Source organism: Arthrobacter sp. 210 2 (assembly GCF_059093025.1).
Genome location: NZ_JBNHIE010000007.1, coordinates 113,629 through 171,299 on the forward strand (window position 1 = coordinate 113,629; position 57,671 = coordinate 171,299).

49 protein-coding genes, 1 other RNA gene and 1 riboswitch (2 of these 51 only partly in view) are annotated in these 57,671 nt (G+C 62.4%); of the genes, 28 read left to right on the plus strand and 22 right to left on the minus strand.

All coding sequences use genetic code 11. The annotated features are described in order from the left end of the window. The 4 genes in view from AC5RWA_RS14390 to AC5RWA_RS14405 are tightly spaced (at most 57 nt apart) and all read left to right on the plus strand, a layout consistent with a single transcriptional unit that may run on beyond the window. On the plus strand, positions 1-229 hold the 3' portion of the coding sequence (locus AC5RWA_RS14390) for a hypothetical protein (protein WP_476246019.1). Its footprint begins 416 nt before the window's first position; only the last 229 of its 645 coding nucleotides appear in the window; its start codon lies off the left edge, out of view; it ends in the stop codon at positions 227-229. Beyond that, positions 226-1,533, plus strand: a complete 1,308-nt coding sequence (locus AC5RWA_RS14395) for a CpaE/TadZ family protein (protein WP_494058092.1) — start codon at positions 226-228, stop codon at positions 1,531-1,533. Before AC5RWA_RS14390 ends, AC5RWA_RS14395 begins: the two co-directional genes overlap by 4 nt. Positions 1,534-1,590: 57 nt before the next feature. Then, positions 1,591-6,444 carry an NAD-glutamate dehydrogenase gene (locus AC5RWA_RS14400; protein ID WP_494058093.1) on the plus strand — a complete coding sequence of 1,618 codons (4,854 nt, stop codon included), beginning with the start codon at positions 1,591-1,593 and terminating at the stop codon, positions 6,442-6,444. A 28-nt stretch (positions 6,445-6,472) separates the two neighbouring features. Then, positions 6,473-7,939: a sensor histidine kinase gene (locus AC5RWA_RS14405; protein WP_079597248.1), complete on the plus strand. Its 1,467-nt coding sequence runs from the start codon at positions 6,473-6,475 to the stop codon at positions 7,937-7,939. A gap of 111 nt (positions 7,940-8,050) precedes the next feature. Here the strand turns inward: AC5RWA_RS14405 and AC5RWA_RS14410 are convergent, their stop codons facing one another. Then, positions 8,051-8,299 (minus strand): WhiB family transcriptional regulator, encoded by a 249-nt coding sequence (locus tag AC5RWA_RS14410; RefSeq protein ID WP_015937605.1) that lies wholly within the window; start codon positions 8,297-8,299, stop codon positions 8,051-8,053. Between the two features lie 348 nt (positions 8,300-8,647). Between AC5RWA_RS14410 and AC5RWA_RS14415 the strand changes: the two genes are divergently transcribed. Continuing rightward, entirely contained in the window at positions 8,648-9,019 is a 372-nt protein-coding gene (locus tag AC5RWA_RS14415) for a hypothetical protein (RefSeq protein WP_494058154.1), read from the plus strand. Here the strand turns inward: AC5RWA_RS14415 and AC5RWA_RS14420 are convergent. After that, complete coding sequence (locus AC5RWA_RS14420; RefSeq protein ID WP_494058094.1) at positions 8,980-13,035, minus strand: FtsK/SpoIIIE domain-containing protein; 4,056 nt, start codon at positions 13,033-13,035, stop codon at positions 8,980-8,982. The genes AC5RWA_RS14415 and AC5RWA_RS14420 overlap by 40 nt on opposite strands. Before the next feature lie 266 nt (positions 13,036-13,301). Here AC5RWA_RS14420 and glf point away from each other — a divergent pair, with 266 nt between their 5' ends. From glf to AC5RWA_RS14440, 4 genes are all read left to right on the plus strand, one after another. Then, positions 13,302-14,489, plus strand: a complete 1,188-nt coding sequence (glf, locus tag AC5RWA_RS14425; RefSeq protein ID WP_079597245.1) for a UDP-galactopyranose mutase — start codon at positions 13,302-13,304, stop codon at positions 14,487-14,489. After that, positions 14,486-16,465: a glycosyltransferase gene (locus AC5RWA_RS14430; protein WP_275727753.1), complete on the plus strand. Its 1,980-nt coding sequence runs from the start codon at positions 14,486-14,488 to the stop codon at positions 16,463-16,465. Before glf ends, AC5RWA_RS14430 begins: the two co-directional genes overlap by 4 nt. Beyond that, a complete protein-coding gene (locus AC5RWA_RS14435; RefSeq protein WP_104443479.1) occupies positions 16,466-17,335 on the plus strand; it encodes an ABC transporter permease in 870 nt (289 codons plus the stop codon). It abuts the gene before it with no gap. A gap of 76 nt (positions 17,336-17,411) precedes the next feature. Then, complete coding sequence (locus AC5RWA_RS14440; RefSeq protein WP_079597416.1) at positions 17,412-18,089, plus strand: ABC transporter ATP-binding protein; 678 nt, start codon at positions 17,412-17,414, stop codon at positions 18,087-18,089. 55 nt (positions 18,090-18,144) lie between these two features. Here the strand turns inward: AC5RWA_RS14440 and AC5RWA_RS14445 are convergent, their stop codons facing one another. Both AC5RWA_RS14445 and AC5RWA_RS14450 read right to left on the minus strand, forming a co-directional pair. After that, entirely contained in the window at positions 18,145-19,851 is a 1,707-nt protein-coding gene (locus AC5RWA_RS14445) for a DUF2142 domain-containing protein (protein WP_494058095.1), read from the minus strand. Next, complete coding sequence (locus tag AC5RWA_RS14450) at positions 19,848-20,957, minus strand: substrate-binding domain-containing protein (protein WP_494058096.1); 1,110 nt, start codon at positions 20,955-20,957, stop codon at positions 19,848-19,850. Before AC5RWA_RS14450 ends, AC5RWA_RS14445 begins: the two co-directional genes overlap by 4 nt. Positions 20,958-21,154: 197 nt before the next feature. On the opposite strand from AC5RWA_RS14450, the gene AC5RWA_RS14455 reads away from it, so the two are divergent. Together AC5RWA_RS14455 and AC5RWA_RS14460 are read left to right on the plus strand one after the other, a co-directional pair. After that, complete coding sequence (locus tag AC5RWA_RS14455; RefSeq protein ID WP_494058097.1) at positions 21,155-23,134, plus strand: DUF6541 family protein; 1,980 nt, start codon at positions 21,155-21,157, stop codon at positions 23,132-23,134. Positions 23,135-23,231: 97 nt separating this feature from the next. After that, on the plus strand, positions 23,232-24,497 hold the full coding sequence (locus AC5RWA_RS14460; protein WP_494058098.1) for a polysaccharide biosynthesis protein: 1,266 nt from the start codon (positions 23,232-23,234) through the stop codon (positions 24,495-24,497). Here AC5RWA_RS14460 and AC5RWA_RS14465 read toward each other — a convergent pair. Then, complete coding sequence (locus AC5RWA_RS14465) at positions 24,490-25,383, minus strand: glycosyltransferase (RefSeq protein WP_176156847.1); 894 nt, start codon at positions 25,381-25,383, stop codon at positions 24,490-24,492. The genes AC5RWA_RS14460 and AC5RWA_RS14465 overlap by 8 nt on opposite strands. Positions 25,384-25,483: 100 nt before the next feature. Continuing rightward, a complete protein-coding gene (locus tag AC5RWA_RS14470; RefSeq protein ID WP_079597240.1) occupies positions 25,484-26,230 on the minus strand; it encodes a glycosyltransferase in 747 nt (248 codons plus the stop codon). Positions 26,231-26,456: 226 nt separating this feature from the next. On the opposite strand from AC5RWA_RS14470, the gene AC5RWA_RS14475 reads away from it, so the two are divergent. Further along, positions 26,457-27,338, plus strand: a complete 882-nt coding sequence (locus tag AC5RWA_RS14475; protein WP_494058099.1) for a glycosyltransferase family 2 protein — start codon at positions 26,457-26,459, stop codon at positions 27,336-27,338. A 77-nt stretch (positions 27,339-27,415) separates the two neighbouring features. Here AC5RWA_RS14475 and AC5RWA_RS14480 read toward each other — a convergent pair whose 3' ends face one another. From AC5RWA_RS14480 to rfbB, 4 genes are read right to left on the minus strand one after another with little or no spacing between them, the layout of a single operon-like run. Further along, complete coding sequence (locus tag AC5RWA_RS14480; RefSeq protein ID WP_275727733.1) at positions 27,416-27,805, minus strand: DUF2304 domain-containing protein; 390 nt, start codon at positions 27,803-27,805, stop codon at positions 27,416-27,418. 9 nt (positions 27,806-27,814) lie between these two features. Beyond that, the gene (locus AC5RWA_RS14485) at positions 27,815-28,546 is read right to left on the minus strand and encodes a glycosyltransferase family 2 protein (protein WP_275727731.1); all 732 of its coding nucleotides are present in this window, start codon (positions 28,544-28,546) and stop codon (positions 27,815-27,817) included. Then, positions 28,543-29,967 carry a sugar nucleotide-binding protein gene (locus tag AC5RWA_RS14490; RefSeq protein ID WP_494058100.1) on the minus strand — a complete coding sequence of 475 codons (1,425 nt, stop codon included), beginning with the start codon at positions 29,965-29,967 and terminating at the stop codon, positions 28,543-28,545. Before AC5RWA_RS14490 ends, AC5RWA_RS14485 begins: the two co-directional genes overlap by 4 nt. 3 nt (positions 29,968-29,970) lie before the next feature. Further along, on the minus strand, positions 29,971-30,969 hold the full coding sequence (rfbB, locus tag AC5RWA_RS14495; protein WP_275727727.1) for a dTDP-glucose 4,6-dehydratase: 999 nt from the start codon (positions 30,967-30,969) through the stop codon (positions 29,971-29,973). Positions 30,970-31,025: 56 nt separating this feature from the next. On the opposite strand from rfbB, the gene rfbA reads away from it, so the two are divergent. Beyond that, entirely contained in the window at positions 31,026-31,895 is an 870-nt protein-coding gene (rfbA, locus tag AC5RWA_RS14500) for a glucose-1-phosphate thymidylyltransferase RfbA (protein WP_079597615.1), read from the plus strand. A 56-nt stretch (positions 31,896-31,951) separates the two neighbouring features. Here rfbA and AC5RWA_RS14505 read toward each other — a convergent pair whose 3' ends face one another. Beyond that, positions 31,952-34,864 carry a GH25 family lysozyme gene (locus tag AC5RWA_RS14505; protein ID WP_494058101.1) on the minus strand — a complete coding sequence of 971 codons (2,913 nt, stop codon included), beginning with the start codon at positions 34,862-34,864 and terminating at the stop codon, positions 31,952-31,954. A gap of 289 nt (positions 34,865-35,153) precedes the next feature. On the opposite strand from AC5RWA_RS14505, the gene AC5RWA_RS14510 reads away from it, so the two are divergent. The 8 genes from AC5RWA_RS14510 to prfB all read left to right on the plus strand — a co-directional run bounded on the left by AC5RWA_RS14510 (position 35,154) and on the right by prfB (position 41,067). Beyond that, positions 35,154-36,377, plus strand: coding sequence for a TadA family conjugal transfer-associated ATPase (locus AC5RWA_RS14510; RefSeq protein WP_079597616.1), 1,224 nt, complete (start codon positions 35,154-35,156; stop codon positions 36,375-36,377). Then, positions 36,374-37,231, plus strand: a complete 858-nt coding sequence (locus tag AC5RWA_RS14515) for a type II secretion system F family protein (RefSeq protein WP_494058102.1) — start codon at positions 36,374-36,376, stop codon at positions 37,229-37,231. Before AC5RWA_RS14510 ends, AC5RWA_RS14515 begins: the two co-directional genes overlap by 4 nt. Next, positions 37,228-38,169, plus strand: coding sequence for a type II secretion system F family protein (locus AC5RWA_RS14520; RefSeq protein ID WP_181884811.1), 942 nt, complete (start codon positions 37,228-37,230; stop codon positions 38,167-38,169). The genes AC5RWA_RS14515 and AC5RWA_RS14520 overlap by 4 nt, the downstream gene beginning before the upstream one ends. 87 nt (positions 38,170-38,256) lie before the next feature. Then, on the plus strand, positions 38,257-38,466 hold the full coding sequence (locus AC5RWA_RS14525) for a hypothetical protein (RefSeq protein WP_079597618.1): 210 nt from the start codon (positions 38,257-38,259) through the stop codon (positions 38,464-38,466). Between the two features lie 4 nt (positions 38,467-38,470). Continuing rightward, positions 38,471-38,887: a TadE family protein gene (locus tag AC5RWA_RS14530; RefSeq protein ID WP_079597619.1), complete on the plus strand. Its 417-nt coding sequence runs from the start codon at positions 38,471-38,473 to the stop codon at positions 38,885-38,887. A gap of 43 nt (positions 38,888-38,930) precedes the next feature. Further along, complete coding sequence (locus tag AC5RWA_RS14535) at positions 38,931-39,443, plus strand: hypothetical protein (RefSeq protein ID WP_254865574.1); 513 nt, start codon at positions 38,931-38,933, stop codon at positions 39,441-39,443. After that, the gene (locus AC5RWA_RS14540) at positions 39,440-39,877 is read left to right on the plus strand and encodes a pilus assembly protein TadG-related protein (RefSeq protein ID WP_494058103.1); all 438 of its coding nucleotides are present in this window, start codon (positions 39,440-39,442) and stop codon (positions 39,875-39,877) included. The genes AC5RWA_RS14535 and AC5RWA_RS14540 overlap by 4 nt, the downstream gene beginning before the upstream one ends. Before the next feature lie 71 nt (positions 39,878-39,948). Then, complete coding sequence (prfB, locus tag AC5RWA_RS14545) at positions 39,949-41,067, plus strand: peptide chain release factor 2 (protein WP_494058104.1); 1,119 nt, start codon at positions 39,949-39,951, stop codon at positions 41,065-41,067. A 191-nt stretch (positions 41,068-41,258) separates the two neighbouring features. On the opposite strand, the gene AC5RWA_RS14550 is transcribed toward prfB, so the two are convergent. Beyond that, positions 41,259-42,002 (minus strand): polyprenol monophosphomannose synthase, encoded by a 744-nt coding sequence (locus tag AC5RWA_RS14550; RefSeq protein ID WP_079597621.1) that lies wholly within the window; start codon positions 42,000-42,002, stop codon positions 41,259-41,261. 326 nt (positions 42,003-42,328) lie between these two features. On the opposite strand from AC5RWA_RS14550, the gene ftsE reads away from it, so the two are divergent. The 6 genes from ftsE to AC5RWA_RS14580 all read left to right on the plus strand — a co-directional run bounded on the left by ftsE (position 42,329) and on the right by AC5RWA_RS14580 (position 47,654). Continuing rightward, complete coding sequence (gene ftsE, locus AC5RWA_RS14555) at positions 42,329-43,108, plus strand: cell division ATP-binding protein FtsE (RefSeq protein ID WP_494058105.1); 780 nt, start codon at positions 42,329-42,331, stop codon at positions 43,106-43,108. Then, entirely contained in the window at positions 43,105-44,019 is a 915-nt protein-coding gene (ftsX, locus tag AC5RWA_RS14560; RefSeq protein ID WP_494058106.1) for a permease-like cell division protein FtsX, read from the plus strand. The genes ftsE and ftsX overlap by 4 nt, the downstream gene beginning before the upstream one ends. Before the next feature lie 28 nt (positions 44,020-44,047). After that, positions 44,048-45,484 carry a peptidoglycan DD-metalloendopeptidase family protein gene (locus tag AC5RWA_RS14565; protein WP_494058107.1) on the plus strand — a complete coding sequence of 479 codons (1,437 nt, stop codon included), beginning with the start codon at positions 44,048-44,050 and terminating at the stop codon, positions 45,482-45,484. An 85-nt stretch (positions 45,485-45,569) separates the two neighbouring features. After that, positions 45,570-46,043, plus strand: coding sequence for an SsrA-binding protein SmpB (gene smpB / locus AC5RWA_RS14570; RefSeq protein WP_079597625.1), 474 nt, complete (start codon positions 45,570-45,572; stop codon positions 46,041-46,043). A 77-nt stretch (positions 46,044-46,120) separates the two neighbouring features. Then, positions 46,121-46,491: a transfer-messenger RNA gene (gene ssrA, locus AC5RWA_RS14575) on the plus strand. 179 nt (positions 46,492-46,670) lie between these two features. Further along, positions 46,671-47,654, plus strand: coding sequence for a S1C family serine protease (locus AC5RWA_RS14580; protein WP_494058108.1), 984 nt, complete (start codon positions 46,671-46,673; stop codon positions 47,652-47,654). Positions 47,655-47,670: 16 nt separating this feature from the next. Here AC5RWA_RS14580 and AC5RWA_RS14585 read toward each other — a convergent pair whose 3' ends face one another. After that, positions 47,671-48,045 carry a hypothetical protein gene (locus tag AC5RWA_RS14585; RefSeq protein WP_494058109.1) on the minus strand — a complete coding sequence of 125 codons (375 nt, stop codon included), beginning with the start codon at positions 48,043-48,045 and terminating at the stop codon, positions 47,671-47,673. A gap of 226 nt (positions 48,046-48,271) precedes the next feature. Between AC5RWA_RS14585 and AC5RWA_RS14590 the strand changes: the two genes are divergently transcribed. Then, positions 48,272-49,561 carry a glycosyltransferase 87 family protein gene (locus AC5RWA_RS14590; protein ID WP_494058110.1) on the plus strand — a complete coding sequence of 430 codons (1,290 nt, stop codon included), beginning with the start codon at positions 48,272-48,274 and terminating at the stop codon, positions 49,559-49,561. Positions 49,562-49,775: 214 nt separating this feature from the next. Here AC5RWA_RS14590 and AC5RWA_RS14595 read toward each other — a convergent pair whose 3' ends face one another. The 9 genes from AC5RWA_RS14595 to AC5RWA_RS14635 all read right to left on the minus strand — a co-directional run. Continuing rightward, the gene (locus AC5RWA_RS14595) at positions 49,776-50,177 is read right to left on the minus strand and encodes a fluoride efflux transporter FluC (RefSeq protein ID WP_494058111.1); all 402 of its coding nucleotides are present in this window, start codon (positions 50,175-50,177) and stop codon (positions 49,776-49,778) included. Then, positions 50,174-50,608, minus strand: a complete 435-nt coding sequence (locus AC5RWA_RS14600; protein ID WP_494058112.1) for a fluoride efflux transporter FluC — start codon at positions 50,606-50,608, stop codon at positions 50,174-50,176. Before AC5RWA_RS14600 ends, AC5RWA_RS14595 begins: the two co-directional genes overlap by 4 nt. 15 nt (positions 50,609-50,623) lie before the next feature. Beyond that, positions 50,624-51,337 carry a metal-dependent transcriptional regulator gene (locus AC5RWA_RS14605; protein WP_494058113.1) on the minus strand — a complete coding sequence of 238 codons (714 nt, stop codon included), beginning with the start codon at positions 51,335-51,337 and terminating at the stop codon, positions 50,624-50,626. A 46-nt stretch (positions 51,338-51,383) separates the two neighbouring features. Continuing rightward, a complete protein-coding gene (locus AC5RWA_RS14610) occupies positions 51,384-52,142 on the minus strand; it encodes a class I SAM-dependent methyltransferase (RefSeq protein WP_494058114.1) in 759 nt (252 codons plus the stop codon). 94 nt (positions 52,143-52,236) lie between these two features. Then, positions 52,237-53,661, minus strand: a complete 1,425-nt coding sequence (locus tag AC5RWA_RS14615; protein ID WP_494058115.1) for an aminotransferase class V-fold PLP-dependent enzyme — start codon at positions 53,659-53,661, stop codon at positions 52,237-52,239. A gap of 37 nt (positions 53,662-53,698) precedes the next feature. Next, positions 53,699-53,812, minus strand: a riboswitch (SAM riboswitch). A gap of 171 nt (positions 53,813-53,983) precedes the next feature. Further along, a complete protein-coding gene (gene hisN / locus AC5RWA_RS14620) occupies positions 53,984-54,796 on the minus strand; it encodes a histidinol-phosphatase (RefSeq protein WP_079597633.1) in 813 nt (270 codons plus the stop codon). 48 nt (positions 54,797-54,844) lie between these two features. Then, the gene (gene rsgA / locus AC5RWA_RS14625) at positions 54,845-55,960 is read right to left on the minus strand and encodes a ribosome small subunit-dependent GTPase A (RefSeq protein WP_115525063.1); all 1,116 of its coding nucleotides are present in this window, start codon (positions 55,958-55,960) and stop codon (positions 54,845-54,847) included. Further along, positions 55,944-57,344 carry a 3-phosphoshikimate 1-carboxyvinyltransferase gene (aroA, locus tag AC5RWA_RS14630; protein WP_494058116.1) on the minus strand — a complete coding sequence of 467 codons (1,401 nt, stop codon included), beginning with the start codon at positions 57,342-57,344 and terminating at the stop codon, positions 55,944-55,946. Before aroA ends, rsgA begins: the two co-directional genes overlap by 17 nt. 6 nt (positions 57,345-57,350) lie before the next feature. After that, positions 57,351-57,671: the 3' portion of a DoxX family protein gene (locus AC5RWA_RS14635; protein ID WP_115525061.1), read on the minus strand. Its footprint extends 228 nt past the window's final position; 321 of the gene's 549 nt are visible here — the last part of the coding sequence; its start codon lies beyond the right edge, outside the window; it ends in the stop codon at positions 57,351-57,353.

The following is a 57,671-nucleotide window of genomic DNA, read 5'->3' on the forward strand; positions in this document are numbered from 1 at the left end:
CGTCTGGGTTGCACAGCCCGACGCCAAAAATGGTTACAGTGAACCCAAGCTTCTCCTTTCCGGCGCTGAAATCGCGGAAGTGACAGCTGGCTCCACAGCTTTGGGATCCACTAAGACCACCGTCCTGATGGTCCTAGTGGAGGACAGCCAAATGCCTGCCTTGCTCGGCGCCCAGGCCAACGAAGCAAAGATTTCGGTTGTCTGGAATCCGGGCGGCGGCTCCCGATGAACATTCCGGTAGTCACCGTTGGCCAGAGCCGGGAGGATCTGGTGGGCGGACTTGAACGGCTGCATGGTCCTGTCACTGTCGTCAGGAGGTGCGCGGAACTGCCGGAGCTCTTAGCGGCGTGCCAAAGCGGACTTGCCCGGGCCGCCGTCGTGGCTGATGGCTCCGAGGGGCTGACAGCCTCCCTGGTTGACAGGCTGGGAGCGGTGGGAGTGGCCATTATCGCGTTGACGGACAACGCCGACGAAGCAGCACGGCTGCGAAAAATTGGGGTGGCCTCTGCGCTGACCGGGGTGGAGTCCGCCGAACTGTCCGACCGGATCGCAGATGCGGTGGAGCAATTGACGGGGGCAGGTCGTCGTTCGGCCACCTGGAGTTCGCTTGCTGACACAGGTGCTGCCCTGGGCACGGTCCAGGCAGAGCCGGCGGTGGTCCCGGACGGGCCAGGTGCGGGAAGAATCATTGCGGTCTGGGGGCCGGTTGGATCGCCGGGACGTACAACCGTTGCGGCCAACATCGCCGGCGAGATGGCGGCCGACGGGAAACAGGTTCTCCTCGTTGATGCGGACAGTTATGGCGCCAGCATAGCCGCCGTTCTCGGTCTGCTGGATGAATCAGCCGGCCTTGCGCAGGCATGCCGGCTGGCGGACCAGGGCGCCCTGGATGCTTCCGCCCTTCAAAAAGTTGCAACCCCGGTGGCCACGAAGTCGGGGACGTTCACAGTCCTCACCGGCATTACCCGCGCGGACCGGTGGACCGAGCTCCGGGCGCCCGCCCTTGCCCTGGTCCTGGAGCGGGCACGGCAAATCGCCGACGTCATTGTTGTTGATACCGGGTTTTGCCTGGAAGCAGATGAAGAATTGAGCTTCGACACTATGGCGCCACGCCGGAATGCCGCCACGCTGCGTCCGCTTGAGCTTGCCGACACCATCTACGCGGTCGGGGCCGCCGACCCTGTGGGAGTTCCCCGCCTGGTACGTGGCCTCGCTGAGTTGGAAGCCGCCGTTCCCCAGGCGTCCCCGTTGGTGGTCATGAACAAGGTTCGTGCTTCGTCGGTGGGACGGAGTCCGGAGCGGCAGTTGCAGGATGCCTGGGAAAGATACGGTCCTGCCTCCGGCATCGAAACCTTCCTGCCGTACGACCCGGCAGCTGCGGATGCAGCCCTGCTTGCGGGCTCGCTGTTGTTGGAAATTGCTCCCGAGTCTGCGTTGCGCCGTGCAGTTCGCAGTCTTGTTTGTGCACCTGACCAGCAAAAAGTGAAATCCTCTGTCTTTTCTTCCACAGCAGGGCGCAGGTCAAAGGGCTAGGCTCGCCATAAGAGCTGCAATGGTGCAGCAGATATCTTGTGATGGAGGCGTGTGTCGATGTCGTCTGGATCCAGCGTGGAGGATCAGCCCCTTTCGATTGAAGGCCTGGAAGGCTTTATTGGGGACTACTACCAGCATTTGGCCGAGGAGGATGCCAGGAGCTACCCCCGGGAAGTGCTGGTGGCACGGGCGGGCAACCACCGTGAGGTCGCAACAGTGCGGCAGCCCGGCCAGGCGAAAATCAGCGTTGTGGATGAGGAAGACAGCAGCGTGGTCTTCGTGGTCACGGACGACATGCCGTTCCTGGTTGACTCAGTCAACGCAGAACTCGTCCGTCAGCACGCCGCCATCAAACTTGTGGTTCACCCGCTCTTCGTTGCCACCCGCGACAGGGAAAGCGGCGAGCTGGTCAAGGTCAACCGGGTTCCCGCGCACATTGGAATTTCCAGCGGTGACACCGCGGCAATGCCCAGCCTGTCCCACCTCATTGCGCAGGGCGAGCATGCCTCGCACATGGAGTCCTGGATCGCCGTCGAAATCAACCGCATCTCTGACGACGCGAAGGATTCCCTGCTTGAGGGACTTAAGCGTGTCCTCAATGACGTCCGCGCCGCCGTCGAGGATTGGCCGAAAATGCGCCAGAAGGCCCGGCAGATCTCCGAGAGCCTTGACCAGGTAGCAAACCCGGCACAGATTGCGGAGCTGCGGCAGGCGAAGGACCTCCTGCGCTGGCTGGATGACGGGAACTTCACTTTCCTTGGATACCGGGAATACGACCTGGTGAACGTGGATGGCGAAGATGTCCTGGAACTCCGCGAAGACAGCGGGCTGGGCCTCCTGCGGGCGGTCGCCGACTCGCCGCATATCCAGCACCTGACCGACGCCGGCCGGAAAAAGGCGCGGGAAAAGCGGGCACTGGTCATCACGAAGGCGAACTCGCGTTCCACGGTCCACCGCTCGGCCTACCTCGACTACATCGGGGTCAAAAGTTTTGACGCTGCCGGCAACGTCAACGGTGAGCGCCGCTTCATCGGACTCTTTGCCACGAGCGCCTATACCGGATCGGTCCGCAACATTCCGATTGTCCGGGAAAAAGTGGACGCCGTACTCCGAAGCGCTGGTTTCCCGCCGGATTCCCACTCCGGCAAGGACCTGCTGGGAATTTTGGAAACATACCCCCGTGATGAGTTGTTCCAGATCGAAGTCCCCGATCTGGCCGCCACCGCCCTTGGCATCCAGAAACTGCAGGAGCGGCGCCGGACCAGGCTCTTCCTCCGGCCGGACATCTACGGCCGTTTTATGTCCGCTGTCGTATACCTTCCCAGGGACCGCTACACCACCAACGTGCGGCTTCGCATCGAGCAGGAACTTCGCGAGACGTTCCAGGCGGTGTCCATCGACTATGAGGCACGCATGACGGAGTCGGCATTGGCCCGGCTGTTCTTCCGCATCCGCCTGCCGAAGAATGCCGACTTCAGCCATGTCAACACCGAGGAACTGGAGAAGCGGCTTGTCCGTGCCGCCCGTTCCTGGAGCGAAGGCATCGCCGAGGTCCTGCGCGAGGGCAGGGACCCGGTGGAAGCCAAGGAACTGGCCGCTATCTGGGCCGAAGCATTCCCCGCGGGCTACCGCGTGGACTACGAGGTGGAAGACGCCCTGGAGGACATTGCGCGCTTCGAGAAGTACGGGGCGGCGGCGGAACGGGCGGTAGGCGCACGCCAGGAGCGGCCCGGCGTCCACGTTTACCTCCCGGAAGGTGCAGGCGCAACGCTCGAGGAAGATGCGCGCGTGAAGCTGTACATGCTGGAGCCGAAAAGCCTCAGCCAGATTCTGCCCTTCTTCCATAACCTGGGGCTGGAGGTACTGGACGAGCGGCCTTTCGAAATTGAGACAGCGGACCGCCGTGACTTCTTCCTGTACGATCTCGGGCTGAAATACCCCGCGGGTGTGGATCCGGTTTCCACCGGCGAGCTGCTTGCCGATTCATTCGGTGCGGCGGTGACAGGCGCAGCTGAATCGGACGCGTTCGACCGGCTCGTCCTCCGGGAAGGCCTGCAGTGGCGGCAAATTACCGTGCTCCGGGCCTACGCGCGGTACATGCGCCAGATGGGAAATAGCAACTCCTTCGGTTTCATGGCCGACACCCTGCTTGCGAATGCGGACGTCACCAGGGGCCTGAGCGCCCTCTTTGCGGCCCGTTTTGATCCTGCCCTGAGCGACGACGAGCGGCTGGACGCGCAGGAATCCGTGCGGCAGGACTTGGCGGCTTCGATTGAGAAGGTCGCCACGCTCGACGCCGACAGGGTCCTGCGCACGTTCGTCAACCTGATCGAAGCGACGCTCCGGACCAACTACTACCAGAACAAGCCACACCTGAGTTTCAAACTCGACCCGGCCAGGATCGAGGGCCTGCCCTTCCCGCGTCCGATGTTCGAGATCTGGGTTTACTCTCCCCGGGTCGAAGGTGTCCACCTGCGGTTCGGCAAGGTGGCCCGTGGTGGACTGCGATGGTCGGACCGCCGGGAGGACTTCCGCACCGAAGTCCTTGGCCTCGTCAAGGCGCAGACCGTCAAGAACGCGGTCATTGTGCCAACCGGAGCGAAGGGTGGTTTCTTCGCCAAGCGCCTTCCGGACCCCGCAGTGGACCGCTCCGCGTGGATGGCTGAGGGCGTCGAAAGCTACAAGACGTTTATCCGCGGCCTGCTTGACCTGACCGACAACCTCGTGACGGAAGGCGACAGCGAACGGCTGGTCCCGCCGTCGAACCTTGTCAGGCACGACGACGACGATTCCTACCTGGTAGTGGCCGCGGATAAGGGAACCGCGACCTTCTCCGACATCGCCAACGGACTGTCCGCCGAATACGGCTTCTGGCTGGGCGATGCCTTCGCTTCCGGCGGATCCGTGGGTTATGACCACAAGGCGATGGGCATCACGGCCCGGGGTGCCTGGGAATCAGTAAAGCGGCACTTCAGCGAACTCGATTTGGATACGCAAACGCAACCGTTCACGGTGGTGGGCGTCGGAGATATGTCAGGCGATGTATTCGGCAACGGCATGCTCCTCTCCAGGCATATCCGCCTCGTCGCGGCCTTCGACCACCGGCACGTCTTCCTCGACCCCAACCCCGATGAGGAGGCCTCGTTCGTGGAGCGGCAGCGGTTGTTTGAGCTGCCGAGGTCTTCCTGGGATGACTACGACAAGTCCCTGATCAGCGAGGGCGGCGGGGTCTTTGCCCGGCAGGCCAAGTCAATCCCGGTGTCACCGCAGGTGCGGACGGCCCTGGGGCTTCCTGCAGAGACGACAGAACTCAGCCCGCCTGAGCTGCTGCGGGCGATCCTCCTCGCCCCTGCCGACCTCCTGTACAACGGCGGCATCGGAACCTACGTCAAGGCCAGCACCGAGTCGAATGCTTCCGTGGGGGATAAGGCCAACGACGCCATCCGCGTTGACGGCCGGGATCTGCGCGTGAAGGTGGTGGGTGAAGGCGGAAACCTCGGCATGACGCAACGCGGCCGTATTGAAGCGGCGCTTCAGGGTGTCATCCTGAACACTGACGCCATTGACAACTCAGCCGGCGTCGACTGCTCCGACCATGAGGTCAACATCAAGATCTTCGTCGACCGGATGGTGGCCGCCGGAAAGCTTTCGGCGGAAGAACGTGCCGGGTTCCTCGCATCGATGACCGATGAGGTGGGCCGGCTGGTGCTCGAAGACAACATCGACCAGAACATCCTGCTGCTCAACGACCGGACAAAGGTAGCCGAGTGGAGCCCCAGCTATGAGCGGCTGATGGACTGGCTGGAGAAGTCAGCCGACCTGAACCGGGAGCTCGAAGCGCTGCCTTCAACCGAAGTGCTGCGGGAGCGGCTGCAGCAGGGGCAGGGTTTGACCTCGCCCGAGCTGTCGGTGCTGGCCGCCTACGCCAAGATCGAACTGACGTCCGCGCTGCGCGACAGCGACCTTGCTGATGACCCCTGGTTCAGGAAGACCCTGCGGGACTACTTCCCGCAGCAGCTGCGCGAGCGCTTCGACGCGGAACTGGATACCCACCCGCTGCGGCGCGAGATCATCGCCACCGTGGTGGCCAACGATATGATCAACCTCGGCGGTATCACCTTCGCATTCCGTGTCATGGAGGAAACGTCGGCGAGTGAGGTGGCTGTGGCCAAGGCATTCGTGGCACTGCGGGAAATCTACGAGCTGGACACCATGGTGGGGGAGCTCAACAGCCTGCCTGCGTCGTTCCCGACCGAGCACTGGAGCACTGTGCACCTCGATGTCCGCCGGCTGCTTGACCGCGCGGTCCGGTGGCTCCTGACCCAGGGCACTGTTTCGCGGCCCATTGCGGATGTGGTGTCCGAGTTCAAGCCCCTGATGGACCCGATGCGCGCACGGCTTCTGGACTACCTGCGCGGCGACGATCGGGCTCGCGTGGCAGGCTGGCTGGAAACGGCGCGTGAGTGGGAACTTCCGGAAGGACTCGCCCTGCGCTGGGCAGAACTTTTCGAGAGTTTCGTCCTGTTGGACATTGCCAAGATCGCCCGGGTCCGGAAGGACCCTGTGGAGGAGATTGCGGCCGTTTACTACACGGTCTTCAACCGCTTCCACGCCGATTCGCTCCTTGAGCGGATCAGCAGCCTGCCGCGGCAGGACCGGTGGCAGGCTTTGGCCCGGGCAGCCCTCCGCGACGACCTGTACTCCACGGTTTCGGATATAACGACGGCGGTGCTTGACGCCACCACGGCGGCTGATTCGCCGGAAGCCCGGCTGAAGGATTGGGAGGCCCAGAATGCGGAGCAGCTGGGCCGGGCGAAGAGCATGTTCGATGAGGTCAATTCGCTTGAAACCGACGACATGGCATCCCTGTCGGTAGCATTGAGGCTCTTGAGGTCAATCGTCCGGCGCTAGCAAGTACGGCGTCGTAATTGGAGGTGCAGTGGCAATCTTTACGGACCCCATCAGGGAACACGCTGATTTCGGGCCTGGTGATGCCGAATGGCTGCACCTTTTGGTGGGGGACTGGCAGATGGTTGCGGACCTGGCGTTCGCCGACCTGGCGCTGTGGTTCCCCCACCCGGACCATGGGTACGTTGCGCTGGCACACGTCAGGCCGTCCACCACGCACACGGTCTTCCACGGCGACTTCGTGGGCGAGGGAATCCGGTCGGACCTGCAGCCGCTCGTGGACAAGGCATGGAACAGCCGCTCCATTGAGCGTTCCAGCGAAACCAACTGGAGCAGCGACATGGCCCTCCGTGTTGAGGCCGTGCCCATGGTCCGTAATGGCCGGACGCTTGCCGTGGTCACCACGCATATGGACCTGTCCAGTTCCCGCATGCCGTCCCGCCTTGAGCTGACCTACCGCCAGTGTGCCTATGACCTCCTGCGCATGGGGACGCTTGGGCTGTGGCCGGACTTTGCCTCGCCCACCGGGTCGCGGCGGGGTGCGCCGCGTGTGGGAGACGGGCTGATACGGCTCGATGCCGAAGGCATAGTGCAGTACGCGAGCCCCAACGGTGTCTCGGCATTCCGGCGTCTGGGGGATGGGGAGTCACTGGAGGGCCGGTCGCTCGCTGAGGTGACTGCCAGCCTGCTGAAGGACCGGCGCATGGTGGACGAGACGCTGCCGTTGGTGGTTACTGGCCGCATGCCGTGGCGCAGTGAAATTGAGTCCAGGGGCGTCAGCCTGTCGCTGCGCGCTATCCCGCTTCGTGACGAGCAGCAGCGCTTTGGCGCGCTGGTCCTTTGCCGCGACGTCTCTGAACTGCGGCGGCGTGAGATGGAGCTGGTCACCAAGGATGCCACTATCCGGGAAATCCACCACCGGGTGAAGAACAACCTCCAGACCGTTGCGGCGCTGCTCCGGATGCAGTCCCGCCGCATGGTGAGCGAAGAAGCCAAGCAGGGACTGGAACAGGCGATGCGACGCGTTGCCACCATCGCCCTCGTCCATGAGACCCTGTCGCAGGGCTTGACGCAGAGCGTTGATTTCGACGAGCTGATCGGACGCCAGTTCCGGCTGTCCGCCGAGGTTGCCTCGCCCTCCCAGCAGGTAAGGACTGAAAGGTCCGGGACCTTTGGAGAGCTGCCCAGTGACCTGGCCACGCCGCTGGCACTCGTCATCAATGAACTGGTCACCAATGCTGTGGAGCATGGGCTTGAGGGCAGGGCCGGAACCGTGTCGCTTATCGCTGACCGGTCTGAGGCAGACGAGGGTGAAGAACTGACAGTGACCATTGCCGACGACGGCGTGGGGCTGCCCGACACCCCCCACGTTGAAGGGCTTGGCCTGCAGATCGTGCGGACCCTGGTCACGAGTGAACTTGGGGGGACAATCCAGTGGAAGCCCCGTGACGGCGGCGGCACGGCGGTACAGATCCGGCTCAGCCTGGCGGGCAAGTAGCGGGCGGCTCCCCGGCCATTGCCATTCTTCTGGCTGAGCCCAAGGGTTAAAGGGAAAAGCCCCGGTCGCAACCTCTCAGGTTGCGGCCGGGGCTTTTTGCGTTTTGGGCGATCAGGAAGCGCGGCGGGCGCGGGCTGCCCGGCGCTTCAGGGCGCGGCGCTCATCTTCGCTCATGCCGCCCCAGACGCCGGCATCCTGGCCCGACTCGAGAGCCCACTGCAGGCAGGTGTCCACTACCGGGCACCGGCGGCATACACTTTTGGCTTCCTCGATCTGGAGGAGGGCGGGCCCTGTATTCCCGACGGGGAAGAACAGTTCCGGGTCCTTCTCGAGGCACGCTGCGCGGTTACGCCAATCCATGCTGATCAGTTGCTCCATTTCTGGGAAGTGCTCTTTGTGAAATTATTCACTAGGAGCTACAAAGGAAAAGGGCCCGGCAGGGCCCCGTTGGTCATCTGAATCAAGCCTGTCATGTTAACGCTGTGTAAACAAGGGGTAATAACGCTTGATATCCCCGTAACGCTGAGCGATACATCACACTGGCGGCACTGGCCCTCACCACTGTCCGACTATGTCCGGTAGGGTGCCAGTGTGTCAAGACCCCCGGTAAACCCCCCAGCGTCCCCTGCACCATCGGAAGAGCCGCGTCCGGGGCCGGGCCGCAACGCAGGGGCAGCGCCCGCTGCACCGCCGCCTGCAGCAGTGGTCATAGCACTGATCGTCGCCGCGGAGGCTACAGCGCTCCTTGTGGCAGCCGGCTGGTACGGCTACCAACTGCTGAACGGAAGCCCCGTACTGTCGTTCTGGGGAGCGGTATTTACGCTGGGGCTGCTGCTCGCCTTCGCTGCGTGGCTGTATGCGGTGGCTGTTTTCCTATATAGGGGATACCGCTGGACCCGGGCCGCCGCCCTCGTGGCGCAGTTGTTCGTGCTGACCATCGGATTTCCTACACTCAGCGGTGGACTGGTGGTGGCCGGGTTGGCGATGCTGCTGCCCGCGGTAGCCGCCATCGTGCTCCTGTTCCACAGCAAGGTGATCAGTTATGCCTCGCACACGGGAAGTGCACCGCCCGCCCTGTAGTCCTCTGCAGCAGCCCATCCCACCTGGATTGGGCATGTACGTCCGCCGGAAATGAGCACACCCCTGCCCGGGGATGGATTCGGTTCGACCTCGAAGCGGACGCCGAAGACGTCCCCGTCGGATATGGACCGCGGGGACAACAGCAGCCCCGTTCCGGCAGCGCGGGACTGCATGATCAGCGGAACGCGCTGAAGGATCAGCGGACTGTAGTTCGCCGTCAGGACCATCGGCTGGCCCAGGGCCTGCAGTTCGGACAGGCATTGCATCGCGCCGGGGGACATAAGGTCCGCGTCGTCGGCCAGGAGCACTGTGTCCCTGGGCAGCTGACTGCCCTGCACCTGCAGCAGCAGGCCCTTCCAATATGCAAGGGCGTCGGCCCCGGCGTCGGGGTAAAGCCAGCGGTGGGCCGGATTCAAAACCTGCAACGCCTTCAGGACGTTGGTCTTGCCACTGCCCGGACCTCCAAGGACGGCCACCACGCCGCTTGGTGGAATCCGGAAAGAAGCGGGGGACAACTCGTCACCGCCAACTCCGATGAGGATGCCCGGAAGCCGGGGCCCCGAAGGAACGGAGCCGGGCCCATGGGAAACAGTCGGGTCCGCCAGCATGGAAAGGATTTCGCCAGCCGTCACCACCGACGGCAGCGCTTCCACCCGAAAGGGAGGAAGCGTAACCAGCTGCTGCGGCGGGCTTCCGGCAGGGTCACTGCGCCAGGAACTGTCGGGTGCTGTACGGTACAGCTGGCATACGGCAGCACCGTCTTCGGCAACGGGACCGAACGCCACGGCTCTTCCTTTGACAGCTGCTGTGGAAGGCATCCGCGGCCAGGCTGCCCGGCTGTCGGGGTTGGAACCGGCAGGGAAGTAGAGCCGGTTTGGGATCGCCCCGCTGAACCTGGCGGTGACAAGCTCCCGGTCTCCGGAAATGATGAGTGTTATCCCGGCCCGGGCGCCGTCCCGGACAAGGTCCTGGACGAGGTCTTCGCCCCATGCCAATGGACCCGACCGGAACGCCGACAGCCAGGAGCCCCACCCGGAGATCACCACAATCAGTGGCACAGAGCGCCCGCCCGGCTGGTTAAGCCGCCGGGTAACTTCACCGGTTAAGCGTTCCAGTACCCGAACCGCACTCCGAAGCTCCTGCACACCGGTGTGGGCACCGATTCTGGCGTGGGAGGACAGGTAATGGAAACTTCCAGCACCGTCCAGGAAGTACAAGTGCGCCTCCTGTGGATGGCGAAGCAGACCGCGAACGGCTGCGTCCAAGGCTTCGTTGGCGCCGCACTCGGGTGCGCCGATCAGGGCCAGGTGGCTGCTCTTGGCCGGTTCCCATTCAAGCGGCTGCAGCCTTTGGCTGTCCGGAAGGTCCACCAGCCCAAGCCTGATTGACCAGGTCCCGCCAGAGGTCATGGACGCGGCAGCATTGGCGCTGTTCCATGCGGGTTCCTCTATGTCTTCCGGCAGGGGAGCCGCAACGGGCACCCGCGGCGGTGCTCCTCCCATGCCGTCCCAAAGTTCACGCACCAAATTGACCAACGGTGCTGCCGCTTGCGCGGGCGTCGGGGCTTCTGCCACCGCGTCGGCAGGAGGGTCGGACAGAAGGTAATCCGTGGCAAGCCGCACGGTGACGGAGTTATCCTGCCTGGTGCGGGCATGCAGCGGTCCCGTGGTTGCTGCCTGGAATTCCTGGACTGGTTCCGTGCCCCTGGCGAGGTAAGCCCGTCCAGGAGTGTCAACGCGGATCGCTGAGGCGTCCTTGGACCCGATGATGTCAACAGACTCCATGTCGGACTGCACCCGCAGTGCAATGCTGGAGGTGACATTGGCCCTGATGTCCGCAGTCAATGCGCCCTGCGGCCGCTGAGTAGCCATGACGAGGTGGATCCCAAGGGAGCGGCCGATGGAGGCAATGCGCATCAATTCACGGAGTACTTCCGGTGCGTCATCAACCAGCATCCGGAATTCGTCGATGACGATAATCAGGTGGGGGATGGCGACGGGCTCCGAGGCAGGATTGGACCGATACGCGCCGATGTCAGGCACTCCTGCCGCTGCCAAGGCTTCTTCACGACGCCTGATTTCAGCGCGGAGCGAGATGAGTGTGCGCTCCAGTTCGTAGCGGGCCAGGTCGGTCAGCAGCCCCACGCAGTGGACCAGCCCGGCCAGGGGACCAAGCCCCGAGCCGCCTTTGAAGTCAACGAAAAGGAAATTTATCCGGTCGGGCGGATGGCTCAGAGCCAGCGCCAGGGTAAGGCTGCGGAGCAACTCCGACTTTCCGGAGCCGGTGGTGCCTGCTATCAGCAAATGGGGGCCGTCGGTGTGAAGATCCACAACTTTGGCCCCGCCCGCACCGAGTCCAAGGGGAGCCGACAGCGCGGCGTTCTTCTTGCTCAATGCCCAACGGGCAGCCGTATGGGCGGCCGTGAGCGGCAGTATGTCATTCAGCTTGCAGGTGGATGGCAGAGCGTGTTCCCCGGTGTCCCTCACCCGAGGCAAGGTTGCCAGACGGCGGCAGAAGGTGCTGAAAACCTCCTCGGGGGCGAGATCGGGTACAAAGACGACGTCGCCGGCCGGTTGCCGCAGGATCGATGTGCGCTCGCGGAGTTCCACATCAATGCCTTGTGTCCTGGTCCCGTCGGGAAGGAATTCAAGGATGTGCCACCCGCGCGCCAGCGCTTCATCCGCGAGGGCGCTGCTTGAAACGCCTCCGTCTGCTGCGTCAGTAATCAGGAGGACTCCCTGCGGGGCGGTGGGGTTGAAGCCCTCCGCCAGCACGCGCCGGCAAGCGGCTGCCGATGCTGTGAGGGTTACGGACGGAAGGAAACGTGCGGGCAACAGGAGGCGCTCTGCCTGCCCGTGAATGACGACGCGTGTGGTACGGCACCTCGGATAACCGGCCAGCTGCATGACGATAGCCCTGATCATCCCGTCCAGCAGGCTCCTGGATCCCTGAAATACCGATTTGGGGCGTGAAAGGTCAAAGACCACCGGTACGGTTTCAGCGGAGGGCATTCTCCGGATGGAGCCAACCGGCTCCACCTTTACATTGGCGGGCTGCTTCGCCTGGCCAAGGCGCAACCACGCTGCGGCTTCCCTTTCGCCAGTGGTTGAAGCGTTGCTGTGCATCCCACCTGTGGCCAGCACCAACGTAGCGAGCGAGGGCCCGGCCGCCCGGCGCCGTTCCGTGTCCTTGGCAACAGCCGCTCTAATTACAGCGCCCAGCTCCCGCCGCTGGCGCCTGCCGGATACAACAGGAACCACAAGGGCCAGGGTGGAGGCGGCAGCAAAAGCCAGGAACATCCACATACCCGTGAAGACCGCAAGTCCTGCACCGACGACCAGTGGAAGAATTGCGGTGGCAATGAGGACCGCCCGGCTGCCGGACTCCGCCCGGCCCCTGACGGGAATAGGCTCCTGCACGGAGACCCCGGCGTCGCTCAGCGCCTTGTCCGGCATGTCGGCAAACACGATGGACATGGTTGAGCTTCCACACCGGACGGTTGAACCGGTGGAGAGGGCGGCGGCCCGGGTTCTTTCGCCATCCACGTAGGTGCCATTCGCACTGTCCAGGTCTTCGAGGATGATGTCTGTTTCGGTGACTACAAGGCGGGCGTGCTGTCGGGACAACTCTGCGTCCGCGATGACTATCCGGGTGTTGCTCCTGCCGATGGTGTAGGTCCCGCGCCGCAGGGGTACCACTGTTCCCGCGCCCGCGCCGCTGTGAACGGCAAGGGCGAGTGGAGCCGGCTCGCCGGCGGGCCGGCGCCGTTCCTTCCTGCTGACTGGTGCTCCGCCGCCGTCGATGAGGACGGCGCCGTTAACCAGCGGCAAGGTGCCGACGCGTACGGATCGCAGGTCGTCGCCGTCGACCGTTACGGTCCCTGTGCCAAACATCCTCGCGAGCTGGTCCCGGATGTGGGCGCCCGCCGTACCGTCGGCGGCGTCGATGGACAACTCAAGACGCTGCCCGACCAGGCGCGACTCGGGACCGCCGAGCAGGGTGCAGTGCAATGTCATGGGTGGATATCCTTTGTGCCTTTGAACCCACGCTAGACAGCGGTAGCGGGTCCCGGCCGGTGCACCATCTGCTATGTGGACAACTTCCAGAAGTAGATCCGCCTTCTCCTGCCGTCGGAGGGGCCGGTCACTCAAGAAGGCTCAGGCCTTGCTCCAGGGGTTGTAGCCCGAAGCCCTGATTCGACGGGCGCTGCAGTGCCTCGGGTAGGCTAGAGCAGCAGACATTGCGCGTCATTGCGCTGCCCGCATTCAAACCAGGAGAATTTGTGACCGCTGACCTTGTCATCGTAGGGTCTGGCTTTTTTGGCCTGACAATCGCCGAACAGGCCGCTACCGAGCTGGGCTTGAAGGTCGTTGTCATCGACCGCCGCCACCACATTGGCGGCAATGCCTACAGCGAAAAAGAAGAGCAGACCGGTATCGAGGTGCACCGCTACGGAGCACACCTGTTCCATACGTCCAACGAGCGCGTGTGGGAGTACGTGAACCGGTTCACGACGTTCACGAACTACGTCCACAAGGTATACGGCGTGCACAAGGGTGAGGTCTATTCCCTGCCCATCAACCTGGCCACTATTAACCAGTTTTTCCGTGCCAACCTGACGCCGGGCCAGGCACGGGAGCTTATCCAGGAGCAGGCGGGCGAGCTTGCCGGCACCGATCCGCAGAACCTGAATGACAAGGGCATCCAGCTGATTGGCCGCCCGCTTTATGAAGCCTTCATCAAGCATTACACCGGCAAGCAGTGGCAGACGGACCCCAAGGACCTGCCCGCCGGAATCATCTCGCGGCTGCCCGTCCGTTACAACTACGACAACCGGTACTTCAATGACAAGTACGAGGGCCTGCCCACCAACGGCTACACCGCGTGGATCGAAAAGATGGCCGAACACCCGAACATCGAAGTACGGCTCAACACGGACTTCTTCGACGAGTCGCACGAGTACAGCAAGAATAAGGTTGTAGGCAACATTCCGGTGGTGTACACCGGACCCGTTGACCGCTACTTCGATTACGCCGAGGGCGACCTCTCCTGGCGCACTATTGACTTCGAGGAAGAAGTGCTCGACATCGAGGACTTCCAGGGCACGTCAGTTGTGAACTACAACGACGACGACGTTCCCTACACCCGGGTCATCGAACCGCGCCACTTTCACCCCGAGCGTGATTACCAGACGGAGAAGACCGTCATCATGCGCGAGTTCTCACGCTTTGCGGAGAAGGGCGACGAGCCGTACTACCCCGTCAATACTTCCGCGGACAGGGAGCGCTTGCTCAAGTACCGCGATTTGGCGGCTGCTGAGAGGGACGTTCTGTTCGGCGGCAGGCTGGGGACGTACAAGTACCTGGACATGCACATGGCCATCGGCGCAGCACTGAGCATGTTCGACAACAAGATCCGGCCGCATTATGTAAGCGGCGCAAAGCTGGAAAGCGGAGGCGTGGACGCATGAACGAAGCGCAGGGCTGGTCGACCCTTCAGCGGGTGATTCTCCCTTCGCCGGACCAGCCGGACACTGTTCCTTTGTACGCGGACGCGGGCACCGCCAGCGGCATCCGGTTGAGGGAAAACGATGAGTTGGCCCGTACGCCGAAGCTGCCGGAAGAGAAGCTGCAGATGTTCAGCTCGGGCGGCCGTGAAGCCCACTTTGAGGACCTGCTCTCCAGACACTCCATGCGGGTCCGGTCAGGGGAGCAAATTTCCTTCGGCACATACTTCAACGCGTTCCCGGCGAGCTATTGGCGCCGGTGGACGTCCGTCAGGGATATCCGCCTGGTCGTCAGCACCAGAGGAACGGGAACGGTCACCGTTTACAAGTCCAATGCACGCGGGTCAGTCCAGCGCGTCGCCGGACAACACGTCGACGGTGCCGCTACGTCGGTCTTTGACCTCACCCTCAAGCCATTCGGCGACGGCGGATGGTACTGGTTCGACCTGGCGGCAAGTTCCGGTGAACTTCTGCTGGAAAACGGTGAATGGCAGGCTGAGGGTGGCGAGAGTGCCAAGGGCCAGGTGACCCTTCAGATCACCACAATGAACAAACCTGATTTTTGCCTCAACAACGCCCGAATCCTCGCGGAGAATCCAGACGTTCTCAAGAACGTCAAGGAGATCCTGATAGTCGACCAGGGAACACAAAAGGTCGAGGCAGAAGATGGTTTTGCAGCCGTAAAGGAAGCGCTGGGCGACAAGCTCAGGATCATCAACCAGGCAAATCTTGGCGGATCAGGTGGCTTCGCGAGGGGCATGTACGAAGCCGTGGAGAACGGCAGCGACTATGTCCTGCTGTTGGATGACGACATTGTGGTGGAACCGGAAAGCATCGTCCGGCTGGTGACGTTCGCCGACCACTGCCGAAAGCCGACCATCGTCGGTGGCCACATGTTTGACCTCTACAACCGCAGCGTGCTCCATACGTTCGGCGAGGTAGTTGACCCCTTCCGGATTGTGCCCGCGCTGCCACACGCAGACATGGATGTGCGGCACGACTTTAGTATCGCCAACCTCCGCCAGACGGCGTGGCTGCACCGGCGTGTAGACGTGGATTACAACGGGTGGTGGATGTGCCTCATCCCCACAGAAGTAATCCGGGAAATCGGCCTGTCACTGCCGCTGTTTATCAAATGGGACGATGCCGAATACGGGTTGCGCGCGCGGGAAGCCGGGTTCGCAACGGTGTCTCTTCCCGGGGCCGCCGTTTGGCACGTCTCATGGCTCGACAAGGACGACCTCGTCGGGTGGCAGGCATACTTTCACGAACGCAACAGGCTGATCACTACCCTGATCCACAGCCCCTATCCAAAGGGGGGGCGGGTCCTGCGTGAATCCGTCCAGTCGGACGTTAAGCACCTGGTGTCGATGCAGTACTTCACGGAACACGGTCGTATCGAGGCCTTAAAGGATCTCTTTAAGGGGCCACACGTCCTCCATGAAGTGCTTGGCTCAAAGCTGCCTGAAATCAACGCGCTTAAGGCGTCCTATCCCGACGCCCAGTTGAAAGACGACGTTGACGACTTTCCCGCTCCCAAGCTGGGACGGGGGCCAATGGGAGGAACCGTCGTAGGAATGCCCAGCAAGAAGGAGCTCATACCTTGGGGCATCAAGACAGTTGCGCGGCAGCTCATCAAGGCGCCCGGACCCGAAAGTGCTGAGCGGCCCCAAGGGTATCTCGCCCACCGGGACAACCGCTGGTTCAGGGTGGCCCACTACGACAGCGTAGTAGTGTCCAATGCAGAAGGAACGGGTGCGTCCTGGTATCAGCGCGACCCGAAAAAGCTCAAGTCAATGCTGACGGAGGCAACACGCCTGCACGTGCGGCTGTTCCGGGAGTGGGACCGGCTCGCCGAACAGTACCGCAACGCGGTCTCGGAAGTCAGCTCGATGGAGTCGTGGAAAAAGACCTTTGACGCGGCAGAGGACCCAAAGTAGATGGCCGGCACCACCAACGATATGATTCGCCCTGGCCAGGGGCGCGGCCTGCTTGACGTTTACGACCACCGCTTCCTGCTCAAGCTGTTGGTGCGTAAAGAGATCAAGGTGCGGTACCGCGGCTCGGTCTTGGGACTGCTCTGGTCTTACGTCAAGCCGCTGATGCAGTTCCTGATATATTTCGTGGCCTTGGGGATCTTCCTCAACCTTCAGCGGGGGACTCCCAACTACGCTATCTATCTGTTTGCGGGCATCGTCCTGGTGAACTTTTTCACGGAATCGTTGGGTAACGCCACAAGATCCATCGTCGACAACCGCGACCTTATCCGGAAAATTTACCTGCCCCGCGAACTCTTCCCGGTTGCGACAGTGTGGGTTTCGGCGGCGCATTTCCTGCCTCAGCTGGTAGTGCTGATGGGTGCTTGCCTCATTGCGGGATGGACCCCCTCCCTCCTCCAGCTTGCCGCCGCCATCCTGGCCTTCATACTGGTTTCCGTCCTTGCTACGGGGCTTGGCCTTCTGTTCAGCGCTGCCAACGTCTACTTCCGTGATTCGGAAAATATCGTCGATATGATCCTCATGGTGGTTACGTGGGCGTCCCCGGTGCTCTACGTCTGGACGATGGTGCAGGACGTCATGGGCTCGTGGTACTGGGTTTACCAGCTCAACCCCATGACTGTGGCCGTCGAAATTTTCCACTGGGCATTCTGGTTCCCCACCTTGAAGGAGGACCAGGTGGGACTTGCATCGATGCCGCCAGACCTCATGACCGTATGGCTTCCGGTCGCCTACCTTATTTCCATCGCTGTGTTGTTCGTGGGCCAGCTGGCCTTCCGCCGCTCGGCCGTCCATTTTGCACAGGAGCTTTAACGTGACTGCACGAGGCGATGTCGCCATCAGCTGCAAAAAACTGCGGAAGCAGTTCGTCCTGCGGCACACCCGGTCAATGAAAGAGGCTGTCGTCTGGCTGGTCAAGGGACGGAAGGGTGACCTGTCCAAGAAATTCATGGCACTGACTGACGTGTCCCTCGATGTTCAGCAGGGTGAAACAGTTGCTCTGCTAGGGCTCAACGGCAGCGGAAAGTCGACGCTCCTCAAGCTCATCTCGGGCGTTCTCCAGCCCGACGGCGGGACAGTTCACACGCGCGGGCGAGTCGCCGGACTTATTGAGGTGGGAGCGGGCTTCCACCATGACCTCAGTGGCCGGGACAACGTGTACCTCAATGGCGCGATCCTGGGCATGAGCGAGAGCCAGATCGACGAGATGTTCGATTCCATCGTTGAATTCTCGGAGATTGGTGAATTCATCGACACTGAAGTCAAGTTCTACTCGTCCGGTATGTATCTCCGGCTCGCATTCTCCATCGCGGTACACACTGACCCGGAAGTGTTCCTCATAGATGAGATCCTGGCTGTGGGCGATGAGCCATTCCAGCGGAAATGCATCGCCAAGATCAAGGAATTGTCCGACAAGGGTAAGACCCTCTTTGTAGTCAGCCACGACCTTGACCTGGTTTCTACCGTCTGTGAGCGGGGAATCCTCCTTGAACACGGCGAAGTCATTATGGACGGCGAGGTCCACGAAGTCGTCTCGGAACTCAGGGCGCGCACCGCGACGGCCTAATGCCCCAACTGCAGCGCCTCCTGCGAGACGTGCAGTTGGGGCCAGCGGGAAACTTTTACGACCTGGAGCGGGACTCCGCTCCGGTTTTGGCTGGCAATGGTTCAGCAGGCACGGCAACCGGCCGGCGCTTCGTGGAGGACGTGCGAGACGGCCATTTCAAGAGTGCGCAGCCCGGGAAGACGTAACCGTAGAGGCAGTGCGCTGCAAATGCCACCAAGGCGACGTAAGCCACGCACAGCGCCAGCCACCCGAGGGGCGGCTGCCACCCGGGATTGGTAATCATGATCTGCCAGTTGGCCAGCTCGCGAATACCCACTACATAGCGCCGCAGAATATATGCAAATGCCAGCCCATGGGCGAAAACACCGGCCAACAGAACTACGCGACCGACTGACTTCGCCGGCTCCGTTTGGCTGATCCGCAAATGCCTGACAGCGATCCCGGCGGCGATCAGGAGCACCAGGAAAAGGGGAAGGTTGTAGCGGCCCTGCCAAATGAATCCCATGGTTTCCACTACTTGAGCCTGGAGGACTGCGGGGACGATCAGCAGGAGTGCAAGGGCGATCCAATATCCTGCGGTGCGGCGCCATGGACGGACGGCCAGCGGCAACAGGAGCGCGACCACAATCAGGAAGCTCCAGAACATCTGGACAGCATCAGGCAGGCGGCTGTCCAGCCAACCCATAACACCAACGTATTGGGGGAAGAAGCCGAAGAATCTGTCCAGCATCGTAACGAAGCCCTGGTCGGCACGTACGCCGGGAAGGGGGTTGATGATCCCAATAGGCGCAACGCCAGCCGAAGCAGGGGCGTTAAGCATCAGCAGAATCCATGTGATGCCGAGCAGGACCCCCGGAACCGTCGCCGCAACCGCAAGGAGAACGTACTTGTTTTGGAAGGCCGTGATGATCGACCGGCGCTGGTAGAAGGACAGTCCGACAATGAGAGCGCACAACAGCCATACCAGCGACACCTGACGGGTATTGGCGAGGATCGCTGACGCTGCCACGACCGTCATGACCGCAGGCTTAATGGCCTGTGGCCTGTGGGCATTGTCCAAAAGGACAATGAAGCCACAGAAGGCTGCCATTGTGGCTGCAACTTCGAGGGAGTTCGGATTGATTCCAGACCCCAGGAACAGGACCATGGGCGTCATGCTGACGCTGGCCAGGACGACCGGTATCTGTGGCCGGAGGAATCTTGACAGGGCAGTGAACCCGGCCGCCAGGAAAACTGCTGTAAGGACTGAGCTGACGATACGCATCGTGTAGAGGGCGGGAGCTCCACTGAGCCACAGGCTTGGCAGCCCAACAATCCAGTAGTACATGGGATTGTACGTTCCAGCTGTCGTGACGCCGATCGTCTCGTACGTATCGCTTGCAGGGATGGGCGGGGCGCATCCCGCTGACGTGTCCGGCCGGAATTTGTAGCATCTCTGGGCATCGAGATTGGCGATGTACGCTGGCACCTTCACATGGACCCCGTGTCCGAAGGACGATCCCTCCTGGACAGTTATCTGACCCCTTACTACCGCAGCGGCCTTAATCGTGTGGGCCGGCTCGTCCGGGAATGCCATAAGTGGTGTGGCCAAAGCCCACAGGGAAATAAGGAGCGCAAAGAGTCCGAAAAGCTGGAAGAACAGCTTTCGGCCGCTTTTCAATGCAGGTTGTGCCTTCGAACCGGCGACTTCCATTTGATGAAGGTGGATGGTGGTCTCACTTGTTCGTTGTGCACTGTCCGAGGGGTGCGTCAATCCGCTCACTCAGTTCCCTCCACGATTGCGGCAATCAGCTCTTTGGCTTGATCCGACGTTTTACTGTTTGGTGGCAAAGCGCTGGCGAAGATGTTGGCGTTTCGCTGACCAGTCTCACTGAAGATTGCTTGCCCCCAGGAGCTGACAAGCTTCGCGATTTCCGCGTGCGGGTACTCCCGGCACAACACCACGTATTCCTTCACAGCCAATGCGTATCCGGCCTTGCCGTCGAGTTCCTGCTCGAGGGCGCCAGGTGCCGTACTGGCTGTATTTCCTGCTTCGATGGCGGCGAGGACCGAGTCCGGCGAGAAAGACTGGTACGTTCCATCGAATTGCAACGAGGCGGTCGAAAAGCGCGAGCCGATGATGCCACGTTCAAAGACTGCCAGCCCGCCGACTGTATCGTCGAGGTCTGACGCGACCGCGATCGGCTTCGTGTCCGCTTTTACATCCACTGATTCAGGCCACTCGGCAGAAATCCCGAAGCCCCATTCGCTGCCTGCCTCTTGTGACAGGTACTCGGTCACGGCCTCCGTGACGTCCTGGTCATCGTCAGACAGCAAAGGTGTAATTTCGATGTCGGGCAGATCCAGCCCCGGATTTTCCTGGGCGATCCGCGGGTCATTCCAACGGGTGATCTCCCTAAGCAGGATGCCGGACAGGATGCCGGCGTTGAGTTTTACGTTCCGGATTCCGGGGAGGTTGTAAGCTACGCCGACCGGGAGCACGGCCGCCGGAAGGATGAGTGGTCCGGACGGGCCGCAGAGTTGTCCGCTGGAAGCTGGCAGCTCCACAGATCCTGGCATCGTCGACGTAGCGAAGTGCGTCTGTTCTCGTGCCAAGGCGTCTATCCCGGTTGTGCCCCCGTCGGGGGAGAAAGCCACGGATACTGCTGGGTTCGGCCCCCTCCAGCCTTCCTGCCATGCAGCGACGAGCGCACTCATTGAGCCGTTCCCGACGCCCACCAGGCTGCCCCTTAGCGCGTCATCGCTGACGGCGGGCGGTGGTGCCGTGCATGCTGTTGTGGTCAAGACAGTTGCCAACACGGCGATGCCGCAGAGGCCCAGCGGGGATGTGATTCTTGGCTGTGTTATCTTCTTGTCTCGACGTTTCACGTGCCTAGCCTACGCGGCCAGGAGGGCACGGCGTTATTCCGGCAGAGCCACACGGCGGGCGGGTCCAGTCACTGCACTGCGGCTATTTTGGGCCTCAGCCTTGCTCGTCAAGTAGAATCGCTGAGGTCAGGGAGCCTCCTTGCCGCGGCAAGTTGCGAGGCAGCCTACTACAGCCGCCGTCAACAGTAAGGTTTTGTATGTCCTGGTGGTCGGAGGCGCCAGCGTTCTTTGCTGCTTTGACGCTGCTGTTCGTCCCCGGCGCTGTTGTGGCCTGGATGGCTGGAGTCCGCGGTTTCCTTTTGTATGCGTCAGCGCCCACGCTGAGCCTCTCGCTTGTGGCTTCCGCCGCAATAGTCGCTCCCGTTGTCGGACTTGATTGGTCCGCTCTCGCTCTTGCGGCTGCAACGGCAGCGGCGCTTGTTGTGGTGCTGACGGCACGCAAGACCCTGTTGTGGAAGAGCCCCGCACTGTCGGAAAAGGCCGGAGTGGGTTACGGCAGGGCAGTCTGCCTAGGTTTGATTATCGCCGGGGTACTGGTGGCAGTCCGGATGATGGGCGCGATAGCCCAGCCGGACGCCTTGTCCCAGACATTCGACAACGTGTTTCACATGAACGCGGTTCAATTCATCCTCGATCACCGCTCCGGATCGTCCTTTTCGGTTGGCGACATGACGGGGGGAGGCTTTTACCCCGCCGCTTGGCACGATCTTGTCTCGCTCCTAAGCCAGCTCACTGGGGCAAGCATCCCTGTGGCCGCGAATGTCATCAACGTCTGTATAGGGGCTGTTGTCTGGCCGGCCGGTTGCGTCTACTTGGCGCAGGTGACTGTGGGGAGCCGTCCCGCTGCGGTCATTGCTGCCGGCGTGCTTTCCGCAGCGTTCGGCGCCTATCCGCTTCTCATGGTGGACTTTGGAGTCCTTTACCCCAACTTTCTCGCCCTGGCTCTGCTTCCCTTCGTGTGGGCCCTCGGCATCCAGGCGTTCCGGTTTTCGGCAGATGGTCCCGCACAGCCCTGCGCAATGTGGTTTCTCTTCCTGGCGACGCTGCCGGGGCTGGCACTTTCGCATCCCAGCGGCGTCTTGACACTTTTGCCGTTGCTTGCCGCTGCCGCGGTCATCTGCTGGTGGCAGTGGAATTTCCGCTGCACGCCCCGAAGTGGAATTTGGCGCTGGGGTGCCGCGAGGGTGGTGCTGCTCGTTGCAGCGGGAGCAGTTTGCGTTGCGCTGTGGAAAGTCGTCAGGCCACCTGAAGCGGCGGCAACATGGCCGCCGGTCGCCACATGGACGGACGCGATTTGGGACTTCGTCAGCAGTTCAGGCATCGACCGGCCGGAATCATGGGCAGTCATGGCACTGGCAATGGTGGGGCTCGGCGTGGCTGCCAGGAGCAAGCGCTATTGGCTTCTGGGCGCGTATGCTGCTGTCGCGATCCTGTTTTTCATGGCCGTAGCAGGCCGGCCTGGCCGGATCCGAACGTTCCTTACCGGGGTCTGGTACAACGACCCGCAACGCCTTGCCGCGATAGTCCCCATCGTTTTTCTGCCCATAGCCGTTCTGGGTGCCGCGTTCTGTTGGGATGGCCTGAAGCGCCTGCTCGTGAAAACACGCCGGAAAAGAATCCGGATCAAGGACTACGGTAGCCCCGCGCTGACCATCGGGGTGACTTCTGTTGCTGCAGTCGTGGCGGTCTCGACACTTATAGCAGTGACGCAGCAGGAGAACCTGGACGCTGCTCAAACGTCAGCTGCGCGCAACTATGCGATGGGTTCGGATGCACCCCTTTTGGACTCAGGGGAGATGGCCATATTGGAGCGCGTCCGGGAAGAAGTGCCGCCGGACGCTGTGGTGGTCGGTAATCCCTGGACCGGCAGTTCGCTGGCATACGCCCTTTCCCAGCGCCAAACCCTCCAGCCGCACATTCTTGGCGCCGTTTCGGACGAGGCCCTGTACGTCTTTGCGCACCTCAACATGGCTGCCGTTGATACAGCCGTGTGTGCAGCCGTTCGTAATCTTGAGGCGGAATATGTTTTGGATTTTGGCGACCGCCAAGTCAACAACGGTGAAGGACGAACCATTGACTACCAAGGGCTCGATAATTTGAAAGAAAGCGGTGTTGCGGAGGTTGTGGATTCACAGGACGGAGCGACACTCTACCGCATCACGGCTTGCGGGATTTGATTTTGCCATGCTCTTGGACAAGCGGGGAGAAGAAACTGAACAGCGGAGTTTGCAGCAGTCCTTGGGGCGAATTCATGAACATTGAGGTCCATCCACTATGAAAACCGTGATTATCCGGCTGCTGGGCTTCACAGGGCTGCCTCTGCTGTCTCTAGTGACACCCTTTTTGTTGCTTCCCATTCTTGCGCGCCTGGTCGGTGAGGTGGGCTGGTCCAGCCTGCTGGCCGGCCAAACCATCGGCACTTTCGGAGCGACAGTGATCAGCTGGGGATGGAACATCCAGGGTCCCGTTCAAATCGCGCAAAACCCGTCACCGGCATTCCGCGCGGAGCTCTATCGCGAGAGCATCAGGACTCGCTTGGTGCTGACCCTCGTGGTCTTACCAGTGGTGTCGTTTCTCGCCGCATTCCTCGCTGTCCCTGAGCTGAGACTCGAAGCGGTCGCGATGTCATGGACCACTGCATTAGGGGGACTGTCCGTAGCCTGGTACTGCATTGGGGTGGGTCAGCCGTCCCTGCTGGCGAAGTTCGACACGGTCCCGCGGGTTGTTGCCACGCTTATCGCCATACCCGTTGTGCTGGCCACCGGGCTCATCTGGCTTTACGGAGTCCTTTTGGTCTTGGCCGTGGCAATAAGCATGTTCGTGTTCCAGCGGTGGGCCGTTCCGCGCGGCCGGAATACTTTCACACACTGGCGGGCGACGACCGGCATACTGAAGTCGCAGATGGCTTCCGCCGGCATCGGCGCTTCCGGAAATACCTACGCCGCGACGCCGCTCCCCATCGCGCAGGCGTCCGTGGATCCGGCCACCGCAGGACAGTTCGGCTCGGCTGATACTGTTTACCGCTTTGGCCTCTTCTCGGTAATGGCGTTGGGAAACACCTTCCAGGGCTGGGTCCTTGAACTAGGAGACTCTTCCGAACGCCGGAGACATCTGCTTGCGATATGGTCCCATGCTGCCCTGGGCACTGTTGGCGGCGGGTTGCTGGCACTGCTGGGACCGTGGGCAACCGAGATCCTTTTTGGCGCCCCTGTACGGGCCACCCAATTGACCTGTCTTTTCTATGGACTCGCCTTCTTCTTCATCTCCGCCGCCTCGCCCTTCACAAGGAATCTGCTCATACCATTCGGTGGCGAAAGACTGATTCTGGTGTGGACAGCCGTCTCTGCTGTTCTTGGGGTGGGAACCATGGTGGCAGCAGGGACAGGCAACTGGGCGGAGGGCATAGCCCTAGGCATGGCATGCAGCGAGGCGCTGCTCTTTGTCGCACTGGTTTTGCCCGGTCTTCGGAGGCTGAACAACCTTGAAAAGTACCGGATGGGTGACCGGGATGAACCCCGCACCCCGTTGAAGGCTACCTAAGCCGTTCGGCCAGCCGCGGATCGATTTTTCCCATGCGGTTTATAAGTCCGTCCCGCAAACCGTAAAGGAAACCGATAAGGTGCTTCCTTCGGTTGGGACCATAAACGAATCGCACCGCGTGGCTTTGGAGCTCCATATACAGGCGGCGGAGGATCCATTTCGGTTGGCTGAGCGCATACCGCCGCATCAATACGAAAGAGTTCCGGGTGATGTAGTACACGCGGAACGGCGAGTGGTAATGCACACTCAGTTTCTTCTCGCCGATGCGTGCATGCCAGCCCAGGATCTTCAGCGGCCTGGCGTCCCCCAACGAATGCGCAAGGTTGCTGCCTGCACTGGCGAGAGCCCGGAAACCGGCTTCCCTGACGCGGGCATTAAATTCTGAATCCACGCAGTCGATAAAGAAGTCCTCGTCGAGATACCCCACCCTGTCAAGCACGGATGTCTTGATGAGAGTGCCTGACTGCATTGGGTCGAAGACCTCCGGCTCGTCTGACGTACCAAGCAGCGGCATCCTGATGTTGTTGTGGAACTGGGGGGCAACGAGCCCAACCGTCTGCGGGCTACTCGACGACCTGGCAACCTCGAGAGCGTCCTCAACGTAGTTTCCGGTAAAGCGGGAATCCTGATCCATGGTGATTAACCACTCGGGTTCCCATAGTTCGCGTGCGCGCTTCATTCCGGCATTAAGCGCGGCAGCGATACCGCAATTTTCCGGCAGCCGGAGGACTCTCGCGCCTGTGGCCTCTACATCCGAAAGAATTTCCGACACATCGGTGGGTGACCCGTCGTCGACAACAATAACGTGTTCGACATACCTCTTGAGCGAAGCCACGTTCTCTACAAGTTCTTTGGTGGGGGAGTATGCGGAGACGACTGCCGCCACATCACGTCCGTTAGGAGTCAGGAGCAATTTCGATGCCGTCCCTTTGCTCGGGTTGGGTGCAGTGATTAATTCCAATGCCCCCAAAAAAGTTGTACATGGGCTAGTTGAAGACGGTCCTGCGCACGGCGATGACGAGGTTTCGAAGAAAGTCCCATCGTGCGGCGAAGATCTTCCCCGCACTTCGGATTCCTTGCGGGGTCAGATTTTGCCCATGAAGCCGGTGAAGGATGGTGTCCTCTTCCAAGTAACGGATCGAACGGTTGACGATGCCCACCATCGCAATCCACTGGTCGTGGGACTCCCTCATGTGCGGGGGAAAGGGCAGGATTTTTCTCAGCATCTCCTGGCGGAATGCCATTGCGCAGCCCCAATGCAGCCGATAGCCCACGACGATGCCGATGAGGTTACGCAAAGTGTGCGTGGAGTCTTGGGGCCGAAGCCTGATTCGGTGGAACCGCCCGAGGGGGCCGTCGAAATGTTTGCAATTGCTGACGACCATGGCCGCGTCTTGGAGGCCTGCAATCATCTGTTCGGCGCGGCCTGGAATCCAGATATCATCCTGGTCCGAGAGGAAAACGTACTCGCCGTTCGCTTCGGAAAGAGCTTTTTCAAACGTGCGCACGTACCCGGCGTTAGTTGCGGCGGCGATTAACCGGATTCGCTGATCGCCGATTCCTTTGATGACGTTCCTGGTGTCGTCTGTGGAACAGTCATCGATGATGACCAGTTCATCGGTTGAGGACAGCTCCGCAAGAATGGATTCGATCTGCTCCCTGATATGCCTTGCGCCGTTGTAGGCGGCCATGCAGACGCTGATGCGCGGAAGGGCTGTCGGTAGGGGTTCCATAAAGTGCGGAATATCGCTTTCAGAATGTACCCGCTCAGTCGTGTCGAGCGGGGCTTGATCAAACGAAGAACAGTCTAGCAAAGGGCCCAAGGAGCCGGGGGACGGCCCTCCTGGCCTATAATCAAACCGACGATGATCGCGCCAGGCCTTGCCCAAATGTTGGCTGCCTGGGCGTCGCAGGGGCCTTCAGAGCGCCGGCGAAAACCACGGAAGGAACCTCAGGTCCATGACCGTTGACGTAATGTTGCCGTACTACGGCGATGTCCATCAAATGAAGCTCGCCGCCCGCAGCGTAATGAATCAGGAGAACCGGGACTGGCGGCTTGTTGTCATCGACGACGGGTATCCGGATCCGGAACCGGAACGCTGGTTTTCAACGATCACCGACCCTCGCGTAACGTACCTGAAAAATGAGGAAAATCTTGGTGCCAACGGTAACTACCGCAAGGCGCTGACTCTGGTCGAAGCACCCTACGTCGTCATCATGGGTGCCGATGACATCATGCTTCCGAATTACCTTGACGTGGTCGTAAGTGCCTTTGAGGAATATCCCAGAGCCGATGTGGTTCAGCCAGGCGTACAGGTGATAGACGAACAGGGCATTGCCTGCACTTCGCTGGTGGATGCCGTGAAGAAGGTTTACGCCCCCAAGACGAGTGAGCGCATTGAGCTCAAAGGGGAGGTCATGGCCACAAGCCTGGTCCGCGCGGACTGGGCTTACTTCCCTTCACTTGCCTGGCGCTCCGAGACGGTCAAGCGTATCGGCTTCACCGAGGGACTGGACGTCGTCCAGGATCTGGCTCTTTTGCTGGACATAGCGGCGGAGCACGGTTCGATGATTGTTGATCCCGTACTGGCATTTCTCTATCGGCGGCACTCGGCATCGGACTCCTCAGTGCGTGCACTGGACGGCAGGCGTTTTGACGAGGAGCGGCAGTTTTTCCAGCAGCAGGCCGAGCGCTTCAGCAGCTTGGGCTGGAAGGGTGCGTCGCGGGCCGCGAGTTTTCACACAACATCGCGCCTTAACGCCGCCTCCCTGATCTTGAAGTCGGTCGGAAAAGGCAAATTCGATTCACTGCCGAGGCTGGCAAAGCACATCTTCAGCTAGCAACGGATACAAAAAAGGACGCCCCGGGGCGTCCTTTTTTGTATCGGTTGCCGCCACCGGCCAGCAGTGGCAACGGGTCATGGGTTTTGAGGCCCCGGGTCACTTCCCTGGCCGGGCTTTACCTCGAGCTGACTCCGGATGTCAGCGAGATCAGCCCTGAGCAGCGCCAGTTCCTCGCAAAGGATTCGCACCTCGTCTTCAGCCTGTGACTGTTCCCTGGAGAGATGAAGGCAGACACCCACCAAAAGGATCAGTGTCATGATGAAAAGGAGGTTTGCCGGCACCTGAATGCCGATAAGCCCGCTGGCTTTCTCCAGGAGAGAAGGGAAGGCAGAAAGTAGAAGAGTGCCGATGCCGATGACAATCCACAGGACGGCGTACTTCTCGCGAAGTTTCTGTCGGCGGAGCATTTCAAACACAAAGAAAAGGATCGCCACGACGACGATGGAGCCCATAAGGAGCGACATGTTGGATTCCTAGTTGGTGGACGGCTCGGTTTTCTTCCGCGTCAGAGCGAACAGCAAGGCCATTCCTGAGCGTCCGAGGTAGATGGCTGCCTTCATTGGGTCGTGGCTTGGGGTTCCGCCCTGGCGGGCGCGCATCGAGACCGCCACTTGCCTGACAGTGCATCCTGAACGGATGGCGACGACCAACGAGTCGATGGTATCCCCGAGGTACTCGGCAGGGTAGTGGTCAACATATTGGCGGATCGCTTTGATGTTGGCTGCCCGGAACCCCGACGTAACGTCAGTTAAAGGGGTACCTGCAATACGGGAAATCGTCCACGCCAATACCTTCATGGCCCACTTCCTGGGGCCGCGTACGGTGTAGTTTCCCTTGTCTGCGAAGCGGGCTCCGATAGCAATGTCAGCGTGCTGAAGGCCGTCCAGCACAGCCTTGATGTCCCGCGGATCGTGCTGCCCGTCGGCATCAACCTGTATGACCTGCTTGTAGCCATGACTTTTGGCATACTTGAAGCCGGTGCGCATAGCGCCTCCGACACCCATGTTGAACGGCAGTTGCAGTACGGTTGCTCCCGCCTCACGGGCCACCCGCGCAGTGCCGTCACGTGATCCGTCGTCTACTACCAGGACATCGCATGGCGGGCCGAATTCAAACACTTCCCGGATGGTGTTTCCAATGGATTCTGACTCATTCCAGGCAGGCATGATGACGAGAGTGTCAGGGTGACGGGCGGGTGCTGTCACTGATCGATCAGTCCATTCTTTACGTAGGACTCCAAGCGGATGTTCGACAACGGCGGCTCAAATCCGGTGGACTTGATTTTTGTCAGGTCCAGAACGCTGTTCAGCGGTCGCGGTGCCGCTTCTTTTCCTTTGAAGTAGTCAGCGGTGCTGACTCCGGTGACAGCAGTCCGTGCCTTGCCGCACAACTCATACACGTCCGCAGCGAGTTCTGCCCAGGACTGGGGCTCGCCGTCACTGCTGAGGTTATACGTCCCGTACTCTGCACCGGACTCAAGCAGATGACGGATGCCCGCAGCGATATCTTCGGTGAAGCTCAGCCGGCCAACTTGATCATTGACAACCGAGGGCTCGATGCCACGGTCGGCCAGGGACGCCATGGTGCGCACAAAGTTGTTGCCTTCACCGATGACCCAGCTGGTGCGGACGATGTAGTGGCGGGGAACGACGTCCACGATCGCATCACCGGCGGCTTTGCTCTGGCCATACACCCCCAGCGGGGTGAGGGGCTCCTCCTCATCATGGAGGTTCCGGGCGCCGTCGAAGACGTAGTCGGACGAGACGTGGACCAGCGTCAGGTCATACTCGACAGCGATCCGGGCCAACCGAGATACCGCTGTGACATTGACCGCCCAGGCGGCGGCGCGGCCCTGCGGGGTCTCGGCGGCATCGACGGCCGTGTAGGCAGCCGCGTTGATGATGGTTGAGTAGTTTTTCCAGTTGCGGTCCTTGAAGGAGTCCGGATTGTCCAAATCGAACTCTGCGCGGCCGGCAAACTCGACCGATCCGTCGCCCTCATAAAGGTTGCGCAGGGCTTTACCCAATTGTCCGTTTGCACCGACCACCAGGATTTTTTTGGCGGGCATGGGCACCACGTCGGCCAGGCGCGGGTGGGCCTTGTCCTTGTCCGACAGCTCTGCCTGGCCCAACGGAATGGGCCACTGGATGGCCGCGGTTTCATCGGCGAGATTCAGGAAGGTGTACTGGCCTTGGGCGTCAGCTGACCAATGATCATTCACGAGGTAGGTGTAAGCCGTGTTGTCCTCAAGGGTCTGGAATGCGTTGCCCACGCCACGGGGGATGAAAATTGCCTGGCTGGCGTCCAGCTCCGCAGTGAAGACAGCACCGAAAGAGGGACCCTGACGAAGATCCACCCAGGCGCCAAAGATCCTGCCGGTGGCGACAGAGATGAACTTGTCCCAGGGTTCCGCGTGGATTCCGCGGGTGGTTCCTGCCTTTTCGTTAAACGAAATGTTGTTCTGGACAGGGCGGAAATCCGGCAGCCCCAAGGCAACCATTTTCTCCCGCTGCCAGTTCTCCTTGAACCAGCCCCGGTTGTCGCCATGTACCGGAAGGTCATAAAGGACGACGCCGGGAATCGGGGTTTCGTGGGCAGAAAGCTTTTTCGAAAACTCCAGAGACATGGACTACTGGCCCTGTTCCTTGTATTTGGCTTCGGTGGCTGCTTTCTGCGGCCGCCACCATTCTTCGTTGTCGCGGTACCAGGCGATGGTGTCCTCGATGCCGGCGTCGAAGTTGGAGAACTGCGGTTCCCAGCCAAGCTCATCGCGGAGTTTCGTGGAGTCGATGGCGTAGCGCAGGTCGTGGCCGGGCCGGTCCACCACGTGGTCGTAGGCGTCCGGGGACTGGCCCATGTGCTTGAGGATCAGTTCGACGACGTCCTTGTTGTTCTTCTCCCCGTCCGCGCCGATCAGGTAAGTCTCGCCGATTTTGCCCTTGGCGATGATCGCCAGGACCGCGGAGGAGTGGTCGTTGGCGTGGATCCAGTCCCGGACGTTCTCGCCCTTGCCGTAAAGCTTGGGCCGGATCCCGTCGATCACGTTGGTGATCTGGCGCGGAATAAATTTCTCCACGTGCTGGTACGGGCCGTAGTTGTTGGAGCAGTTGCTGATGGTCGCCTGCAGCCCGAAGGAGCGCACCCATGCCCGGACCAGCAGGTCGGAGCCGGCTTTGGTGGAGGAATAGGGGCTGGAAGGGTTGTAGGGGGTCTGCTCGGTGAACCGTTCGGGGTCGTCGAGTTCCAGGTCGCCGTAGACCTCGTCGGTGGAGATGTGGTGGAAGCGCTTGTTGTGCTTCCGTGCCGCCTCGATCAGCGTGTACGTGCCGATGATGTTGGTGTCCAGGAACGGGCGGGGATCGTGCAGGGAGTTGTCATTGTGCGATTCGGCAGCGTAGTGGACCACGACGTCGGTGTCGGCGACGAGGCCGTCCACCAGTGCGGGGTCGGCGATGTCTCCCTGGACAAACGTGAAGCGTGCGTCCGGCAGTCCCTTCAGCGATTCAAGGTTTCCTGCGTAGGTCAGCTTGTCCAGAACGGTGACGTGGTCATCGGTGTTATCAAGTACGTAGTGGACGAAGTTGGAACCAATGAACCCGGCACCGCCGGTAACAAGAAGTCGCTGCATAATTCCCAAGGGTACCGGATTTGCCGCGGCACTTAGCGAACGGAAAGATGGGGGACATGCGCGGAATAATACTTGCCGGCGGTACCGGCTCCAGGCTTCACCCCATCACTCTGGGCGTCAGCAAGCAGTTGGTCCCGGTCTACGACAAGCCCATGATCTACTACCCGCTGTCCACCCTGATACTCGCGGGTATCCGCGACATCCTGATTATCACCACGCCCCACGACGCCGAGCAATTTGAACGTCTGCTCGGCGACGGGTCACGTTTCGGCGTATCCATCACCTACAAGCAGCAGCCGTCGCCGGACGGCCTGGCCCAGGCTTTTGTGCTCGGAGCGGAACACATTGGTGATGACAGCGTGGCCCTTGTTTTGGGGGACAACATCTTTTATGGCCCCGGGATGGGCACCCAATTGCGCCGTTTCGAAAACATCGACGGCGGAGCGGTCTTTGGTTATTGGGTTGCCGATCCCAAGGCCTATGGCGTGGTCGAGTTCGATTCCGCGGGCAAAGCGATCTCCCTGGAAGAGAAGCCGGAAAAGCCGAAGAGCCATTACGCTGTCCCCGGTCTTTACTTCTATGACAATGACGTGGTGGAGATCGCTGAAAACCTCAAGCCTTCCGCGAGGGGGGAACTGGAGATCACGGACGTCAACCGCACTTATCTCGAAAAGGGAAAACTGCAGGTGGAGATCCTCCCGCGCGGCACTGCCTGGCTCGATACCGGAACCTTCAATGATCTGAACGATGCATCGAACTTCGTCCGGACCACGGAAAACCGGCAGGGCCTGAAAATTGGTGCTCCCGAGGAGATCGCCTGGCGGCTCGGCTTCCTCAGTGACGATGAACTCCGGCAGCGGGCTGAGCCCCTCGTGAAGAGCGGTTATGGCTCCTACTTGATCGATTTGCTGGAACACGGCCATTAGAAGAGGCCAAAAAGGCGGGACCCGCACCATGCGGGTCCCGCCTTTTCCTTGGGTGGCTAACGCAAGGTGATCCTTGCCCCACCCGCCGTTGTCCAAGTGATGCTTCCACCCTGGAAGGTTTGGCTGCATGAAGACCTGTCCGCAGTGCAGGTCTGGCTGCTGGTTGGGTAGCCCAAAGCCCCGGCTTCGAATCCCTGTCCGGCCCAGCTCTGCTGGATCGGGCCGGGCACGATCAGGTGGGCTCCGCTTGCTGATGACCACATGACGGTGCCCTTCTCGAAGTTCTGGAAGCAGCCGTCATTCCGCAGCCCACAAATGGTCCCGCTCGTGGGGTAGCCCAGTGAGCCGGATTCGTAGCCTGATGCGCCCCACCGTTCCCTGATGGGTGTTGAGGTCAGCGCCTGGGCTCCGGTGGCAGGAGAGTACATCACGGTTCCCTTGGCAAAGTTCTGGAAGCAGCCGTTATTCCTCAGCCCGCAGATCTGGCCGCTCACAGGGTAGCCGAGCTTGCCGCCTTCGAAACCTGTGCTGACCCAGGCATCACGGACCGGCCCGAACATAACCGCGTTCGCTCCGCTCCCGGCGGACCACATCACAGTTCCCGAGGAGTAGTTCTGGAAGCAGCCGCCGTCTACCAGGCCGCAGATTACGTCGGAAGCCGGGTATCCCAATGACCCGTTTTCGAAGCCGGTTTTTTGCCACAGATCACGGATCGGGCCGAGTAAGCTCGGCTGCGCTCCAGTGGCGGGTGAATACATGAGTGCCCCCTTGGCGAACATCTGGAAGCACCCGCCGTCTTTGAGCCCGCAGTACTGGCCGGACGTGGGGTAGCCGAGGCTGCCTGCACCCCAACCCAGGCGTTCCCATCCTGCGGCCATCGGCCCGGCGGCTACGGTTTCGGGGGCAGTGGTGGCGGAATACCCAACGACGCCCTTTTCAAACGCCTGCCGGCACTCGGTCTGGACCGCTCCGCAGCTGGCAGGGCCGGCTGGATACCCCAGGCGGCCGTTCTCGAACCCTGATTTCTGCCAGTAATCGAGGATCCGCCCGGTGAGCGTGTGGGCGCCGGTGGCCGGTGAGAACAGGAGCGCGCCGCCCTGGAACAGCTGGTAGCAGCCGCCGCCGCGGAGGCCGCACACTTCTCCCGCGACCGGGAAACCGATTGGCTCTCCCTTCGTGCGCGACGCTTTCCAGGTTTCGCCCATGCCCATGAAAACAGGCCAGGCTCCTGACGTGGGCGTCCAGGCAACGACTCCACCGCTGAAGTTTTGGGTACAGAAGGAACTGGTGCAGTTTGCTTCGGCGTTCGGATAGCCCAGCAGGCCGTTTTCGTAGCCTGCTCGTCCCCACGCCTCCATTACTGGGCCGGGCTTGACCAGACGGGCGCCGGTGGCAGGGCTCCAGAGAACCGAACCGGCCTGGAACAGCTGGAAACATCCCCCTGATTTGAGTCCACAAACCTGATCGCTGAGAGGGTATCCGAGACCTCCGTTTTCGTATCCCTGGGCTGCCCAATGCTCACGGATTGCCCCGAACGGCACCAGGGCGGCACCGGTCGACGGGGACCACATGATGGACCCGCCCTGGTAGTTCTGGAAACAGCCGCCATTCTTGAGTCCGCAGATAACGCCGGACACGGGATAGCCCATCTGGCCGTTTTCGTATCCCTTCCGGGCCCAGGCGTCACGGATCGGTCCGGCCAGGCTTGGTTGTGCTCCGGCGGTCGGAGACCACATGACGATGCCGGCTTCATAGCCACGGAAGCATCCGCCGTCACGGAGGCCGCAAATTATCGTGGAAGTGGGTGCACCCAGGGAAGGCATGGAGGCACGGAATGCGTCGATGGCCTTGACCGCTGCGGGTGGAACGCCGCTGGTAGCGAAGGCCTTAAGGCCTGCGTAGTCGCCGTTCCACACGTTGGAGTCACCAGCGAACGGCCCGGTGCTGCTGTACTGCCAGATGCTGTAAGTACCCCAGCTTGCGGTGGGTACCGGTCCTGCGTTGTTGGTGGGCGCATCGGGGTAGGCCGCGATCCACAACGGGTAGTCACCGAAGCCGGCAGGATTTCCCAAGCACTGGTTCCACCAACTTGTATTGGTGTAGATGACGGGGAGCCTACCGGTGAGCGACTGCACGGTGTTGCCGAAGTCGCGTACCCAGGTCTGAAGCTGCGCCGGGGACATGTTGTAGCAAGTGTTCCCGAAGTAGAAGCCGTTGATGGTACGGCCTTCATAGGGGTTGAACTCAAAGTCCAGGACAGGAGGCATGGTGTACCCGTCTCCTGACCAGCCGCCGCCGTTCTGTACGAAGTACCGGGCCTGGTCTGCTCCGGACGACCAGTTCGGAATAGCGAAGTGGTAGGCGCCGCGGATCATTCCGACATTCCGTGCCCCTTGATACTGGGAGCCGTAGGACGGGTTGGTGTAGTAGTTGCCTTCCGTGGCTTTCACGTAGGCGAAACGCGCACCCATATTCCACTGCTGCTGCCAGTCCACGCTTGGCTGGTGGCCGCTGACGTCCAGCCCCTGGATACCGAACGTTGGCATCCAGGTGCCCTCGGACGACAGAGATTCCGTACTCAGGCGCCGCAAGGACTCGGAGGGGGCTGACGCCGTGACCCGGGCTGAACGCTGGCCCATTTCCGCTCCACCTACGCCCACCGCCTCAGCCATGGATTGTGATGTCCCCGGCGAAGTCGCAACCGGCTGCGGTTCTCCTGTGGCTTTTTCCACTGGCCGCGGTTCTGCGGGGGCAGTTTGGGGCGTCGACGGGGCCGGTGCGCCCGTGGGCGCGGGGGCCGCGGTTGCCCCAGTGCTTCCATCACTGGAGGAAAGGGTTGGGGTAGGCGCGGGTTCGACGGCGGACGCAACGCTGACGAGGCCGGGGCCAGCTACCAGGGAGGCAGCCAGCAGCACTATCCCCAAAGTTTTCATGGCGGGGTGACGGGACTGAGACAGGTTCCGCTTCATATTTGCTCCGGAGACAATGTGGCGCTCCCGCGAGCGCTCATTTCGATAGCTGTTCAGGTTTTTCCCCCAGGGATACGCCTGACAGGTGGTGGTTCGACAATTAACGCGCTCACCATAGCACTGGTGTTACCAGCGGAACTAGTGGTTCTCTTGTTGCTCAAGTGATAGTTGTCGCACCGTTAGTTATCCACATTGAGCGCCCCTATGACTTGTTGCCGGGGTTTACCCTCCTTAGGCTGGACGCAATTGCACTGCCCGCGCTGGGCGGTAGTCATGTGGGGGAGTACTTATGGATGCTCTGGGGATAGTCGAGGACGAAGTCCGCGAGCTGATACGGCGCAAGGGCCTCGATCCGTTGCGGCAGGCCAGTGAGGTGCGCAGGCTGGTGGAAGCAGCCGTCATGGACTATGACGAGCGGGCATTGATGGGACCGCTTCCGCCCCTCGGACCATTGGACTCGGCTCGCAGGTTCCTCTTCGATGCTGTGGCGGGATTCGGTGTCCTCCAGCCACTGCTCGACGACCCCTCAATAGAAGAGATTTGGCTCAACGCGCCGAATGAAATCTTTGTTGCGCGCAACGGTGAATCCGAACTCACCTCGCTCAGCCTCTCCGACCAGCAAGTGCGCGACCTCGTGGAGCGGATGCTGAAGAGCTCCGGCAGGCGCCTTGACATGTCGTCTCCCTTCGTTGATGCGGCCCTGCCCGACGGCTCGAGGCTTCACGTGGTCATTCCGGATGTCACGCGCCGCCACTGGGCAGTGAACATCAGGAAGTTCGTTGTGAAGGCAACCCGGCTGGAACACCTTGTCGAGCTGGGCACTCTGACGCCCCAATCCGCCCGGTTTCTTGGTGCAGCAGTATCCAGTGGACTGAACATCCTGGTGTCCGGCGCCACCCAGGCAGGCAAGACGACGATGCTCAATTGCCTGGCGTCCAGCATCGGAAGCCGGGAGCGGGTCATTACGGTTGAAGAGATCTTCGAGCTGCAGTTCCCGTTGCGGGACGTTGTGGGGCTTCAGTGCCGCCAGCCGAACCTCGAAGGCGAAGGCGAAATTCCGCTCCGGCGCCTGGTGAAGGAAGCGCTCCGCATGCGGCCGGACCGCCTGGTGGTCGGTGAGGTGCGTGAGGCCGAGAGCCTGGACATGCTGATTGCGCTCAACTCAGGTCTTCCAGGCATGTGCACGGTGCACGCCAATTCTGCCCACGACGCAGTCACGAAGATCTGCACACTCCCACTGCTGGCCGGCGAGAATATTTCCAGCGCCTTCGTCGTTCCCACGGTCGCATCCTGCATCGACCTCGTGGTCCATTGCAGCCGGCAGGCGAACGGCCGGCGGGAGGTCACCGAGATCCTGTCCCTTGGCCGACGCGTAGAGAACGGCATCATCGAATCATCGTTGGTTTTCGCCATGGCTGACGGCGTCCTGCAGCCCCGGGCGAACGCGATGCCGTCGGCGGAGAAATTTTCGCGTGCGGGCTATGATGTCGCTGCTTTGCTGGATCCCCGATGATCTCGGCACTGCTCGGAGTAACAACAGGAACGGGCCTTTTCCTCATCTGGTGGGCGTTCTGGGAGTCACCGCCGAAAAGACAGCGGGAACGGAAGCCAAGCCGCCTGGGCGATCTTTTGGCAGCTGCGGGTGTCGACAAGGTCTCCGTGGGCGGGCTGGCGGGCACTTGCCTGGGCCTGGTGCTGTTTGTGGTCCTGGTGTTTTACGCCGTCAGCCGCTCGTGGCCCATCGCCGCATGCTTCGGACTTTTCGCCGGATGGTTGCCCGTCAGCGTCCTCCGCTGGCGCGCTAAAAAGCGTACGGCGTTACTGCGCCAGCTCTGGCCGGACGTCGTCGATCACCTTCGTTCGGCAATTCGCGCAGGACTGCCTTTGCCGGAGGCGCTGATCCAGCTGGGTGACAAAGGCCCGGAAGAACTGCGGCCGGCGTTTCGGGAGTTCGGCGCCGACTACCGGGCCGGGGGACACTTTGATGGGTCGTTGAACAAACTTAAGCACAAGCTTGCAGATCCGGTCGCTGACCGGATCGTCGAAGCCCTGCGTCTGACCCGGGAGGTCGGAGGGTCGGATCTGGGCAAACTGCTGGGTACGCTTGCCGAATTTTTGCGGGAGAGCGCGCGCACCCGCAGCGAACTCGAAGCCCGGCAGTCCTGGACCGTCAACGCCGCACGCCTTGCCGTAGCCGCGCCATGGATCGTCATGGTTCTCCTGGCTACACGGCCGGAAGCGGTACAGGCATACAACACACCGATGGGGGCAGCAGTGTTGCTCGGAGGGCTGGTGGTTTCGTTGATCTGCTACTCCACCATGCTGAGAATAGGCGCTCTTCCCCAGGATGAAAGGGTCCTCCGGTGACCGCTGTCTCTCCAGCCGCCGTCATATGCGGACTTGTCATGGGGATAGGCCTGTGGCTGGTCATCTTCAGGTCCCCGATGATGAGGGCAACAACTTTTGCGCAGCGGATTGAGCCGCAGCTCAAGGCCCAGAACGTTGAGTCGCGGCTCCTGCGCTCAGGAGAGCAGACGCTGACGCCCTTCGGGCCGCTTGAGAGGATACTGCGCCCGGTGGTCCACGATGCCCTCGCGGCGCTGGGAAAGCTTAGCCCTTCACCGGGCGCGACCGCCCGTCGGCTGGTACAGGCGGGGATCAACAAATCTGCCATTGATTTCAGGGCTGAACAGCTGCTGTGGGCGGCCGCCGGATTCGCCCTCGCGTTGGCTCTGTCCCTCATTGGGGCTGCTTCCGGCAGGTTCAGTCCACTCGTCGCGGCCTTGATCATCATCGGAGGCGCTGCAGCAGGCTTCGTGCTGCGGGACTATTGGCTGGGCGTTCAGGTCCGCCAACGGGAAGCCCGGATGATGGCTGAATTCCCCAGCCTCGCTGAGCTCATGGCGCTCGCCGTCGGCGCCGGGGAGAGCGCCACCGGCGCCCTGGACAGGGTCTGCCGGAGCGCCAAGGGGGAGCTGGCCAAGGAGTTCTCGAAGATCCTCGCCGAGACACGGGCCGGCAAGCCGCTCGTCCTTGCCCTCCAGGAGTTCTCGTCGCGCACCGACCTGGCGCCGCTGGTGAGGTTCGTCGACGGCATCATTGTCGCCGTGGAGCGGGGCACACCCCTGGCTGACGTGCTTCGTGCCCAGGCCCAGGATGTCCGTGACACCGCAAAACGGGACCTGATGGAAGCCGCCGGCAAGAAAGAGATCGCCATGATGGTGCCACTCGTTTTTGGTGTGCTCCCGCTGACCGTCGTTTTCGCCGTCTTTCCGGGCATTGCGGCGATCAGCCTGGGTTTCTAGCGGTGGCACCGACCAACGGTGATGACCGGACCGTGGCGTCATGCCCAATCAACGCAGGAAGTAAGAGGAAGAGGAAGAGGAAGAGAAATGAAAAACGTAGGAATCCGCTGCGCAGTGTTGCTCCTGACTCTCGCAGATTCACGCCGCACCCCGAATGATCACCCTGAGCGGGGAGATGTGCCGGGGTGGGTCATGATCACCCTCATGTCCGCTGTCCTGGTGGCAGCCCTCCTGGCGCTCGCCGGACCAGCGTTGGAGTCCATGTTCAACCAGGCGATGGACAAGGTGGGCAGCTAAGCCCATGCCACGTCCCGCCAAGGTAGCCAAAGGCGCCCCTGAACAGCCTGTATCGAGGGAACAAGGCTCGGCGGTGGTGGATTTTGTTTTGGTGGGAGGACTGCTCACCATGTTTTTCCTGGCGATCATCCAACTGGCGCTCGTGTTGCACGTGCGCAACACCTTAATTGATGCCGCCGCCTCGGGGGCCAGGTACGGAACCCTGGCGGACCGGGGAGCTGTCGACGCGGAAGAACGGACGCGTGCCCTCATTGTGACCGCGTTGAATCCTGGCTTTGCCGGCCAGGTCAGCACCACCGAAGTGACCGTGCAGGGATTGCGGACCCTGGAAGTGACCGTGCGGGCGCCGATGCCGGTCATTGGTCTGATCGGTCCGCGGGACATGCTGGAGGTGAAGGGACATGCCGCTGTGCAGCCCTGACATCCGGTGGCGCGTTCGTACCCGGCTGCGTGAGGCGCTCTGCATGAAAACGGATACTGCAAACGTGGCCATGCGAGACATACGGAAGGTATGGCCGGGAGACAAGCAAACCCTGCCACACGACGCAAGGCCGCAGAAGGGCGTGCATGAGCAGGGGAGCGCGGTTGTTGAGTTCACGTTCCTGGCGCTCTTACTGATGGTTCCCCTCGTGTACTTCATCATCACCGTGGGACAAATACAGGGTGGTTCGTTTGCCGTGGTTGGGGCAGCTGACCAGGCCGCGAAGGTGTACGTCGCCAAGCCCGACACATCGTCAGCCCAGGCAGCCGCCGAACAAGCGGTAGCCATTGCGCTGGCTGACTTTGGGCACCGGCCGGAGGAAGCCACGGTGGCTATCAGCTGCGACCCCGCCGACTGCCAGGCCGCGGGCACGGTGGTGACTGCAAACGTCAGGCTGGCAGTGCCCCTGCCATTTGTTCCTTTCCGTGACGGCCTCCGACTGTCCGCTACCGAGGTGGAGGCATCCGCAACCCAGGTGGTGGGAAGGTTCCGATGACGAAGAACGAAGACGGCCAGATGATGGTGATGATTTTGGGATACGTCGCGCTGGCCCTGCTCGTCACAACGGTTGTCATCGGTATCTCGGCCGTCTACCTCGAACACAAGCGGCTGCTGTCCCTCGCGGACGGCGCCTCGCTTGCGGCAGCGGACAGCTACACCCTGGGCGAAGTCGCAGCGCAGGGTGGGAGCCCGTCGGCAGTGCTCAATCCTGCGCGGGTGAGAAATGTGGCGGCGGACTTCGTGGCCAGGAGCCCGGCGTCGGAACGGTTTGATGACCTGGCGGTGGCGGGGACGACAGGAACACCGGACGGTTCTACCGCCGTCGTGGTTCTCACGGCGGCAGTCCACCCGCCGGTAGTGAACTTCCTGATACCTGCCGGAATCCCGATAGAAGCAACGTCCACCGCCCGTTCGCGGTTGACGCGCTGAAGAACAGCACGGGGCTGCTGCTGGCAGGCGGGACCGGAGCCTTTCGCCGGATAGCGTAGGCTTAAACAACCATGGCCAATATTGATTTTTCCGCTGAAATCCGCGCCCTTCGCGCCACGTACGATTCCATCGAGCGAGTCTCCGATGTGGAAACTCTGAAGGAAGACATCGCCGAACTGAGCGAGCGGGCGGGCGAACCGGACCTCTGGGATGACCCTGCAGCGGCACAGAAAATCACTTCCCGGCTGTCCCACCGGCAGTCCGAGCTTGAACGCCTCAACACGTTGGCTTCACGGATTGATGATCTCGAAGTCCTCGTGGAGCTGGGGCAGGACGAGGATGACGCCGCTTCCATAGGGGAGGCGGCCGCAGAACTTGAGTCCATCAAAAAGGCACTCAAGGAGCTCGAAGTCGTCACCCTGCTGTCGGGTGAGTACGACGAACGCGAAGCCGTGGTCTCCATCCGCGCAGGCGCCGGCGGTGTGGACGCCGCCGACTTCGCCGAGATGCTGATGCGCATGTACCTCCGCTGGGCCGAGCGGCATGGCTACCCCACCACGGTCATGGACACGTCCTATGCCGAAGAGGCAGGCCTGAAGTCGGCCACCTTCGAGGTCAAGGCGCCCTACGCCTTTGGCACCCTCAGCGTCGAAGCCGGAACCCACCGCCTGGTCAGGATCAGCCCGTTCGACAACCAGGGCCGGCGGCAGACGTCGTTTGCTGCCGTGGAGGTCATTCCGCTGATCGAGCAAACGGACTCCATCGAGATCCCGGACAACGAAATCCGCGTGGACGTCTTCCGGTCGTCCGGCCCCGGCGGGCAGTCGGTCAACACCACGGACTCCGCGGTCCGCCTCACCCACATTCCGACGGGCACCGTGGTGTCCATGCAGAACGAAAAATCGCAGCTGCAGAACCGCGCCGCGGCCATGCGCGTCCTGCAGTCCAGGCTCCTGCTTCTCAAGAAGGAACAGGAGGATGCCGAGAAGAAGGCACTGGCAGGTGATGTCAAAGCGTCCTGGGGCGACCAGATGCGCTCCTACGTCCTCAACCCCTACCAGATGGTTAAGGACCTCCGGACGGAACACGAGGTGGGGAACACCTCGGCCGTGTTCGACGGCGAAATCGACGATTTCATCGACGCCGGTATCCGCTGGCGCACCGATAACCGCAACGCGGAGAGTAAGTAGCCTTCGTTGAGAGGGTAACCGCAGTGGTGCCTGCGAGCGTTTGTCGCGACGAACCGTGCTGCAACCCGAGGTAAGAACGAGCGGCAGCACCATATGCGCTGCGCTGGGCGGTGCCCCCTAAAGGTGGGGCAGGCCCAGCGCTTCCAGCCGCTGTCCATTTCTTCGCTCCGTGGTCCGGAACGGGGCCCAGCCTAGGGTTGGGCGGAGGCCTTTTTACCTGTCAGGGTGTTCCAGCGTGCCTGCAGGCCCCATTTGGTGACGTTGATCATGGCTTCGACCACGATGTTGCCGCTCATCTTCGAGGCGCCGAGTTCGCGCTCCACGAAGGTGATGGGGCGTTCCTCGATGCGCAGGCCCATCCGTGCCACGCGCCACGCCAGGTCGACCTGGAAGCCGTAACCGACAGAGTCCACCTGGTCCAGGTTGAGTTTTTCCAGGGTAGTCCGGCGGAAGGCGCGGTATCCGCCGGTGACGTCCTTGATCTTCAGGCCGAGCATCAGGCGGGCGTAGGTGCTGCCCACCCGGGAAATGGCCTGGCGGTAGAGGGGCCAGTTCACCACGCGTCCGCCGGGCACCCAGCGGGAACCCATGGCAAGGTCTGCGCCCTGGTCGATGGCCTCCAGGAGCTGGGGCAGCTGCTCGGGCTGGTGGGATCCGTCCGCGTCCATTTCCACGAGCACGTCGTAGCCGGCATCCAGGCCCCACTTGAACCCGGCGATGTAGGCGGCGCCCAGTCCCTCCTTGCCCTTGCGGTGCAGGACGTGGACCTGGGAGTCCCCGGCCGCGATGGTGTCGGCGAGTTTGCCGGTGCCGTCAGGGCTGTTGTCATCCACTACCAGCACGTCCGAGGCCGGGACAGCAGACCGGAGCCGCTGGAGCGTCTTGGGCAGCGATTCCAGTTCGTTGTACGTGGGAATGATCGTAAGGACGCGCACAGAGGGCCTTTCCTGGAGGGAGCGGTCGGTGCACCTGGCGGCCAGCTAGCCGCCGGCAGGCGCAACTACCCATTATAGGAGCGAGTAAAGGCGGTCCGGAGAGTGCTGCGCTTCTCTCAGGAAGACATGCATGCACGAGGCTTCAATTTGTTCACTCTGGCACCTGGTTCCCGCGACACGCCCTCTGAAAGCCCGGTAAAACGCCGGGGTTCGTGCGTATAGTCGAGGGGCCGGGGCCCTACTTCCCCCAAACGAAAACCCGTGCACCGGCTGCAGAACTGGGCTGCATGTGAGAATCAGCCATGCCCTGCAGGGTACTTAGGGCCATGATCCGATTCGAAAATGTCACCAAGGTCTACGACCAGACAACCCGGCCTGCGCTGGACTCAGTCAACCTTGAGATCGACCGCGGCGAGTTCGCCTTCCTGGTCGGCGCGTCAGGGTCCGGCAAATCCACGTTCCTGCGCCTGGTGCTCAAGGAGGACCGCGCAACCTCCGGCGCTGTCTATGTCGCCGGCCAGAACGTTGCCAAGATCTCCAGCTGGCGCGTCCCCCGCCTAAGGCGCGGCATCGGCGTCGTCTTCCAGGACTTCCGGCTCCTTCCGCAGAAGAACGTCTTCGCCAACGTCGCATTCGCCATGCAGGTCATCGGCAAAAGCCGCAGCGTCATCCGGGACACCGTTCCCGAAGTCCTTAAGACCGTTGGTCTGGAGGGCAAAGAGCACCGCATGCCGCACGAACTGTCCGGCGGTGAGCAGCAGCGCGTTGCCATCGCCCGCGCCGTCGTCAACCGTCCGGGTATCCTGCTCGCCGATGAGCCCACCGGAAACCTGGATCCCACCACGTCCATGGGCATCATGGGCGTGCTGGACAAGATCAACCAGAACGGCACCACCGTGGTCATGGCCACGCACGACGACGACATCGTGAACGAAATGCGCAAACGCGTGGTTGAACTCAAGAACGGCGTCGTCATCCGTGACGAAGCCAAGGCACTTTACACCTCAATGATTCCCGTGGTGGGGCAGTCCCGCCGGCTCAAGGACGCCAGCGGCAGGGAAAACGCTGAAACGGGCGTCCCCGGCGAAGGTGAGGCACAGCGGTGAGGCTTGCATTCATCCTCAGCGAGATCGGCAGCGGACTCCGCCGCAACCTGTCCATGGTGGTCTCGGTCATCCTTGTCACCTTCGTGTCGCTCACCTTCGTGGGTGCAGCAGGAATGCTGCAGATGCAGATCAACCAGATGAAGGGCTACTGGTACGACAAAGTCCAGGTGGCCATCTTCCTGTGCAGTGAAGGTTCGACGGCGGCTGGCTGCGCGGGCGGGCCGGTCACCTCTGAACAGCAGGAAAGCCTGAACACCCTGCTGGAGTCGCCGGCGGTTGCACAGTACATCAACGACTTCCAGTTCGAGTCCAGGGAAGAGGCGTACAAGCACTTCAAGGACCAGTTCTCGAATTCACCCATCGTGGATTCCGTGACGCCGGACCAGCTGCCGGCATCATTCCGGATCAACATGAAGGATCCCCAGAAGTACGAGATCATCAGCGAGACCTTCTCCTCGCAGCCCGGCGTGGAAACGGTCATTGACCAGCGCCAGCTCCTTGAGCGGCTTTTCTCCGTCATGAACGGCGCCTCCCTTGTGGCGGTCAGCATCGCCGGCGTCATGATTGTCTGCGCCATCCTCCTGATCGCTACCACCATCAGGCTTTCCGCGTTCAGCCGCCGGCGGGAAACGGGCATCATGCGCCTGGTGGGCGCTTCGAAGACGGTGATCCAGCTGCCTTTCATCCTTGAAGGCGTGATCGCTGCCGTGATTGGCGCTGCCCTGGCCTCCGCCACGCTGTGGGCGGTGTCCCACTTCTTCCTTGGCGAGTTCATGTCCCGGCAGTACCCGGACACGGCCTTCATCTCCTCAGGCCAGACGCTGATCCTCGCACCGGCGCTGCTAATCCTTGGCGCATCCTTGGCTGGAATTTCGTCTCTCTTGACCTTGCGCAGATACCTTCGCGTCTAGGACCATGCAAACCGATCAAGGAATGCCCATGAACGTAACCGATCAGACCTCCGTGCGCGGACGCCGAACTGCCTCCCGCCGGTCAGGGGTCATCAGCGGCGTGCTTGCAGTCGTCCTCGCCGCCGGGCTCGCCTCATCCACACCGGTGGCTTTCGCAGACGAGCTTGAAGACAAGCAGGCAGCACTTGAGGCTGAGGCGGCGCGCGTCCAGCAGTCCCTGGAGTTCGTGGATTCCCGCATCGCAAAGGCAGCCAGCGACCTGGTGATGTACCAGGGCCAGCTGCCGGGTGCCCAGCAGGCACTCCTGGAAGCACAGGGCCGTGTGGCAGGTGCCGTTAAAGAGGTTGAAGCGCTTTCAGCTCGTGTGGACATGGCCCAGCAGAACAAGGCCAAGATCACCCAGCAGCTGGAAACGGATAAACAAAAGATCGCCGATACGAAGAAACTCATCGGCCAGATTGCCACGCAGGCCTACAAATCCGGGGGAGTCCCCTCCAACCTTTCGCTGTTCTTCGGCGACAACAACGGCGCCAGCCTCACGGAGACCATGGACCTGGCGGACCAGGCCATGCGCAGCCAAAACGCGGCAATGGACAAGTTGTCGCAGCAGAGTGCCACGAACGTGAACTCGGAAGCGCGACTGCAGGCGGTTGAGGCGGAGATTAAAGACCTCAAGGCCAAGGCGGATGCTGCCCTGGAAAGGGAAAAAGCTGCCCGGGATGAGGCAGCTGCCAAAAAGGAACAGGTCGACCAGCTGATCGCCGACACCACCCGGCTTGATGCAGAGTTGCAGGCTGCCAAGCCCGGAATTCAGGCGCAGCTGGCGGGCGTCCAGGCCAGCCAGAACGCGGTTGCCGCAGAAATTGAGGAGCGCGACCGGCGGTTGCGTGAGGCCTGGGAGGCCGAGCAGCGGAGGCAGGCAGAAGCAGCTGCGGCTGCTGCGGCTGCCGCCGCGGCCGCAGCAGCCGCTGCCAAGGGCCAGGCGCCCCCGCCGCCCCCGCCGGTGCAGTCCTTTATGCCCCCGGCCGGATCGCCGTCGGTCTTTGGCCTGCGGCATCCCTTCTCCGGCAACGTACCCATAACGTCCGGGTTCGGCTGGCGGGCTACCCCGCCGGGCACCATCGACTTCTACGGGCAGGGCGGCTACATGCACACGGGGCTCGATTTTGGAGCAGCCTGCGGCACGCCCGTCTACGCTGCAGCAGCAGGCGAGATCTTCAGCTCGGGCTGGAGTTCAGCAGACGGCGGCGGTTGGCGCGTCAAGATTTCCCACGGCCTGATGCAGGGCAACACCCTGAACACCATCTACTACCACAACGCCAGCATCGTGGTGTCGAACGGCCAGCGGGTCTCACAGGGCCAGCTCATCGCCTACTCCGGCAACACCGGCAATTCCACCGGCTGCCATGCCCACTTCGAAACCTGGCTCAATGGCGCTCCTGTTGACCCGATGGGGCTGCTGTAGGGGTTGATTGCCCTGCCGTACACTGGTATCACTCCGCGCCGAACCGGCCCGGAGGACAACGGATCTGAACCTGAGGAGCTTTCCCGTGCCTAAAGAAAGTGGCCGAAAAGTGGTGGCCACCAACCGCAAGGCCCGGCATGATTACCACGTGCTGGACACCTACGAGGCCGGCATCGCCCTGATGGGCACCGAAGTGAAGTCCCTGCGCGAGGGGCACGCCTCCATGGTGGACGGATTCTGCACCTTCTACAACGACGAGTTGTGGATGGAAGCCATCCACATTCCTGAGTACAACCAGGGCAGTTGGACCAACCACGCGGCACGGCGCCGCCGTAAGCTTCTGCTGCATCGCGAAGAACTCAACAAGATTTCGCACAAGGTCCGTGAATCGGGCTATACCATCGTCCCGCTGCAGCTGTACTTCGTTGATGGCAGGGCCAAGGTGGAGATCGGCGTTGCCCGCGGCAAGCGCGAGTATGACAAACGCCAGACCCTCCGGGAGCAGCAGGACAACCGCGAGGCGCAGCGGGAAATGCGGGAGCGCAACCGCCGCCGCTAGGCTGGAATGAATTGCCTGAAGGGTGAGTTATACTAGGTAGTCCGGCGGGCTTGCCCACCGGTTTGGTAACAAAATATGGGGATGATCGGTTTCGACGATGTTAGTCGCGACAGGTGAAGCGGGCCGAGGATGCAGAATTATCTCGTTAACGCTGTCTGCAAAAAAATAATCGCCGAATCAAAACGCGATAACTTCGCTCTCGCTGCCTAAGCAGCCTTAGCAAGTTCGTCAGCCCGGGGTTGCTATCGCCCCGGATGCTGGCGTCATTTAGATAGCCACTGCTGCTTACCCTCGTCATCGGGGTAAGCGGGACTCTTTGATGACTGGGCCCGGATCAGCCAGCTGTTTGCAGCATGGCTGGGGCCGAGAAAATCCGACGCAAACTGCGCCCGGAGAAGCCCTGACAACACGACATCGGACGGGGGTTCAATTCCCCCCATCTCCACCTTGGGAAACACCCCGGTCTTCGGACCGGGGTGTTTTTCTTTGCCCGCACGGTGCATCCACCTACCCGTTCACCAACGGCGTAGCGGGGACGGGACTACTACCCGTCCGCGGTTCGTTGACTCCGATAGGACCCGGACAGGTATTTCAGGGCGGCCGGGCGGCACAACCAGGAGGTGCGCCATGGACCAGGCGCGGGAGCCGGCTTTTCCCGAGTACGACGACGATGTGCTGGATTCGTACTCACAGACAGTCATGCGGGTGGCAGCAGCCGTCACTCCCCATGTGGCTGCCATCGAAATGACAGCGGCACGGCGCAACGGACGAGTGCGGGTGGGCGCAGGCTCGGCGGTGCTCTTCACGGAGGACGGCTACCTCCTCACCAATTCGCATGTGGTGGCAGGAACCCGGACCGGCCATGCAGTCTTTGCCGACGGCAGCCGCATGGAACTGGAACTGGTGGGCGCCGATCCCTTGTCCGATCTTGCAGTGGTGCACGGCAGGCGGGCCAAGTTGCCGCCGGCGGTATTCGGCGCGGCCGAATCCCTGCATGTTGGGCAGCTCGTTGTGGCGGTAGGTAACCCCCTGGGCCTGGCCGGTTCGGTGACGGCAGGCGTGGTCAGCGGCCTGGGCCGGGCCATTCCGGTATGGTCGGGCGGTAACCGGAGAGTCATCGAAGACGTCATCCAGACCGATGCAGCGCTGAACCCCGGTAATTCCGGCGGAGCGCTGGCCGATACGCACAGCCGGATCGTTGGCATCAACACCGCAGTGGCCGGTGCAGGACTGGGCCTGGCGATTCCCATCAACGCAACCACCCGCCGGATCATCTCCGCCCTGCTGTCCGACGGGCGGGTCAGACGGGCCTATCTGGGCCTGGTCAGCACGCCGATGCGGCTCAACCCCAGCGCGGTCATCAGGACTGGCCAGCGTGAAGGCCTGCGCATCGTTGAGGTATTGCCGGGATCACCAGCAGAGAAGGCAGGCCTTACAGCGGGTGATGTCCTCCTGACAGCCGGCGGACGCCCTGTCAGTGATGCCGAAAGCCTGCAGCGGCTGCTGTTTTCCGACGCCATCGGCGAACCGCTCGATGTTGCAGTGCTGCGGGACGGCGTGGAGCTCCACCTCGTGGCGGTTCCCGAGGAGATGTCCAGCAACGGCAACTGAGCTGCCCGGGACATTCCTAGTGGTGGTCCGGCGCCGCAACGTCCGCGATGCCTACAAAACGCGTGCCTACGCCGTCGAACTCGCTTCGAATGAAGCGGGCCTGGACGGGCGGCACGTCAGCAGGTGCGTGATGGCTGCACACGACATAGGTGAAGTCCGGCCACCACTTCTTGGGACGGGCCGCCTCCTCGTAGCCGCAGACGGCGCATTCCAGGTGGACCCAGACCGGACGCTTGCCCGTCCGGTTGGCACGTGACTGGACCAGCCACGGCGGCGGGTTGTCCAGGATTTCGCCCAGTTCTGCCTCCGTCATCCACTTCGGGAGGCCATGGCGCTGGGCCATTTCCATTGGTACATCCAGGGCAATTGCCGCGTCACGTCTGCTGATCATCAGAGTCAACCATACGCCTCGCTAAAGCCCGGCGGGCCGCAAGGAGCCGGGACACCAAGTATCCTTGAGAAGTAATCATTTTGGGCCGCAGCCCGGGTGTATTAACTTGATCCGTCTTCGCTGGTTAGGTCCGGTGCTATCGAGGCGGGTTTTGCATACCGTTGGCAGCCGCTTGTCTGCGTAGCGGACGCTGCCGCTCCTTCCTTTTTATCCTAGAGAGTCACATATGCTCATGCTCCCACTAGACCTGCGTAATTTTCTGTCCCGTAAGCGCAGCGTCTTCGCTATATGTGCAGGAGTGCATTTTCTTTCTTTCTTGTTTTTGATTCCGGATATCACTGCAGGGCAAGCAAACGGAGACGTTGTCTTGTATCGGGAATGGGTGTATCAAGGTCTTAACGAAGGCGTATGGCAGGGTATCGACGTTGCATGGGTTTATCCAATTGCGGCGATGGTTCCTATGGTCGTGGCATCGACCTTCGGGCATCACCTGTACATGCTCGGTTGGTTCGTACTTTGCGCCATACTCAATTTTTGTGCAGTGACGGTTCTGCTCCGAAGTAGGACGCTGCGGTTCGGGTGGCAGGCTGCTTACCTTTTTATCCTATTGATTCTTATTTTGGGACCGCTCGTATTCTCCCGTATCGACGGTATTTCTGCTCCTTTTGTTGTTATGGGTCTTGTCGTTGCAGCAACCAGGCCAGCGGTTGCGTCGCTGCTGCTCTCTCTTGCGACCTGGATCAAAGTATGGCCCGCCGGGGTTGTCATGGCGCTGGTTCTATCCAGCAAGGCTCGGTTGCGAGTCCTTATAGCCGGAATCGGCGTGTCTGCAATCATGGTCATGGCCGTCGTGTTGGGTGGCGGCGCTCGAAACCTTCTGGGCTTTATACAGGCGCAGGGAGACCGAGGTATGCAGTTAGAGGCGCCCCTAACCACTCCTGGTCTCTGGCAGGCTGTACTTCGACAGGGCACGTACATCTACCCGAATACTGATATAGACACGATGGAGATACGCGGCTCACTTGCAGATCAAATGAGCGCAATACTTAATCCGCTGCTCATGATTAGCGTTTTCGGTATAGCTCTTCTCATTTTCGTGGGAGTCAGACGTGACGCGAATCGGCAGGACCTCTTTATGGTCGGTGGTCTCGCCCTGGTTATGGCAATGATCGTGTTCAATAAAGTTGGATCCCCGCAGTTCATGATATGGCCAGCGGCCGTAATATGCGCTGCCGCCGCATTTCGCGGGCGCGAATGGACGATACCCGTAGTTCTGATGGTTCCCATTTGTGGTCTCACGACCCTTATTTATCCGCTCCTATATCCGCAACTTCTTGCCTCACTCAATCCAGGCGTAGCTGCCCTACTGACGATCCGAAACATTCTGCTGCTAATCATGTTCTGTTGGTCGTTGCTGAAGTTGTGGAAGGTGATGGGTGGTGCGAAGTTCAGTAGCTCGGTAGGAATCGAACGCAGCGCAGCGGAAGGGCACCCTATGGCACGGCCTATCGATTAGTCCACTGCCGCTCCGCAGCCCGGCGCAGGCTCCAGACTGATCAACGACACATTGCGCGAGCTGCAGCCTGCCACGAGGAATCAGAAGAGCGTTAGGGTTGGACATTGAAGACCTCCATGCGTGGAATTGGACTCTAGTCAAGCCCCACTCCACCCGGAGGTCTTCCTTATCTCACCCAACACGCCAGTGTCACTAACGTGCGTGGTTAATCCAGCTATGCTGCCAGCGCGATGCCCCCCGCTGCAGCTGCAAAGCCCAGGGCCAGGTTTGCCACGATGTTCAGAGCTGCGGAACCGAAGCGTGCTTCACTCAGCAGCCGCACGGTGGCGGTGGTCCACGAGCTGAAGGTTGTCAGTCCTCCAGCCAGGCCCGTGGCAAGTCCGGCGTGCCACTCGTCCGGCAGTCCCAGCCGCCCGGTCAGGCCAAAGGACACCCCGATGATGAGGCACCCCAGCACGTTCACCAGCAGCGTAGCCCAAGGCCAGTGCAGCCTTTCCTGCCCTCCAGCCGTCCGGACGCTGCGGGTGGACAGGTGATGCGCGAACCAGCTGTCGATGGCGAAGCGCAGCAGTGAGCCCAGGACGCCGAAGATTCCCACCAGCGCGGCAGCGGTCATGGCCTGCCGCCCGCAGCGTCAGCCTCCGATGTCCGGGGGAGCAGCCTGCCCACACGCCACCCGAGGCCGGCAGCCCCCAGTCCGAGGAGCAGTGAGAGCGCCAGGTAGGCAACCCAGACGGGATGCTGGCCTGCCCGGGCCAGTTGATCCACCGCGAACACCACGGCAGAAAACGTGGTGAAGGAGCCCAGCAGTCCGGGGCCCAGCCCCGCGCGCAGCCAGGACGCTGTCCCCGGCCGGGCCATCCAGGCCGTCGATAACGCCGCCAGCACAAAGCTTCCGGCGGCATTGATCCAGAGCGTCGCCCAGGGTATTGATCCGGGAATCTCGGGAAAGGCCAGCCCCAGGCAATAGCGGAGTTCACTGCCCACCAGGCCACCGGCGGCCACCGCAAGCCAGGCCCGCGCAGACGGCATTCCCGAAGGGCTCATCCTGCCGGTTGCATCTCAGCCGTCCGACAGGGTGCAGCCGGGATGCGGCTGGTCGCTGTGGACCCACAGGGCCGAGGTAATCTCGTCGGCCAGGTCGTAGTCCCGGGCCCGGCCGGAGTTGCGGATGCGCACCACCAGCGCACCGCCGAACGGCCGTCGCCCCACCACCTCAACCTCGGCGTCGAGGTCTATCTCCTCCGCGGACAGATAGCGGAGCAGATCCGGGTTGTCGTCGCTGATCCGGGTGATCCTGCCGGTATGGCCCTTGTCCAGCTCACCCATCAGGTGGGCCCGGGGCATCAGAACCTTGCCGTCGGCAGTGGGAATCGGGTCACCGTGCGGATCGCGGCTGGGGTCGCCCAGCCTGGCGGCGACCCGCTGAATGAACGTGTCGGAGACGGCGTGCTCCAGCAGTTCAGCTTCATCGTGGACTTCGTCCCAGCTGTAGCCCAGCTGCTGCACCAGGTACGTTTCGATCAGCCGGTGGCGCCGGACCATGGACAGGGCCAGCCGCAGGCCGGTATCGGTCAGCGTGATGGCACTGTACGGTTTATGGTCAACAAGGCCCTGGTCCTTGAGCTTGCGGACCATCTCCGACACCGAAGAGTTGGCCACCCCCAGCCGCTGGGCAAGCTGGGAGGACGTGATGGGCTTGTCCTGCCATTCAGTGAATGAGTAGATGACCTTGACGTAGTCCTCGATGGAGGAGGAGGGCGCGCTGGTCTTCACAGGACCAAGCCTACCGGGTGCCGGTGGACCGCAACGGCGACGTTCTTCATGCTTTGACGGCCCGCCACGACAGGGTCAGGTACGGCAATTCCAGGTCCTCATCGTCGGCATGGCCCAGGTGCTCATGCAGGTACCAGTCAAGGTTGGCGAGGACCTTGGCCCGGGTGGCTTCGCCGGCGCGAAGATAGTAGCTGCGGGATTTGGTGAGCTCCATCAGATCCCTGGTGCTGACAACGTCCTGCCAGTGCGTCACATGGCCTTCAAGGTGTCTGAATTGGGGGCCCATCACGGGCCGGTGGTCCGGCTTGTACACGTCCCCTGCATGCATGATGCGGGAGAGTCGGTGAACCCACGGGACGGACGTGTCCAGCTGGTTCCAGACCAGCCCGAGCGTTCCGTGCGGGCGGAGGACACGGGCCAGTTCCGTGCTCGCCGCGAGGGGATCGCACCAGTGCCAGGCCTGGGCAACGGTGACGACGTCGAACGCCGCCGCCGGAAGGCCCGTCGCCTCGGCGGTGCCGAGGACAGCCGTGGTGTCTGGATAGTGAGCCGTCAGCTGTCCGAGCATGTCTGCGGATGGATCGACGGCGGTCACGGCTAACCCAGCGGCCAGCAGGAGTTCGGTGAATTTGCCGGTGCCGGCGCCAACGTCCAGCGCGTCACGGGCCCCGGCCGGAACGAGCCATTGCGCCGATTCCGCAGGATACCCGGGCCGGACCCGCTGGTAATGCTTGCCGCCGTCCTGGAAGCTCTGGCCGAGCTCCCGGCGCCGCCCATGATCAAGCCTGGGGCCACCCCGAACCACCTGCGGCCTCCTTCACTAATGCCCTGCGATATCCTCCGAATTTACCGCATCCGGGTCCGGCAGCAGGGCACGGCCGGTCAGCCGCTGGCGACGGTCAGTCGTCAATGCAGGGAGCAGCCCCCGCGGTTCCCGGCGTGTTCGGAGCCCAGTGCGGGTAGGTGCGGGTGTCGTTCGCGGGAACCCAGCGGCCGGCGTCCACCACGTAGTCCCAGCCCAGCCCGTCGCGGCGGAGTTTGGCGATGCCTGCCAGGAGCCGCTCGGCATCCTCGAGCCGGGAACCGAGGCCGAAGCTGGCACGAAGGGACCCCGAGGGCAGCCCCAGCCGCTTCAGCAGGGGATGCGCGCAGAAGCGCCCGTCCCGCAGCCCCACCCCGTGCTCAGCGGAAAGGTACGCGGCAACGAGCCCTGCGTCGTAGCCCTCGACGGAAAAGTTGACCACGCCAATGGTGTCCGTGTCCGCGTTGGTGTCCTTGAAGATCTGGTGGACCGTGACGCCGTCGATGTCCTGCAGGCCTTCCACCAGGAACGAGCGGATGGCGGACTCGTGCGCGTGCCAGCGGTCCTGGTCCAACCCGGCGATGACCTGGGTGGCGCGGGCAAGGGTGGCCGCGCCCAGGACGTTGGGGGAGCCGCCCTCGTGGCGGGCCGGGCCCGTTGCCCAGCTGACGCCGTCGAGCCTTGCTTCCTTGACGGCGCCGCCGCCGGCAAGGTGTGGAACACCGGCGTCGAGCCAGTCAGGACGTCCCACCAGGACACCGGCGCCGAAGGGCGCGTAGAGCTTGTGCCCGGAGAACGCGACGTAGTCGACGTTGTCCGCGCTGATGTCAATGCGGCGGTGCGGCGCCAGCTGGGCGGCATCCACCACGATCCGTGCGCCGTGCTGGTGGGCGAGCGTTGCCAGGGCGCGGACGGGAAGGATCTCGCCGGTGACGTTGGAGGCACCGGTGATTGCCAGCAGGCTCACGCCGCCCTGCTCCAGCTCAGCGCGGACGGCCTCGATGGTTCCCGCGATGGTGTCGGCGGCAACAATGCTGCGGTGGGGCACTCCCTGCCAGGGCAGCAGGTTGGCGTGGTGCTCGATGTCCAGGTACAGGACGTCACCGGCATGGCGTCCGTCAGCGACGGGCAGGCAGCCGGCCAGCAGGTTGAGGGAGTCCGTGGTGTTCCTGGTGAAGATGACGGAATCGTCCGGCCGGCCGCCCACGAAATCGCGGACGATGCTGCGGGCGTTCTCGTACACGGAGGTGCTGATTTGCGACGCGTACCCGGCGCCGCGGTGGACGCTGGCGTAGTACGGCAGGATCTCGTTGAGGTAGGCGGACACCACCGAGAGGGCGGGGGCAGATGCGCCATAGTCGAGGTTGGCATACCGCACATGCCCGCCGGCGATCAGCGGCGCCTGGATTTCTGCGCCGGTGACGGCGGCGAGGGGACGGCCGGCGATCGCCTGGCGCGCGTCGAGGGCCGCTGCAGCTTCGGTGGTGGTGGCGGCGTTGGGGGAGACGGTGGCAGTTGTCACAGAGACCTCACTTCAAAACAGGACTCCGGCATAGAGGAATCCGCGCTTGCCGCATCCGCTCCGGACCGGCCTGGTCGTCACCCGGGGCACCCCACCGCGAATGGAGGGTTGCCGGCCAGCAAACCGGGGTTTTGCGCTGGCACTCGTGACCTGGTTAAGAGCGTAGAACATGGGGCGGCCAGGTTCGAAGCCGGCGCAACTGTTAAGGCTTTTGTTACGCGCCGTCGCGAAAGGCGTTTCCAGCCGAAGAAAACGACGGCGGGCGCCGCCTTTCGGGGGCGCCCGCCGTCGATTCTTCGGTCAGGTGGTGTTGGGGCCGGAGTCAGAGAAGGTCGTCGAGGCCCGGGTTCAACCGCTGCAGCACCTCGGAGTGCAGGATGGAGTTGGTGGCCAGGGCGTTGCCGCCGAACGGACCGTCCTCGCCCTCCAGCGACGTGAAGCGGCCGCCCGCCTCCACCACGATCGGTACCAGGGCCGCCATGTCGTAGAGGTTGAGCTCGGGTTCGCAGGCGATGTCCACCGACCCTTCGGCCACCATGCAGTATGACCAGAAGTCGCCAAATGCCCGGGTCCGCCAGACGTCCTCGGTCAGGCCGAGGAACTCGTCAAGGTTTCCGCGTTCCTTCCATCCGCCCAGGCTCGAATATGACAGTGAAGCGTCGGACAGGCTGGAGACGTCGGACACCCGCAACCGGGTGGCCGCGGCAAGTGAACGGCCCATGTAGGCGCCCATGCCCTTGGCCGCCCACCATCGCTTGCCCAGTGCCGGGGCACTGACCACGCCAACTACCGGCTCGCCCTCGTCAACGAGGGCAATAAGGGTGGCCCACACGGGCACGCCGCGGACAAAATTCTTGGTGCCGTCGATGGGATCGATGATCCACCTGCGCGAGCCGTGGCCGGTGCTGCCAAACTCCTCACCGAGTACTGCATCCCGTGGACGGGAACGGGAGAGCTGGCCGCGGATGGCTTCCTCCGCTGCCTTGTCCGCATCGGTGACCGGCGTCAGGTCAGGCTTGGTCTCCACGTGGAGGTCCAGTGCCTTGAAGCGGCTCATGGTCTGGTCATCCACGGAGTCGGCCAGGACATGGGCCAGGCGCAGGTCATCGTTGTAGCTCGAAGCGGGTTGGATCATGGTTCCAAACTACCGTCTGCGGGCGGTTCTGCTGGGAGATCGGCGTTGTCAGTTGACGCTGCCGAGCTCCTTGGTCTCCTGCGCTTCCATGCGCGGATCCGCTCCGAGGAGCCTCCGCAGGGACGCAAGCCGGGCTTCACCGGTGGGACCCGCATGGCCTCCGGCCACCCAGGCGTCCAGGCCGCAGTCCACCGCCGTGGCAGTGTGCTTGCAGCCGCGTTCGCAGTCATCGATGCCCGGCGAAAGGTCCGGGAAGGACCGCAGGATCCGGTCCGGATCCACGTGCGCCAGTCCGAAGGACCGGATGCCCGGGGTGTCGATGATCCAGCTGCCGGGAGGGGCGTCCGCAAGCCGCAGAGCCAGGGCCGACGACGATGTGTGCCGGCCCCGCCCGGTCACCGCATTCACTCCGCCGGTGGCCCTTTCCGCACCCGTAAGCGCGTTGACCATGGTGGACTTCCCGACGCCGGAGTGCCCCAGCATGACCGTGACCTTCCCGTCGAGGTGGGCCCTGAGTTCGGCGACCGCTGCGCTGTCCAGCCGGGCGGACAGTCCGTCGTCGGACCGCGCATCGATGCCGGACGCCTTCATATCGGCGGTGCGGCTGATGATCACCGGGAAGTCCAGGTGCGTGTAGTTGGACAGCAGCTCCGCCGGGTCCTTGACGTCGGCCTTGGTGACGAGCAGGATCGGCTCGATGCCGGCGTCGTATGCTGCCACCAGCGCCCGGTCGATGAAGCCGGTGCGCGGCTCGGGATTGGCTGCCGCCACCACGATCACCAGCTGGTCCGCGTTGGCCACCACGGCCCGCTCCACAGGGTCGGTGTCATCGGCGCTGCGCCGCAGGAGGGTCTTCCGGTCCTGGATTTTCACCAGCCGGGCCAGGGTATCGGGTTCGCCGGAGACGTCCCCCACCAGTGAAACGAAGTCACCGGCCACCACGGGGGAGCGCCGCAGCTCGCGGGCCCGCGCGGCAATCACCGTGCGTTCGTTGCCGGAATCTTCGCCCACCACGGCGGTGTAGCGGCCCCGGTCCACGGTGATGATGCGGCCCGTGACGGCGTCGTCATGGCTGGGCCGGTCCTTCGTGCGGGGCCGGGAGCCCTTCTTGCTGGGCCGGATGCGGACGTCCGATTCGTCCCACGAGTCAGTTCGCCGCGCCACCGCTGGAACCTTCCGCCCCGGCGTCGGCCTCCTTTTCGGATGCGCCGCCCTGGGCAAGCATGTCCGCCCACAGCCGCGGGAAATCAGGCATGGTCTTCGCCGTGGTGGCAATATCCTCCACCTGCACGCCTTCGACAGCCAGGCCCAGGATGGCCCCCGCGGTCGCCATGCGGTGGTCCGCATAGCTGCGTACGACGCCGGCGTGCAGCCGTGCGGGGCGGATGACCAGGCCGTCGCTGGTCTCCTCGGCGTCACCGCCAAGGCGGTTGATCTCTGTCACCAGCGCGGCCAGGCGGTCCGTCTCGTGTCCGCGCAGGTGGGCAATGCCGCTCAGCCGGGAGGGGCCGGTGGCCAGGGCGCACAGTGCCGCCACTGTGGGCGCCAGCTCGCTGGTATCGGCGAAGTCGGCGCCCTTGATCTCCGGACCGCCGGTGACCGTCAGGACGCCGTCCGACAGCGTCACCTCGGCGCCCATCTCGGCCAGGATGCTGCGCCAGAGGTCACCCACCTGCTGTGTCTGCTCAGGCCAGCCCGGGATCCGGACCGTTCCGCCCGAAGCCAGTGCTGCCGCGAGGAACGGCCCGGCATTCGAAAGGTCCTGCTCAATCCGCTGGTCAAAAGCGCGGATGGGCCCCGGTGAGACAACCCAGTGGTTGGGGACTGAATCATCAACGGACACGCCGGCGCCACGGAGGACGGCGACCGTCATGTTGATGTGGTCCAGGCTGGGCACCGGCTTGCCCACGTGCTCCAGGTGGAGGCCCTCGGTGAACCGTGCCCCCACCAGCAGAAGCGCGGAGACAAACTGGGAGGAAGCGCTCGCGTCGATGACCAGGTGACCGCCGCGGACTTCTCCGGTGCCTTCCACCACGAACGGCAGAGACGCCGGGGCGCCGCCGCCTTCCGCGGATACGCCTACCCCCAGCGCCTTGAGCGCTTCGATGATGGTTCCCATAGGCCGCTTGCGGGCGTGCGGATCGCCGTCGAACACGCTGTCCCCGTTGCGGAGGGCGGCGAGCGGCGGGACGAACCGCATCACCGTGCCCGCGAGGCCGCAGTCGATCCTGGTGAGGGGCGCAGCCGTGTCCTCTCCCAGCGGAACCACCTCGAGGTCCGGCCCAAAGGCGCCGTCACCGGGAACTTCAGTGATGCGGGCACCGAGCTGGCGGAGGGCCTCGATCATCAGGGCCGAGTCGCGGGAGTGCAGGGGTGCCCGCAGGCGGGACGGGCCATCGGCCAGCGCCGCGAGGACGAGGTACCTGTTGGTCAGTGATTTCGAACCGGGAACCGTGACGGTGGCATCAACGGGCCGCGAGGCGAAAGGCGCGGGCCAATGGGGGACAGGAGCTCCGGAGTCGTCCCGGGTGGCGGCTGCAGCGGTCATTCGTGCTTATGCCCCCGTGGCCTGTTCCACGGCGCGGCGCACGGCCTTGTCCGCTTTGGACAGCTTCTTGTTCGTGGTCTTCCTGGCATCCGCAGCAAAGTGCGAGGCGCCCTTCCGGGCATCGGCGGCCAGGTGCTCGGCGCGCCAGGCCAACCCCGGCTTGCCTGCGGTGTCCACGGAGGCAAGCAGGGCGCCGCCGCTCAGGGACAGGTTCTTCAGCAGCTGGTTGCGGCGCGTCTCGCGGCCTTCCTTGCTGCTGATGTCCGCGCTGCGCCATTCGACGAAGGTGTTGAGCAGGGAAATGACCGTCAGCAGGGTGGCCGAAAG

Bases quoted from the DNA above. Each gene is read 5' to 3' on its own strand.
- AC5RWA_RS14435 (WP_104443479.1), top strand. From the start codon at position 16,466: ATGGCCGGCACCACCAACGATATGATTCGCCCTGGCCAGGGGCGCGGC.
- AC5RWA_RS14490 (WP_494058100.1), bottom strand. From the start codon at position 29,967: ATGTCTCTGGAGTTTTCGAAAAAGCTTTCTGCCCACGAAACCCCGATT.
- AC5RWA_RS14470 (WP_079597240.1), bottom strand. From the start codon at position 26,230: ATGGAACCCCTACCGACAGCCCTTCCGCGCATCAGCGTCTGCATGGCC.
- AC5RWA_RS14585 (WP_494058109.1), bottom strand. From the start codon at position 48,045: ATGATCAGCAGACGTGACGCGGCAATTGCCCTGGATGTACCAATGGAA.
- AC5RWA_RS14530 (WP_079597619.1), top strand. From the start codon at position 38,471: ATGCCACGTCCCGCCAAGGTAGCCAAAGGCGCCCCTGAACAGCCTGTA.
- AC5RWA_RS14580 (WP_494058108.1), top strand. From the start codon at position 46,671: ATGGACCAGGCGCGGGAGCCGGCTTTTCCCGAGTACGACGACGATGTG.
- AC5RWA_RS14460 (WP_494058098.1), top strand. From the start codon at position 23,232: ATGAAAACCGTGATTATCCGGCTGCTGGGCTTCACAGGGCTGCCTCTG.
- AC5RWA_RS14565 (WP_494058107.1), top strand. From the start codon at position 44,048: ATGAACGTAACCGATCAGACCTCCGTGCGCGGACGCCGAACTGCCTCC.
- AC5RWA_RS14600 (WP_494058112.1), bottom strand. From the start codon at position 50,608: ATGAGCCCTTCGGGAATGCCGTCTGCGCGGGCCTGGCTTGCGGTGGCC.
- AC5RWA_RS14440 (WP_079597416.1), top strand. From the start codon at position 17,412: ATGAAAGAGGCTGTCGTCTGGCTGGTCAAGGGACGGAAGGGTGACCTG.
- AC5RWA_RS14535 (WP_254865574.1), top strand. From the start codon at position 38,931: ATGAAAACGGATACTGCAAACGTGGCCATGCGAGACATACGGAAGGTA.
- AC5RWA_RS14480 (WP_275727733.1), bottom strand. From the start codon at position 27,805: ATGTCGCTCCTTATGGGCTCCATCGTCGTCGTGGCGATCCTTTTCTTT.
- AC5RWA_RS14540 (WP_494058103.1), top strand. From the start codon at position 39,440: ATGACGAAGAACGAAGACGGCCAGATGATGGTGATGATTTTGGGATAC.
- AC5RWA_RS14430 (WP_275727753.1), top strand. From the start codon at position 14,486: ATGAACGAAGCGCAGGGCTGGTCGACCCTTCAGCGGGTGATTCTCCCT.
- aroA (WP_494058116.1), bottom strand. From the start codon at position 57,344: ATGACCGCTGCAGCCGCCACCCGGGACGACTCCGGAGCTCCTGTCCCC.
- AC5RWA_RS14455 (WP_494058097.1), top strand. From the start codon at position 21,155: ATGTCCTGGTGGTCGGAGGCGCCAGCGTTCTTTGCTGCTTTGACGCTG.
- AC5RWA_RS14400 (WP_494058093.1), top strand. From the start codon at position 1,591: ATGTCGTCTGGATCCAGCGTGGAGGATCAGCCCCTTTCGATTGAAGGC.
- AC5RWA_RS14515 (WP_494058102.1), top strand. From the start codon at position 36,374: ATGATCTCGGCACTGCTCGGAGTAACAACAGGAACGGGCCTTTTCCTC.
- AC5RWA_RS14410 (WP_015937605.1), bottom strand. From the start codon at position 8,299: ATGGATTGGCGTAACCGCGCAGCGTGCCTCGAGAAGGACCCGGAACTG.
- AC5RWA_RS14395 (WP_494058092.1), top strand. From the start codon at position 226: ATGAACATTCCGGTAGTCACCGTTGGCCAGAGCCGGGAGGATCTGGTG.
- prfB (WP_494058104.1), top strand. From the start codon at position 39,949: ATGGCCAATATTGATTTTTCCGCTGAAATCCGCGCCCTTCGCGCCACG.
- AC5RWA_RS14420 (WP_494058094.1), bottom strand. From the start codon at position 13,035: ATGACATTGCACTGCACCCTGCTCGGCGGTCCCGAGTCGCGCCTGGTC.
- AC5RWA_RS14505 (WP_494058101.1), bottom strand. From the start codon at position 34,864: ATGAAGCGGAACCTGTCTCAGTCCCGTCACCCCGCCATGAAAACTTTG.
- rfbB (WP_275727727.1), bottom strand. From the start codon at position 30,969: ATGCAGCGACTTCTTGTTACCGGCGGTGCCGGGTTCATTGGTTCCAAC.
- AC5RWA_RS14510 (WP_079597616.1), top strand. From the start codon at position 35,154: ATGGATGCTCTGGGGATAGTCGAGGACGAAGTCCGCGAGCTGATACGG.
- ftsE (WP_494058105.1), top strand. From the start codon at position 42,329: ATGATCCGATTCGAAAATGTCACCAAGGTCTACGACCAGACAACCCGG.
- AC5RWA_RS14525 (WP_079597618.1), top strand. From the start codon at position 38,257: ATGAAAAACGTAGGAATCCGCTGCGCAGTGTTGCTCCTGACTCTCGCA.
- AC5RWA_RS14595 (WP_494058111.1), bottom strand. From the start codon at position 50,177: ATGACCGCTGCCGCGCTGGTGGGAATCTTCGGCGTCCTGGGCTCACTG.
- AC5RWA_RS14475 (WP_494058099.1), top strand. From the start codon at position 26,457: ATGACCGTTGACGTAATGTTGCCGTACTACGGCGATGTCCATCAAATG.
- hisN (WP_079597633.1), bottom strand. From the start codon at position 54,796: ATGATCCAACCCGCTTCGAGCTACAACGATGACCTGCGCCTGGCCCAT.
- rfbA (WP_079597615.1), top strand. From the start codon at position 31,026: ATGCGCGGAATAATACTTGCCGGCGGTACCGGCTCCAGGCTTCACCCC.
- AC5RWA_RS14590 (WP_494058110.1), top strand. From the start codon at position 48,272: ATGCTCATGCTCCCACTAGACCTGCGTAATTTTCTGTCCCGTAAGCGC.